This window comes from Sphaerothrix gracilis Ecp01 (genome assembly GCF_030405905.1).
In the GTDB taxonomy this organism is placed as follows: Bacteria; Cyanobacteriota; Cyanobacteriia; order Phormidesmidales; family Phormidesmidaceae; genus Sphaerothrix; species Sphaerothrix gracilis.
In genome coordinates, this window is sequence record NZ_JASATW010000017.1 from 57,672 (window position 1) to 115,342 (window position 57,671).

47 protein-coding genes, 1 tRNA gene, 1 riboswitch and 1 other annotated feature (2 of these 50 cut by a window edge) are annotated in these 57,671 nt (G+C 52.9%); of the genes, 22 read left to right on the forward strand and 26 right to left on the reverse strand.

All coding sequences use genetic code 11. The features are described from left to right. Positions 1-2,901: the 5' portion of a glutamate synthase large subunit gene (gene gltB / locus QJQ48_RS18445; protein ID WP_346292718.1), read on the reverse strand. The gene continues 1,689 nt to the left of window position 1, outside the view; only the first 2,901 of its 4,590 coding nucleotides appear in the window; the start codon lies at positions 2,899-2,901; the stop codon falls past the left edge of the window. A 742-nt stretch (positions 2,902-3,643) separates the two neighbouring features. Here gltB and QJQ48_RS18450 point away from each other — a divergent pair. Further along, positions 3,644-3,856, forward strand: a complete 213-nt coding sequence (locus QJQ48_RS18450; protein ID WP_346292719.1) for a hypothetical protein — start codon at positions 3,644-3,646, stop codon at positions 3,854-3,856. Positions 3,857-4,104: 248 nt separating this feature from the next. Here the strand turns inward: QJQ48_RS18450 and QJQ48_RS18455 are convergent, their stop codons facing one another. Next, positions 4,105-6,009, reverse strand: coding sequence for a hypothetical protein (locus QJQ48_RS18455; protein ID WP_346292720.1), 1,905 nt, complete (start codon positions 6,007-6,009; stop codon positions 4,105-4,107). Between the two features lie 506 nt (positions 6,010-6,515). On the opposite strand from QJQ48_RS18455, the gene psaA reads away from it, so the two are divergent. Next, a complete protein-coding gene (psaA, locus tag QJQ48_RS18460; protein ID WP_346292721.1) occupies positions 6,516-8,771 on the forward strand; it encodes a photosystem I core protein PsaA in 2,256 nt (751 codons plus the stop codon). Positions 8,772-8,796: 25 nt separating this feature from the next. Then, positions 8,797-11,016, forward strand: coding sequence for a photosystem I core protein PsaB (gene psaB, locus QJQ48_RS18465; RefSeq protein ID WP_346292722.1), 2,220 nt, complete (start codon positions 8,797-8,799; stop codon positions 11,014-11,016). 105 nt (positions 11,017-11,121) lie between these two features. Here psaB and thiC read toward each other — a convergent pair whose 3' ends face one another. Next, positions 11,122-12,501, reverse strand: coding sequence for a phosphomethylpyrimidine synthase (gene thiC, locus QJQ48_RS18470; protein ID WP_346292723.1), 1,380 nt, complete (start codon positions 12,499-12,501; stop codon positions 11,122-11,124). A 323-nt stretch (positions 12,502-12,824) separates the two neighbouring features. Continuing rightward, positions 12,825-12,920, reverse strand: a riboswitch (TPP riboswitch). A gap of 110 nt (positions 12,921-13,030) precedes the next feature. On the opposite strand from thiC, the gene cofG reads away from it, so the two are divergent. Further along, positions 13,031-14,002, forward strand: a complete 972-nt coding sequence (gene cofG, locus QJQ48_RS18475; RefSeq protein ID WP_346292776.1) for a 7,8-didemethyl-8-hydroxy-5-deazariboflavin synthase subunit CofG — start codon at positions 13,031-13,033, stop codon at positions 14,000-14,002. A gap of 5 nt (positions 14,003-14,007) precedes the next feature. Here the strand turns inward: cofG and QJQ48_RS18480 are convergent, their stop codons facing one another. Together QJQ48_RS18480 and QJQ48_RS18485 are read right to left on the reverse strand one after the other, a co-directional pair. Then, the gene (locus QJQ48_RS18480) at positions 14,008-14,778 is read right to left on the reverse strand and encodes a circadian clock KaiB family protein (RefSeq protein WP_346292724.1); all 771 of its coding nucleotides are present in this window, start codon (positions 14,776-14,778) and stop codon (positions 14,008-14,010) included. A 5-nt stretch (positions 14,779-14,783) separates the two neighbouring features. After that, positions 14,784-16,019 (reverse strand): type IV pilus twitching motility protein PilT, encoded by a 1,236-nt coding sequence (locus tag QJQ48_RS18485; RefSeq protein WP_346292725.1) that lies wholly within the window; start codon positions 16,017-16,019, stop codon positions 14,784-14,786. A 994-nt stretch (positions 16,020-17,013) separates the two neighbouring features. On the opposite strand from QJQ48_RS18485, the gene QJQ48_RS18490 reads away from it, so the two are divergent. The 6 genes from QJQ48_RS18490 to QJQ48_RS18515 all read left to right on the forward strand — a co-directional run bounded on the left by QJQ48_RS18490 (position 17,014) and on the right by QJQ48_RS18515 (position 25,554). Next, positions 17,014-17,400 carry a hypothetical protein gene (locus QJQ48_RS18490; protein ID WP_346292726.1) on the forward strand — a complete coding sequence of 129 codons (387 nt, stop codon included), beginning with the start codon at positions 17,014-17,016 and terminating at the stop codon, positions 17,398-17,400. 348 nt (positions 17,401-17,748) lie between these two features. Continuing rightward, positions 17,749-18,552 (forward strand): 30S ribosomal protein S2, encoded by an 804-nt coding sequence (rpsB, locus tag QJQ48_RS18495; protein ID WP_346292727.1) that lies wholly within the window; start codon positions 17,749-17,751, stop codon positions 18,550-18,552. 55 nt (positions 18,553-18,607) lie between these two features. Further along, positions 18,608-19,267 (forward strand): translation elongation factor Ts, encoded by a 660-nt coding sequence (tsf, locus tag QJQ48_RS18500; protein WP_346292728.1) that lies wholly within the window; start codon positions 18,608-18,610, stop codon positions 19,265-19,267. Positions 19,268-19,434: 167 nt separating this feature from the next. Next, on the forward strand, positions 19,435-20,607 hold the full coding sequence (locus QJQ48_RS18505; RefSeq protein WP_346292729.1) for a hypothetical protein: 1,173 nt from the start codon (positions 19,435-19,437) through the stop codon (positions 20,605-20,607). Between the two features lie 14 nt (positions 20,608-20,621). Continuing rightward, complete coding sequence (gene recG, locus QJQ48_RS18510; protein WP_346292730.1) at positions 20,622-23,138, forward strand: ATP-dependent DNA helicase RecG; 2,517 nt, start codon at positions 20,622-20,624, stop codon at positions 23,136-23,138. Positions 23,139-23,331: 193 nt separating this feature from the next. Beyond that, a complete protein-coding gene (locus QJQ48_RS18515) occupies positions 23,332-25,554 on the forward strand; it encodes a DUF4114 domain-containing protein (RefSeq protein ID WP_346292731.1) in 2,223 nt (740 codons plus the stop codon). Between the two features lie 24 nt (positions 25,555-25,578). Here QJQ48_RS18515 and QJQ48_RS18520 read toward each other — a convergent pair whose 3' ends face one another. Next, entirely contained in the window at positions 25,579-28,470 is a 2,892-nt protein-coding gene (locus tag QJQ48_RS18520; protein ID WP_346292732.1) for a GAF domain-containing protein, read from the reverse strand. A 267-nt stretch (positions 28,471-28,737) separates the two neighbouring features. On the opposite strand from QJQ48_RS18520, the gene QJQ48_RS18525 reads away from it, so the two are divergent. Then, positions 28,738-30,465 (forward strand): ABC transporter ATP-binding protein, encoded by a 1,728-nt coding sequence (locus tag QJQ48_RS18525; protein ID WP_346292733.1) that lies wholly within the window; start codon positions 28,738-28,740, stop codon positions 30,463-30,465. A gap of 394 nt (positions 30,466-30,859) precedes the next feature. On the opposite strand, the gene QJQ48_RS18530 is transcribed toward QJQ48_RS18525, so the two are convergent. The 3 genes from QJQ48_RS18530 to ggt all read right to left on the reverse strand — a co-directional run bounded on the left by QJQ48_RS18530 (position 30,860) and on the right by ggt (position 33,826). Next, positions 30,860-31,675, reverse strand: coding sequence for an SDR family NAD(P)-dependent oxidoreductase (locus tag QJQ48_RS18530; RefSeq protein ID WP_346292734.1), 816 nt, complete (start codon positions 31,673-31,675; stop codon positions 30,860-30,862). Between the two features lie 83 nt (positions 31,676-31,758). After that, the gene (locus QJQ48_RS18535; RefSeq protein ID WP_346292735.1) at positions 31,759-31,890 is read right to left on the reverse strand and encodes a hypothetical protein; all 132 of its coding nucleotides are present in this window, start codon (positions 31,888-31,890) and stop codon (positions 31,759-31,761) included. A gap of 376 nt (positions 31,891-32,266) precedes the next feature. After that, entirely contained in the window at positions 32,267-33,826 is a 1,560-nt protein-coding gene (gene ggt, locus QJQ48_RS18540) for a gamma-glutamyltransferase (protein WP_346292736.1), read from the reverse strand. 233 nt (positions 33,827-34,059) lie between these two features. Between ggt and QJQ48_RS18545 the strand changes: the two genes are divergently transcribed. The 5 genes from QJQ48_RS18545 (at position 34,060) to QJQ48_RS18565 (ending at position 37,736) form a co-directional block, all read left to right on the forward strand. Beyond that, complete coding sequence (locus QJQ48_RS18545; RefSeq protein WP_346292737.1) at positions 34,060-34,890, forward strand: DUF4382 domain-containing protein; 831 nt, start codon at positions 34,060-34,062, stop codon at positions 34,888-34,890. A gap of 62 nt (positions 34,891-34,952) precedes the next feature. Next, positions 34,953-35,405 (forward strand): carboxypeptidase regulatory-like domain-containing protein, encoded by a 453-nt coding sequence (locus QJQ48_RS18550; RefSeq protein ID WP_346292738.1) that lies wholly within the window; start codon positions 34,953-34,955, stop codon positions 35,403-35,405. After that, positions 35,405-36,046 carry a cobalt transporter CbiM gene (cbiM, locus tag QJQ48_RS18555; RefSeq protein WP_346292739.1) on the forward strand — a complete coding sequence of 214 codons (642 nt, stop codon included), beginning with the start codon at positions 35,405-35,407 and terminating at the stop codon, positions 36,044-36,046. Before QJQ48_RS18550 ends, cbiM begins: the two co-directional genes overlap by 1 nt. Continuing rightward, positions 36,043-36,810, forward strand: coding sequence for a cobalt ECF transporter T component CbiQ (gene cbiQ / locus QJQ48_RS18560; protein WP_346292740.1), 768 nt, complete (start codon positions 36,043-36,045; stop codon positions 36,808-36,810). The genes cbiM and cbiQ overlap by 4 nt, the downstream gene beginning before the upstream one ends. Positions 36,811-37,007: 197 nt before the next feature. Beyond that, the gene (locus tag QJQ48_RS18565; protein ID WP_346292777.1) at positions 37,008-37,736 is read left to right on the forward strand and encodes an energy-coupling factor ABC transporter ATP-binding protein; all 729 of its coding nucleotides are present in this window, start codon (positions 37,008-37,010) and stop codon (positions 37,734-37,736) included. Between the two features lie 290 nt (positions 37,737-38,026). Here QJQ48_RS18565 and rplL read toward each other — a convergent pair whose 3' ends face one another. The 8 genes from rplL to rplS form a co-directional block, all read right to left on the reverse strand. Continuing rightward, positions 38,027-38,437, reverse strand: a complete 411-nt coding sequence (gene rplL / locus QJQ48_RS18570; RefSeq protein ID WP_346292741.1) for a 50S ribosomal protein L7/L12 — start codon at positions 38,435-38,437, stop codon at positions 38,027-38,029. A gap of 57 nt (positions 38,438-38,494) precedes the next feature. Continuing rightward, positions 38,495-39,064 carry a 50S ribosomal protein L10 gene (gene rplJ, locus QJQ48_RS18575; protein ID WP_346292742.1) on the reverse strand — a complete coding sequence of 190 codons (570 nt, stop codon included), beginning with the start codon at positions 39,062-39,064 and terminating at the stop codon, positions 38,495-38,497. A 56-nt stretch (positions 39,065-39,120) separates the two neighbouring features. Further along, positions 39,121-39,279 (reverse strand) — a sequence feature (ribosomal protein L10 leader region). Positions 39,280-39,335: 56 nt separating this feature from the next. After that, positions 39,336-40,052: a 50S ribosomal protein L1 gene (gene rplA, locus QJQ48_RS18580; RefSeq protein WP_346292743.1), complete on the reverse strand. Its 717-nt coding sequence runs from the start codon at positions 40,050-40,052 to the stop codon at positions 39,336-39,338. Positions 40,053-40,119: 67 nt separating this feature from the next. After that, on the reverse strand, positions 40,120-40,542 hold the full coding sequence (gene rplK / locus QJQ48_RS18585; RefSeq protein WP_346292744.1) for a 50S ribosomal protein L11: 423 nt from the start codon (positions 40,540-40,542) through the stop codon (positions 40,120-40,122). 3 nt (positions 40,543-40,545) lie between these two features. Then, positions 40,546-41,151, reverse strand: a complete 606-nt coding sequence (nusG, locus tag QJQ48_RS18590; RefSeq protein WP_346292778.1) for a transcription termination/antitermination protein NusG — start codon at positions 41,149-41,151, stop codon at positions 40,546-40,548. 39 nt (positions 41,152-41,190) lie between these two features. Next, on the reverse strand, positions 41,191-41,442 hold the full coding sequence (gene secE, locus QJQ48_RS18595) for a preprotein translocase subunit SecE (RefSeq protein WP_346292745.1): 252 nt from the start codon (positions 41,440-41,442) through the stop codon (positions 41,191-41,193). A 219-nt stretch (positions 41,443-41,661) separates the two neighbouring features. Continuing rightward, positions 41,662-41,734 (reverse strand) — tRNA-Trp (locus QJQ48_RS18600). 83 nt (positions 41,735-41,817) lie between these two features. After that, positions 41,818-42,180: a 50S ribosomal protein L19 gene (gene rplS, locus QJQ48_RS18605; protein ID WP_346292746.1), complete on the reverse strand. Its 363-nt coding sequence runs from the start codon at positions 42,178-42,180 to the stop codon at positions 41,818-41,820. Between the two features lie 214 nt (positions 42,181-42,394). Here rplS and QJQ48_RS18610 point away from each other — a divergent pair, with 214 nt between their 5' ends. Beyond that, complete coding sequence (locus tag QJQ48_RS18610; protein WP_346292747.1) at positions 42,395-42,874, forward strand: cupredoxin domain-containing protein; 480 nt, start codon at positions 42,395-42,397, stop codon at positions 42,872-42,874. A 37-nt stretch (positions 42,875-42,911) separates the two neighbouring features. Beyond that, positions 42,912-43,751, forward strand: a complete 840-nt coding sequence (gene map / locus QJQ48_RS18615; protein ID WP_346292748.1) for a type I methionyl aminopeptidase — start codon at positions 42,912-42,914, stop codon at positions 43,749-43,751. On the opposite strand, the gene QJQ48_RS18620 is transcribed toward map, so the two are convergent. From QJQ48_RS18620 to QJQ48_RS18640, 5 genes are all read right to left on the reverse strand, one after another. Next, positions 43,748-44,752 (reverse strand): hypothetical protein, encoded by a 1,005-nt coding sequence (locus tag QJQ48_RS18620; RefSeq protein ID WP_346292749.1) that lies wholly within the window; start codon positions 44,750-44,752, stop codon positions 43,748-43,750. The two genes, map and QJQ48_RS18620, sit on opposite strands and share 4 nt — an antisense overlap. A 100-nt stretch (positions 44,753-44,852) precedes the next feature. Beyond that, the gene (locus tag QJQ48_RS18625; protein WP_346292750.1) at positions 44,853-45,692 is read right to left on the reverse strand and encodes a hypothetical protein; all 840 of its coding nucleotides are present in this window, start codon (positions 45,690-45,692) and stop codon (positions 44,853-44,855) included. 143 nt (positions 45,693-45,835) lie between these two features. Beyond that, complete coding sequence (locus tag QJQ48_RS18630; RefSeq protein WP_346292751.1) at positions 45,836-46,846, reverse strand: PstS family phosphate ABC transporter substrate-binding protein; 1,011 nt, start codon at positions 46,844-46,846, stop codon at positions 45,836-45,838. 145 nt (positions 46,847-46,991) lie between these two features. Beyond that, complete coding sequence (locus QJQ48_RS18635) at positions 46,992-47,879, reverse strand: hypothetical protein (protein WP_346292752.1); 888 nt, start codon at positions 47,877-47,879, stop codon at positions 46,992-46,994. 16 nt (positions 47,880-47,895) lie between these two features. After that, on the reverse strand, positions 47,896-48,372 hold the full coding sequence (locus QJQ48_RS18640; protein ID WP_346292753.1) for a hypothetical protein: 477 nt from the start codon (positions 48,370-48,372) through the stop codon (positions 47,896-47,898). Positions 48,373-48,616: 244 nt separating this feature from the next. On the opposite strand from QJQ48_RS18640, the gene QJQ48_RS18645 reads away from it, so the two are divergent. From QJQ48_RS18645 to QJQ48_RS18655, 3 genes are all read left to right on the forward strand, one after another. Beyond that, a complete protein-coding gene (locus tag QJQ48_RS18645; protein ID WP_346292754.1) occupies positions 48,617-48,871 on the forward strand; it encodes a hypothetical protein in 255 nt (84 codons plus the stop codon). 53 nt (positions 48,872-48,924) lie between these two features. After that, complete coding sequence (gene mltA, locus QJQ48_RS18650) at positions 48,925-50,079, forward strand: murein transglycosylase A (protein ID WP_346292755.1); 1,155 nt, start codon at positions 48,925-48,927, stop codon at positions 50,077-50,079. A gap of 274 nt (positions 50,080-50,353) precedes the next feature. Then, positions 50,354-52,360 (forward strand): cation:proton antiporter, encoded by a 2,007-nt coding sequence (locus QJQ48_RS18655; RefSeq protein WP_346292756.1) that lies wholly within the window; start codon positions 50,354-50,356, stop codon positions 52,358-52,360. Here the strand turns inward: QJQ48_RS18655 and QJQ48_RS18660 are convergent. Next, positions 52,357-53,121: an amino acid ABC transporter ATP-binding protein gene (locus QJQ48_RS18660; protein ID WP_346292757.1), complete on the reverse strand. Its 765-nt coding sequence runs from the start codon at positions 53,119-53,121 to the stop codon at positions 52,357-52,359. The genes QJQ48_RS18655 and QJQ48_RS18660 overlap by 4 nt on opposite strands. 217 nt (positions 53,122-53,338) lie before the next feature. Here QJQ48_RS18660 and QJQ48_RS18665 point away from each other — a divergent pair, with 217 nt between their 5' ends. Then, complete coding sequence (locus QJQ48_RS18665) at positions 53,339-54,178, forward strand: basic amino acid ABC transporter substrate-binding protein (protein ID WP_346292758.1); 840 nt, start codon at positions 53,339-53,341, stop codon at positions 54,176-54,178. 200 nt (positions 54,179-54,378) lie between these two features. Here QJQ48_RS18665 and QJQ48_RS18670 read toward each other — a convergent pair whose 3' ends face one another. The 3 genes in view from QJQ48_RS18670 to QJQ48_RS18680 are tightly spaced (at most 29 nt apart) and all read right to left on the reverse strand, a layout consistent with a single transcriptional unit that may run on beyond the window. Next, the gene (locus tag QJQ48_RS18670; protein WP_346292759.1) at positions 54,379-55,707 is read right to left on the reverse strand and encodes a hybrid sensor histidine kinase/response regulator; all 1,329 of its coding nucleotides are present in this window, start codon (positions 55,705-55,707) and stop codon (positions 54,379-54,381) included. A gap of 24 nt (positions 55,708-55,731) precedes the next feature. Further along, on the reverse strand, positions 55,732-56,127 hold the full coding sequence (locus QJQ48_RS18675; protein WP_346292779.1) for a response regulator: 396 nt from the start codon (positions 56,125-56,127) through the stop codon (positions 55,732-55,734). A gap of 29 nt (positions 56,128-56,156) precedes the next feature. Continuing rightward, positions 56,157-57,671, reverse strand: partial view of a sensor histidine kinase gene (locus QJQ48_RS18680; RefSeq protein ID WP_346292760.1) — the 3' portion only. 234 nt of this gene lie beyond the right edge of the window; only the last 1,515 of its 1,749 coding nucleotides appear in the window; the start codon falls outside the window, past its right edge; its stop codon occupies positions 56,157-56,159.

Consider the following 57,671-nt stretch of genomic DNA (forward strand, 5'->3'; position numbering starts at 1 on the left):
TTCACCGGGCTTGGCCCCCTGAGCCATCTTGATCTGAATTTCGCGGGCCTGAGACAGATAGAGACTGGTGACGCCAAAGCGACCGGAGGCTACCTGCTTGATGGCGCTATTTTTGGAGTCGCCGCGCTCGTTTGTCCAGGTGTAGCGCTCTGGATCTTCGCCGCCCTCGCCCGTATTTGACTTGCCGCCGATGCGGTTCATGGCGATCGCCAATGACTCATGGGCCTCTTTAGAGATCGAACCATAGCTCATGGCTCCGGTTTTGAAGCGCGACATAATCGCTTCAACTGGCTCTACCTCTGCCAGCGGAATTGGTTCCCGCGCCTTGAACTCCAGCAGATCCCGCAGCCGGAAAAACTGCTTACCATGCTCGTTAATCTGGGCCGAGTAAGTCTTGTAGAGATCGTAGTTGCCCTCTTGTACTGCCTTTTGCAGCAGGTGAATTGTTTGAGGGGCAAATAGGTGAGCCTCACCTTCTTTACGCCACTGATATTCACCGCCTGCATCCAAAACAGGATTTTGCAAAGGGCGATCGGGGAAGGCGTGCTGATGTCGCAACAGGGCCTCTTGGGTAATCACCTCTAGATCCGCGCCCTCTAACCGCGAAGCTGTCCAGGCAAAGTATTGATCCACAAACGCCTGATTGAGGCCCAGCGCCTCAAAAATCTGCGCCCCCCGATAGCTCTGAATGGTGGAAATGCCAATCTTAGAGCCGATTTTAATCACGCCCTTAGTGACGGCTTTGATGTAGTTCTGGCAGGCGGTAGCAAAATCGACGCTAGGCAGAGACTTGTCCTCGATCATGCCCGCCAGGGTTTCAAAAGCCAGGTAGGGATTGATCGCCCCACAGCCATAGCCCAGCAATACAGCAAAGTGGTGTACCTCGCGCGGTTCGCCCGACTCTAGAATCAGGCCGACACGGGTGCGAGTGCCGTTGCGAATCAGGTGGTGGTGGAGTCCGGCCACGGCCAGCAGCGCCGGAATGGCGGCTTGGTTAGCATCAATCTGGCGATCGGAAAGAACAATCAGGTTGGTGCCAGCTGCGATCGCCTCGTCTACCGTCTCAAAGATTTGCTGCAGGGCGGCTTCTAGCCCCACTACCCCCTGTTTAGCCTCAAACAAAATCGGCAGCGTGATTGACTTAAAGCCGTCCTGATCGATCTGTTTCAGCTTGGCTAGCTCTGCGTTGCTGATTACAGGCGTTTTCAGCTTGATCAAATGACAGCTTTCTGGTTCTGGCTGTAGCAGATTGCGCTCGCTGCCGATGGTGGTCGTGGCCGAGGTGATGATGGCCTCGCGGATGGAGTCAATCGGCGGATTAGTCACCTGGGCAAAAAGCTGCTGGAAGTAGTCGTAGAGCAGCTTAGGCCGGTTGGATAAAACCGATAGGGGCGTGTCAGTACCCATCGCGCCCACCGCTTCTACTCCGTTTTGAGCCATCGGGGCCAGTAACAGCCGCAGTTCCTCAAAGGTATAGCCAAAGGCCATCTGCTGCTGCCGCAGAGGACGTTGGCGAACCTCGCCTACGGTGGGAGCAGCATCAGCCAAATCAGCCAGATTGATCAGGTGTTGGTCTAACCACTGACGGTAGGGATGAGCGGTGGCAATTTGCTGCTTGATTTCCTCATCGGCCACGATCCGGCCTTCGTCCATATTGACCAAGAACATCCGACCTGGTTCGAGACGACCCTTCAGCGCCACGCGCTCCGGCTCAATCGGCAGTACGCCTGCCTCAGAAGCCATAATGACCAAGTCATCCTTAGTGACGTAGTAGCGCGAAGGCCGCAGGCCGTTGCGATCCAGCACAGCTCCCATCATGGTGCCATCAGTGAAGGCGATAGAAGCCGGGCCATCCCAAGGCTCCATCAGGCAGGCATGGTATTCATAAAACGCTTTTTTCTCTGGACTCATGGATTCGTGGGCTGACCACGGCTCCGGAATCATCATCATGACGGCATGGGGCAGCGATCGCCCGGCCAGCGTCATCAGCTCCAGCGTGTTGTCAAAGATGCCAGAGTCGCTGCCTTCTATATTGATAACGGGCTGGGCCTGCTTCAGATCGTCACCAAACAGCTCCGACTCAAACATCGACTGCCGGGCGTACATCCAGTTGATGTTGCCCCGCAGGGTATTGATTTCGCCGTTGTGAGCGATGTAGCGGTAGGGGTGTGCTCGCTCCCAACTAGGAAAGGTGTTGGTGCTGAAACGAGAGTGTACCAGCCCTATGGCGCTTTCTAACTCAGGATTACTCAAATCTAGGAAATATTTGCCGACCTGTTCTGGCATCAACATGCCTTTGTAAACCAAGGTGCGGCAAGAGAGGCTGGTGATGTACCAGAAAGTATCCACCTGGGCATGGATTCTTTGGTGAGCTAGCTTGCGAATCACATACAGCTTGCGCTCAAAAGCCAAATCATCTGCTAAATCGGGCGATCGCTGCACAAAGACCTGCTGCATAAACGGCTCAGAGGCTTTGGCCGTTTCCCCTAGAGAAGAATTATCGGTTGGGACATCGCGCCAGCCCAAAACCTTTTGGCCCATCTCAGCCGCTACGCGCTCAAAAATCTCTCGGCCCTGCTGGCGAGCAGTGACGTCCGGAGAGGCGTACATCATCCCGACCCCATACTGACCCGGTGCGGGCAGCGACAGGCCATCGGCTGCCGCCGCTTTTTGCAAAAATCTGTGGGGTATCTGCAGCAAAATGCCAGCCCCATCCCCTGTGTTAGGCTCAGCTCCGACTGCGCCGCGATGATCTAGGTTGAGAAGAATGGTCAACGCCTGCTGCACGATGTTGTGTGAGGGTTTTCCCTTCATGTGGACAATAAACCCAACGCCGCAGGCGTCATGCTCAAACCGAGGATCATAAAGGCCCTGCTTGGCAGGCGGAGTATGGCTATTCATCAAAGTCATTGGCCTAACTACTTTAGATATTTAGCTGCGTTAGCTAGAGGTTAAGTCGCTAACCGCTAGTGGATCGCATTGTCTAACCTTTTTTGAAAGTTGCCACATGTCTTAAGGAAATTGTCAGATCTACTTCGCCCGACTCTGAATATTTTTTTCAAAAGCTAGCATTTTTTACAGTTTCCTTGACTAATTTAGAAGCTGCCTCTCGAAAACTCTGAAAGCTAGCAATCGCCAGCCCTGCTCTGACATGGCAAACATCCCAAAAATGCTAGAAAAAATGGCGCATCTTTAGCCCAAAGCCCGATAAATGTAAACTTAGATACTTTTTTAGAGTTAGCAAACTCAGCGCGATCGCTGCTGTCTAAAAGTTGCCAACCAGGCGTCTCTAGACGTGTCTGAATAAGCAGGAGCCGCGTTGTTTTCAGCCGCGATCGCTAGATTTCAGCGGCTGAAAAAGTCACAGTTTACTAACCCATAAAACACCTGTCCGCTTTGTCTATGGCCGCGCATTATTAAAGAATGTAAAGAATTGGGACAATAAATGCAGCAGACTAAAGCTTTGTGAGAGGTCACGTCAATTGGGAATCGTCTTAACCCAAAATTTAAGTTAACTCTCAAACTGGCTCAGTACCTGCGCTGGCTGAACAGCACAACACCCTAGCTCTCAATCTCTAAACTGTGGCTGAGCTATCTGGGTAAAATGCCAGTTTCACAAACATTTCAAAGGAGATCAAGACAGATGGACTTACTCTCTCCACAGGCAGTTTACGAAAATCTGAAATCCCTCGACCTCGTAGATACGGTTAAAAGCGCCCTATATCGCCAGCAAGCCCAAGAAATTCTAGCCGATCCAACCGTGAGTTTGAACTGGCAGCAGGCGATCGCCGACCGCCTCAATCAGGCCAATCATCAGCTAACATTGCTCACCGTTGTCGGTGATGATAGCTACTAACCCCCTCAAAATGTCGCAATAGCAGCGCGACACAGCCAAAATTAGGGCTTTTGTAGGTTGGGGTTGAGCATAACAAAACCCGACATCGACAAGGATTCTGTTGAGCTTTCCGTTATTGGCCCAACCTACATTTTTAGGTCGGTCATTTCAATAGGCCAGAAAGGCAGTCAGCTTGCGGAACTGGCTGCCTTTTTTAGGTTGAAGTTAGGGGGAGTCAGGAAAGCTGACGGCCTCTAGCCGCGATAGGGCTAGTCGGAACGGCCAGAGTCCACCTCAGTCGGCAGGTCTACAGGTTGTTCAGGGGAAGGTGAACTGGCCGCATCTAGGGGAGGCTCTAGCGCCGAAGGAATAGGAGCAGGAGCCTCAGGGGCCACATCGGGTACAGCTAGCTTAGGTTCGATCAGGCGCTGTCGTAAGCGGCGGAATCGATTGAAAAACTGTCGGGAGTCAACTGCAGAGACATCGTCTGGTTCCATTGGCTGGGCTGGCTCCGACTCAGGTTCTGATGGCAGTCCTTCAATAATCTCGACCGGCATATCAGACGGCTCAGGAAGTTCTGGCTTGATTGAGCTTTTCGGCAGTCGCTCGGCTGCTGGAACACTCACCTCAGCTTCGTCTGTAGTAGCAGGCTGAGATTCTGAATCAACCGTTTTCTCTGGGGTCGGGACAGCCGTTTTAGACTGAGGTTGAGCTTTTGTAGGTGTTGATGGCTGCGATCGCTCAGACCGCTTTTCCTGAGGGTTGGCGGTTGGAGCCGCTGGGGGCAGGATTTCAGCTTCGGCGGCGGCAGGCTCCGGCGTCTCAGTTACAGCTTTTGCTGAGGGTTGCGAGACATCAGGCGAAGCAACCTCCGGCTCTAGAGCTGGTGCCTCACTAGCAGGCGGCTCATCAGGTACGGGCCGGAGACGGAAATCGGCTGGAGTTTCTAGGGTTTCTTCCGGTAGAGGTGCCTTGTCGGGGGCCTCTGGTGCCGGCAGCTTTTGGTCTGTCTCAGGCGATTTGGGCTGCGATTTGTCGGGCGCTGCCTGTCCACCTTCTGTCTGGGGAGATAGTTCGGGTTGAGCGGGAACCGGGGAAACTGGCTCAGCCACTTCGGGCTCGGTGGCTTCGGGTTCAGTGGCTGTCGGCGGTGTTTCTGGTACTACAGGGACTTCAGGTTCAATCGATTCAACCGGAGGCTCGGCGGGAACTGGCGGCGCTGCTGGCTCGGCTGGCGGCTCATAAGTTGGATCGATAATGCCCTTAATCGCAGCAATATCTAACTCATCGCGCACGAGCTGCGACAGGGTATCGCTGCCCCCCGGCTGATAGTCAATTACCCGCACCGTGTTGTTAAACGTATTGGCAATAGGGCTGCCCTGCTCGTCAATTAGCTCTAGCTGTACCCAGTTTTTACCCGGCTTGAATCCTTTGAGATAGATGGGCTGCCACTGGTCAAAGATAAAACTCTGGCCGTTGACGCTGCAGCGAATCCGCCAGTCAGGAATATCGTCCTCTGTATCTTCCTGGGCAATCATGTGCAGCGGCACATTATTTATATAGAAGTCCAGCATGATCGGTTCGGCCCCGTAGCTGCCTTGAGGGCGGCTGTAAGTGAGCAAGGGGCGATCGCGATCGAACTGGTAGGTTGGCGTTTTCGCATATATATGGAAGGTGAGCTGATCGTAAGCTCCCTGGTTTTTGAAGCTTTCATGCCAGGGACGGGAGGCAAACACCCGCAGCGTATGAGTTCCGGGAGACAGGTCTGTCAGCGTAACTGGCTGACTGGCATCGTAAACAGCCTGATAGGGCTGATCGTCTAAAAACAGATGCAAGTGCGGCCCCAGTTCCAGCGCCTCATCTTTAAATAGAGGCAAGTCTTGCACCTGCAGCCGCACCGAGACAGATTGGCTCTGAAACACCTGATCGGGGCGAGGCGCTGTGATTTTGACTTGGGGCTGGTAGATTTCTAAGAGCTGACCTAAAGACTGAACGGTTTCAGGCGGTGAAACTTCTGAAATCCCCCCTGCCAGGCGGTTAGGCTGCTCTGTTGGCTCACTCAGGAGCTGCTGGGGGGCAGACGGGCGATCGCTACAGCCGACTCCCCCCAAAGCGACCCCTAATATTAGCCAAAAGCTTAATAAATACCGCCATCCTTGCTGTCGCCAATTCATCCTAGCTACCTTTTTGTTCTGACTCACAAAGCCCAAACCCTATCTATAGAACATCACAAGCAGACTGCCAATTTTTCCACAGCCTGCCCAGGCTAAAGACTCTCATAGCAACCCTCTCACGGATTGGCCGCAATTTGATACCTGATAAGCGCAGCTTAAGGAAGCGATAAGTATTTATGAGATGAAATACCTGCAATCTTACGAGACTTATTGACTCTTTGTGCTCCGCAAAGAATGTTATTGAGATTTGTTAATGGAAAGCCTGTCGCCTATCAATTTCGTGCTTCCCTTAGCGTTGCAAGCCTGATGTACTCAGGATTTTCGCAGATTGAATTATTGTTAACCTGCTTAAAAAAAGGTCAGATCACCCGACTATAATGCTCAAGAGCACTCATTCCCGATGGGTCATGTCCTTCAACCGCTTTTCTAACCTGCGTTAGAAGGATGCGACTGATAAAACTCGGATTGAGATCATCTCGTTCTTGTCTAGAGAGAGGAGAGTCTCCATGACAACTACCCCGCGCGAGCGGGAGGCAAAGGCAAAGATCCTGGTTGACAAAGACCCAGTTCCTACTTCCTTTGAGAAGTGGGCCAAGCCTGGGCACTTTGACCGAACTTTAGCCCGAGGTCCCAAAACCACAACTTGGATTTGGAATCTCCATGCCGACGCTCACGATTTTGATAGTCATACCAGCGACCTAGAAGATATTTCCCGCAAGATTTTCAGCGCGCACTTTGGCCACCTGGCCATTGTGTTCGTCTGGCTGAGCGGTATGTATTTCCACGGCGCTCGTTTTTCTAACTATGAAGCTTGGTTAGCAGATCCCCTTAGTATCAAGCCCAGCGCACAGGTTGTTTGGCCGATTGTCGGCCAGGAAATCCTTAACGCAGATGTGGGCGGTGGTTTCCAAGGCATTCAGATTACGTCTGGCTTTTTCCAGCTATGGCGAGCTTCTGGTATCACCAATGAGTTCCAGCTATTTGCGACTGCCATCGGCGGTCTGGTAATGGCAGCTTTGATGCTGTTTGCTGGTTGGTTCCACTACCACAAGCGGGCACCCAAGCTGGAATGGTTCCAAAATGTTGAATCGATGTTGAACCACCACCTAGCAGGTCTGCTAGGTCTGGGCTGCCTTGGCTGGGCAGGACATCAGATTCACGTTTCCTTGCCCATTAATAAGCTTCTAGATTCTGGCGTAGCCCCTCAAGATATTCCGCTACCTCACGAATTTATTTTGGATAGAAGCCTGATGGCTGAGCTGTATCCCAGCTTCGCCCAAGGCTTGAAGCCTTTCTTCACCTTGAACTGGTCAGTTTATTCTGACTTCTTGACCTTCAAGGGCGGCCTGAACCCGGTCACGGGTGGTCTGTGGTTATCCGATACTGCTCACCATCACTTGGCTTTGGCGGTTCTATTTATTGTTGCTGGCCATATGTACCGCACCAACTGGGGTATTGGTCACAGCATTAAAGAAATGCACGCAGCCCACCGAGGCCCCTTCACAGGTGAAGGACACAAGGGACTCTATGAGATCCTGACGACTTCCTGGCATGCGCAACTGGCGGTTAACCTGGCCTTACTGGGTTCGCTGACCATCATCGTGGCCCACCACATGTACGCCATGCCGCCCTATCCATACCTGGCCACAGACTATCCGACGCAGCTATCGCTGTTTACCCACCACATGTGGATTGGCGGTTTTCTGGTTGTCGGTGCGGGCGCTCACGCTGCCATCTTTATGGTGCGCGACTATGAGCCGTCCAATAACGTCAACAACCTATTGGATCGGGTGATTCGTCACCGTGATGCCATTATTTCCCACCTGAACTGGGTTTGTATCTTCCTGGGCTTCCATAGCTTTGGTCTTTACATTCACAACGACACCATGCGTGCTCTGGGTCGTCCTCAGGACATGTTCTCTGATTCCGCCATTCAGCTACAGCCTGTCTTTGCCCAGTGGGTACAAAACCTACACGCGGCAGCCGCAGGTTCTACTGCGCCTAATGCTTTAGCTGGTGTTAGCCCAGTCTTTGGCGGTGATGTTGTCGCAGTGGGTGGCAAGGTTGCCATGATGCCGATCACCTTGGGGACGGCAGACTTCATGGTGCACCATATTCACGCTTTCACGATTCACGTCACCGTGCTGATTCTGCTCAAGGGCGTCCTGTTCGCTCGTAGCTCTCGTCTAATCCCCGACAAGGGTGAGTTAGGCTTCCGCTTCCCTTGTGATGGTCCAGGTCGGGGGGGCACCTGCCAGGTTTCTGGTTGGGACCATGTTTTCCTCGGTCTTTTCTGGATGTACAACTCCCTGTCGATTGTAATCTTCCACTTCAGTTGGAAAATGCAGTCGGATGTTTGGGGGACTGTTTCCGCTAACGGTTCGGTTTCTCACATCACGGCAGGTAACTTTGCAACCAGTGCAATCACGATTAATGGTTGGTTGCGCGACTTCCTGTGGGCTCAGGCTTCTCAGGTGATTGGTTCTTACGGTTCAGCCCTATCTGCGTACGGCTTGATGTTCCTGGGCGCTCACTTTGTTTGGGCCTTCAGCCTCATGTTCCTGTTTAGCGGTCGTGGTTACTGGCAAGAGCTAATTGAGTCAATTGTTTGGGCGCATAGCAAGCTCAAGGTTGCTCCGGCAATTCAGCCCCGCGCTCTGAGCATTACTCAAGGTCGGGCTGTTGGAGTAGCGCACTACCTCCTAGGAGGAATCGCCACTACGTGGGCGTTCTTCCTGGCTCGAATTATTGCAGTAGGATAAGAGCGCGGAGGACTCGATAAGACATATGGCAACTAAATTCCCAAAGTTTAGCCAGGATTTGGCTCAGGATCCGACAACACGTCGAATCTGGTATGGGATTGCCACTGCCCATGACTTTGAAAGTCACGATGGCATGACGGAGGAAAATCTCTATCAAAAGATTTTTGCTTCTCACTTTGGCCATCTGGCAATCATCTTCCTGTGGACCTCTGGTAATCTTTTCCACGTCGCCTGGCAAGGTAATTTCCAGCAGTGGGTCACCGATCCACTCAACGTGAAGCCCATCGCCCATGCGATTTGGGATCCTCACTTTGGTCAGCCTGCGGTGGATGCGTTCACCCAAGCTGGCGCTTCCGGCCCCGTGAATATCGCCTATTCTGGGGTCTACCACTGGTGGTACACCATCGGTATGCGCACCAACAATGATTTGTATTCCGGTGCGGTGTTCCTCTTGATTTTGTCTGCAGTTTTCCTGTTCGCAGGCTGGCTGCACCTTCAGCCCAAGTTCCGTCCGAGCCTTTCCTGGTTCAAAAACGCAGAGTCTCGCCTCAATCACCACCTAGCGGGTTTGTTTGGCGTTAGCTCTCTAGCGTGGACGGGTCACTTGGTACACGTCGCTATTCCCGAATCTCGCGGACAGCATGTGGGCTGGGATAACTTCTTGTCTACCCCGCCTCACCCCGCAGGTTTGGCTCCCTTCTTCACGGGTAACTGGGGCGTTTACGCTCAAAACCCGGATACGGCGAGCCATGTCTTTGGTACTTCCGAAGGCGCTGGAACGGCGATTCTGACCTTCTTGGGGGGGTTCCATCCTCAGACGGAGTCTCTCTGGCTGACGGATATGGCTCACCACCACCTGGCGATCGCAGTGATTTTCATCATTGCTGGCCACATGTACCGGACGAACTTCGGTATTGGTCACAGCATTAAGGAAATCCTCAAAACTCACCGCCCTCCTGAGGGAACGCCCTTCGGCGGTGCGCTAGGTAAAGGTCATGAGGGTTTGTATGATACGCTCAACAACTCTCTGCACTTCCAACTCGCGTTGGCGCTGGCCTCTCTCGGTGTAATCACTTCTCTAGTGGCGCAGCACATGTACGCGCTGCCTCCCTATGCCTTCATGGCGCAGTCTTACACCACGCAGGCGGCTCTGTATACTCACCACCAGTACATTGCTGGCTTCATCATGGTGGGGGCGTTTGCTCACGGAGCAATCTTCCTCATCCGGGACTACGATCCCAAAGCCAACGAAAACAACGTATTGGACCGGGTACTGCAGCATAAGGAAGCGATTATTTCTCACCTGAGCTGGGTTTCCCTGTTCTTGGGCTTCCATACCCTAGGTCTGTACGTCCACAACGACGTGATGCAGGCTTTTGGTACGCCTGAGAAGCAGATTCTGGTTGAACCTGTCTTTGCTCAGTGGGTTCAAGCTGCTTCTGGTAAAGCGCTTTATGGCTTCAATACGCTGCTGTCTAATCCTGACAGCGTCGCGACGGGAGCAGCCAACGGGATTTACCTTGATGGCTGGCTCGATGCAATCAACAGCGGAGCCAACTCCCTGTTCTTGACCATCGGCCCTGGCGACTTCCTGGTTCACCACGCGATCGCCCTCGGCTTGCATACCACCACCTTGATCCTGGTCAAGGGCGCGCTGGATGCTCGCGGTTCTAAGCTAATGCCGGACAAGAAAGACTTCGGCTACAGCTTCCCTTGCGATGGCCCTGGTCGTGGCGGTACTTGCGACATCTCTGCTTGGGATGCTTTCTACCTGGCAGTCTTCTGGATGCTTAACACCATTGGTTGGGTTACCTTCTACTGGCACTGGAAGCATCTGGCAATTTGGTCAGGCAACGTCGCTCAGTTCAATGAAGGGTCTAACTACCTGATGGGCTGGCTACGCGACTACCTCTGGCTGAACTCGTCTCAGTTGATCAACGGTTACAACCCGTATGGCATGAACAACCTAGCGGTTTGGTCCTGGATGTTCCTCTTTGGACACCTGGTCTGGGCAACGGGCTTCATGTTCTTGATCTCTTGGCGGGGTTACTGGCAGGAACTCATCGAAACCCTAGTTTGGGCACATGAGCGCACCCCGCTAGCTAACCTGGTTCGCTGGAAAGATAAGCCGGTGGCAATGTCGATCGTTCAAGGTCGTCTGGTTGGTTTAGCTCACTTCACTGTGGGTTACATCCTTACCTACGCCGCCTTCCTGATTGCCTCAACGTCTAGTCGATTTGGCTAGCGTAGGCGATTAACTAATCGGTTAAACCCCCTCAGGCGATCGCTTGAGGGGGTTTTCTTTTGTATTAGATTTTGAGCTGTCAGATGCGAGAACTCTCTGCGGTCATTACACCTGGGCTTTGGCAGTTGTTTGAGAGGCTAGAAACTTCTCTAGCTCGGTGAGTGCCTCGCCATCTACTTTAGTTTGCATGGGGCAGAACTTGGGGCCACACATGGAGCAGAATTCTGCGGTTTTATAGATGTCGGCAGGTAAGGTTTCATCATGGTATTCCCGCGCCCGGTCAGGATCGAGGGACAGCTCAAACTGGCGGTTCCAGTCGAAATTGTAGCGGGCTTTAGAAAGTTCATCATCGCGATCGCGGGCACCAGGACGGTGACGGGCAATATCCGCCGCATGAGCCGCAATTTTGTAGGCAATCAGACCGTTGCGAACATCCTCGGCATCGGGCAGACCCAGGTGCTCCTTCGGCGTTACGTAGCAGAGCATGGCGGTACCGTACCAGCCAGCCATCGCCGCGCCAATCGCTGAGGTGATGTGATCATAGCCGGGGGCAATATCTGTTACCAACGGCCCTAGCACATAGAAGGGCGCTTCCGAACACTCTTCCATCTGCTTGCGCACGTTAAATTCGATCTGATCCATTGGCACGTGGCCGGGGCCTTCCACCATCACCTGCACGTCATGTTCCCAGGCGCGGCGAGTCAACTGGCCCAGGGTTTTTAGCTCAGCTAGCTGAGCCTCATCTGAAGCGTCATGCTGACAGCCTGGTCGTAGCGAGTCTCCCAGGCTGAAGGAAACATCATACTTTTTGAAAATTTCGATGATGTCATCAAAGTGGGTGTAGAGCGGATTTTGCTGGTGGTGATGCAGCATCCACTGAGCTAGAATGCCACCCCCGCGCGAGACAATCCCCGTGAGGCGATGGCGCACCAAGGGCAAATGCTCAATCAAAATTCCGGCATGGATGGTCATATAGTCCACTCCCTGCTGGGCATGCTTTTCAATTATCCGCAGAAAGTCATCAGCACTGAGATTGGCTACATCCCCGTGTACGCTCTCTAATGCTTGATAAATCGGCACCGTGCCAATGGGAACCGGCGAGTCCTGAATAATGGCCGAGCGAATTTCATCGAGGTTACCGCCGCCGGTAGAGAGATCCATGACCGTATCAGCCCCATACTTAACGGCGAGCCGCAGCTTGTCTAGCTCTTGCTGAATGTCTGAGGAGTTGGGGGAAGCGCCGATATTGGCGTTGACCTTGCATTTAGAAGCAATGCCAATAGCCATTGGCTCTAAGTTGGGATGATTGATATTGGCTGGAATAATCATCCGCCCCCGCGCGACCTCGTCACGGATTAGTTCCGGCGGCAAGTTCTCGCGCTGAGCCACGTAGTTCATTTCTTCGGTAATCACTCCCTGACGGGCGTAGTGCATCTGGCTAACATTGGCCTGACCGCGACGCTTGGCAATCCATTGACTTCTCATGAATTAATTCCTCGGTTGTCAGAATGCGGAAAAATAGTTTGAAGCTGCAAAACAGTCCCCCCTCACACGGAGGCACTAGGGGCTGCTTGCTTAAAGCGATCGCCTACTTTGCAGAAAACACAGTCCTGCAGCCTCGCTCTAGACACTTATTTACAGTCCCGTAATCAGCCATAGAGAACCTGTCTTGCCAGCAGATTGCGATCGCAATTCGCTAGCAAGCTCTCTTATAGCTACGGCCAGGATCATCTGGTAAGTCTTCGACTCGCTCCAAGCGCAAATCTGCTTTATCGCGGTCAGAACGCCTCGTTCGTCGCTTCGGTGTAATACCTCAATCAACGCTTCCCTCCGCTGGTGTTAACCAGGTCAGGTTCTGAGGGTATGATCTCAGCCCGATTACTCGGACACCCCTAGCTTGCTGATGATTGTAGCACCTCCGTTAGGCGGCAGGGGATTGCGTAATGTTGATTTATGCAGCGTAAATTAAATTGTGAATAGAACCTTTTGAGTTTTTCATTTGCAAAGCAAGTCCATGATGGCGATCGCTACGCGCGAAATTACTTATAGCCCTGCCTATACTCTGGTTCCGACTTACGAATGCTTTAACCGCTGCACCTACTGTAACTTTCGCCGCGATCCGGGTCAGAGTCCGTGGCTAGCGCTGGAGCAGGCTAGCGCAATTTTGAGTCCTTTGCGATCGCAGGGCGTGATTGAAATCCTAATTCTCAGCGGTGAGATTCACCCTCAAAGCCCACGGCGGCGGGCCTGGCTGCAGCATATTTACGACCTCTGCGAGTTAGCTTTGGCGATGGGATTTCTGCCGCACAGTAACGTTGGTCCCCTTAGCTTTGCGGAAATGCAGTATCTCAAACAGGTCAATGTCTCCATGGGCCTGATGCTAGAGCAGCTCACCCCCAAGCTGCTTGAAACAGTTCATCGCTACGCTCCCAGCAAACTGCCTCAGGTGCGGCTACAGCAGCTTACCTGGGCAGGTCAGCTGAAGATTCCCTTCACCACCGGACTGCTGCTGGGCCTTGGCGAAACTGAGGCAGACTGGCAGCAGACCTTAGCGGCGATCGCCCAGACGCATCAGCAGTGGGGCCATATTCAAGAAGTAATTCTACAACCCCATCAGACCGGACAAACGCAGCTAGAAGCGAGAAGTCAAATAGAGATTGAGCGCTTGCAAAGGGCGATCGCTCTAGCCCGTGAGGTATTACCTACTGATATCACGCTGCAAATTCCGCCCAATCTGCTAGAGGGCGACGAAACCCTCTTAGCTTGCCTAGACCTTGGTATCCGCGATCTAGGCGGTATTGGCCCTAAAGACGAGGTCAATCCCGACTATCCCCACCTGCAACCGCCTCATCTTTCAAAGCTGCTAAAGGTTCAGGGCTGGCAGCTCCGCCCCCGCCTCCCCATTTACCCTCAGTATGACGATTGGCTTTCTCACAAACTACACTCTGCCGTCAAGCAGTGGCGAGGGAAACTAGCCGACTGTTAGTTTTCTTAGCTGCGCGTCTGGGTTAGGATTTGGGCCAAATTGTCCAGATTGCTGAAGGCATTGAGGCTACCGACAATGCGTTTAGTGGGGCGAGGCCAGACCCGAATTAGGGTTGGTGTGGCGGAAATATGATCGGCTTCTGCCTGGTCGGGATGCTTGTTGACATCTACCACCTTCAGCGTGTAAGGATCCTGCATAGTTTGATCCAAAAGGTGATGCAAATTTCCCAAAATGGTCGCTGTCTGAGTGTCCTGTCCCCCGATGTAAAGCCGAAAGACAAACCCTGAGGGTTTTTGAGGGGCTGTCTTAGCCGGGGGCAGTCCAGCCGGGGCTGAACCCGCCGGAGAATCTGTCAGCTTCACCTCGAAGACTAAATTATGATTTTCCCATAGAGGAGGAAACCGGGCGCGATGGCTTTCAATCACCAAGGGATTGCAGGCTTCCTCTGGTTGCAAAACAGGCTGCCAGTCTATCCATTCCAGGTTGAATAGGGCACTTAGCAGAGGCCGATATTTGAAGACGGGCAGATAGGCTTCGGCATATTGACGCGGTTGCCGGGTATGCAGATCAATCCAAACATCCAGCGTAGCCGTGTAGCAGGGAAGTAAAAAATGGGGCGGTTCGGCTAGACCCAGCAGATCCTGCAGGGTTGCGCACAGATGTAGGTGCCAGCGAGCCTGTTTTTGAGGATCAATACAATAGACAACGTCCCCCCCCGGCGTAAACAAGGCAATACCTTTAAACGCTTGAGGAGAGACGTCAGCTGGGTTACTCACAGCGCTTAAATCCGGCCCCGTAGCATTTGCGCCATTTCGTTCTGACGAGGTGACATTTCTAGGGCCACCTCTTCCGTGATCCGCCCGGCTTCATAAAGAGCATAGAGCGACTGATTCATCGTACACATGCCATCAAAAGTACACTTGGGAATCAGGGCTTCCGCTTCATCGAGTTCGCCTCGCATGATGTAGTCCTTAATGGCGTCTGTGTTGATCATGATGTCGTGGAAGGCAGCCCGCTTACCATCAGTAGTGCGGCACAGCCCCTGGGCAATCACAGCAACTAGCGATTCCGCAATTGAAACCCGCACTGGCCCTTGCTGATCCGGCTCGTAGAGGTTCAAAATCCGCTCTACGGTTTTGATAGCGCTGTTGGTGTGCAGAGTTCCCATTACCAAGTGTCCGGTTTGAGCCGCTTTCAGGGCGGTGTTGACCGTTTCTTTGTCCCGCATTTCACCAATGAGGATGATGTCGGGATCTTCCCGCAGCGAGGCCTTGAGGGCATTGTCAAACTTGAGGGTATTGATGCCGACTTCCCGCTGCTTGATCAGCGATCGCTGACTGGTATGGACAAACTCAATGGGATCCTCAATGGTGATGATATTGCGAGGCATCTCCTTGTTGATGTAGTCAATCATGGCTGCCAGGGTAGTTGACTTACCTGATCCTGTTGGCCCGGTAATCAGAATTAGCCCTTTGTGATAGTGACAGACATCTCTGAAGACGGGCGGCAGATTGAGCTGGTCAATCGTCAAGATTTTGACCGGAATCAAACGCATCACCAATGCTGGGCCATGCAGCGAATCAAAGATATTGATTCGCACCCGCGTGAAGTCGAACTGAGCGGCACCGTCAAAGTCTAGAGTCTGCTTAAACCTTTGAATCTCATCTGGCTTAAGCACTTCCTCTAGCCAGGTATAAAACGTGTTTTCGTCTGTGACCGGATAGTCAGTCATTAAAATCTGACCGCGATCGCGAAAGCGAGGAACCTCTCCTACGCCGATGTGAACGTCTGAGTAGCCTTTATCGAAAGCTTCGCGGACAATTTTGCCCAGCGTCATCCCGCTGCTGTTGACCTTAACTCCCGCCGCGGTTGAAGGCATTGGCGGCGGCGCGGCTGCTCGATGCCCAGCAGGCGGCGCCGGACGCTGATGCTGCGGTGGCGGCGCTGGTGGACGTCCTGGCGGCGGCGGGGGAGGTGACATCCGAGGAGGAGCGGGCGGACGGTTGGAATCTGTCATAGAGGTTCCCTTACAACAATCTGCTAAACGCTAAATTACTCGATTGCGATGGTTCATAGGTTGCCCAAGGCTAACAAAAAAGTGAGCGGCTCACTTCAAACTTACGCTCAATCGGCCCAAAATTCCCAGCAGGCTGCTGCCAAAACCAGCTATTTAGCCTTCTAGTCGCAGAGACATCACTGCCATCACAGCCCGCAGAGAAAAAATATCCCTGGCGGCTAAGCCTATCTCCAACAGCGTCAAGGCGCGATTCCATCTAGTTCCTCGCCAAACCGTAACTCTACTGGTCTCTGCCCAACATGTGCATTGGCAAACAGACTGGTCACCACACTGAGCCTTAGCATAGCGAACTCAAACACTTTCAGCGTCTTAAGTTTCAAGATTTTAAGGTTTTGCCCTTTGCGCTTGAGGACAACTGGCTTCTAAGTGACACCTCATCTCTTAAACATTCTTTATATGGCTGCCCATCTCTACTCTTTTAACGGCTCAAGAGGTGATTAGACAAGAGTTTTTAACGATTACTTGGCGCTGGTAACTAATAACACCAACCAAGTTTGGAGAAGTCCATTTGAACTATCTTTAAAGCGATGCGGGTAAGTATTGAAAGATACAAAGCCATTTTATTAGAGTTTACAACCATCCTAAAGATAGATTTTCATGACATGAAACTTGTCTTCACCCTAAACTGGGAAATTGCCGAACCATAATTGGGGATCGCCTATTCTGAGTAAAATACAGCCTATATAAACGGTTCAGTCGATTCTCCTTTTTAGTACAGATTATGCATTCAAAAATATCTTCTCTCGAATGTTTCAACTTGCTTAACAAGGAAGTCGCTTGTAAACTTTGGCAAACAAGATAAAGCTAATCAAGTCAGTCTCGGTATACTGTTAAAACGTTAAGAAAAGCGTATTGTTATTTTTTCTTGTCTTGGCGAACACCTATTCTCAGAAGACAAGCTGCTGTATTTAAAGCAATTAAAGGAGAGAAAGTTATGGCGATCGTAAGATCTCAAAGCTCCGATGGCTGGGCGTTATTGTCCCTTTTGAAAAGCTTCCTGGTTTGGATGCTGATTCTAGAAGTTTGCTTTTTGGTGATTGGATTTCCGGTGGTGACTCTGATTACAGCAGGGGCCGCTGTAGCCGCGATCGCTCTTTTGCCTCTGATGCCAGCTAATGCTGTCCTCTTTGTCGTCAGCGCTGTGATTGGCGCTAATCTACTGGGGGTAACTCTGCTGTCAATTGGCCTTACCCTCAAGGGTGTCTATCCTCATGAGGTAAGCTGGTTGGGCTGGCTGAATCAAGAGTCGGAAGGCAGCCAGGCTCCGGTCTATGCTGCTTGCCCACTTACTTGTGATGTCCAATCTATTGCTGTGCGATAAATTCAGATTGAAGGCGGCAACTCGCTTGCTGGGTTAGCCAGCAGACTTAACCGAATAAGTCACAGCCATATTGGCTCATAAAGCCTCTTTCTGCCGAAAGGGGCTTTTGCTGTGCGGCGCTTTAACGCTCTAAATTGAATATTTACAGGGCACAGGCAGCGCCCTATTCTTCCTAGCAGGACAAATCAGTTTTTAAGTCAGCCGTGCTACGCTAGTAAAGTTGTGAAAAATCGCACATCTGGTATTTCGGGTGTCTTAGCAAGGTGATTTAACCTTTGCACAGGAAGCAAATACCGCTTCCGCCCAAGATACAGCCAGATGGAGGATAAACCCGAAAGGAGAAAATTTATGGCTGTTGTTTCTTTGGCTCAGCTTCTGGAGTCAGGTGTTCACTTTGGGCACCAGACCCGTCGCTGGAATCCCAAAATGGATCCCTACATCTTTACGTCTCGTAATGGGGTCCACATTATTGATCTAGTTCAGACCGCTAAGTGCGTCGAAGACGCTTACAGCTATATTCGCGACGCGGCTGAAGGGGGGCAAAAGTTCCTGTTTGTTGGCACCAAGCGTCAGGCTGCGGGCATTGTGGCCCAAGAAGCTAGCCGCTGCGGTTCTTACTACATCAACCAGCGCTGGCTGGGTGGAATGCTCACCAACTGGGCCACTATCAAGACGCGGGTAGAGCGACTGAAAGAGCTAGAGCGGATGCAGGAAACTGGGGCAATTGATTTGCGACCCAAGAAGGAAGGTGCCGTCCTGCGCCGCGAGATGGAAAAGCTGCAAAAGTATCTTGGCGGTATCAAGCTGATGCGGCGAATTCCTGACGCGGTGATTGTCGTTGATCTACGCCGGGAATATAACGCTGTTCAAGAATGTCAGAAGCTTGATATTCCCATCATCGCGCTGCTAGATACAAACTGCGATCCTGACGTAGTTGACATTCCGATTCCGGCCAATGACGATGCTATTCGCTCGATTAAGCTAATTTTGGGCAAGCTGGCAGACGCTATCTACGAAGGCTCTCATGGTCAGCTCGACAGCGATGATGACTATGAAGACTACGAAGGAGCTGAGGAAGATTACGAGGACGAAGACGAAGTGCCAGCCGCTTCCGCTGATGACAGCGATGACAGTGACGACGGCAATAGCTAATTGAAACAGGCTATAGATTGATAGAGTTCTTAGAGGTTTAGCAAATAGGGCACCTATGGCGGACATATCTGCAAAACTTGTCAAAGAGCTGCGCGACAAGACAGGCGCAGGCATGATGGACTGTAAAAAGGCTCTCAAAGAAAACGACGGCGACTTGGAGAAGTCCGTTGAGTGGCTGCGGCAGAAAGGAATTACCTCTGCCGCCAAAAAAGAGGGCCGGGTAGCGGCAGAAGGTTTGGTTCACAGCTATATTCATACGGGTGGCCGAGTGGGCGTGCTGGTTGAAGTTAACTGTGAAACGGATTTTGTAGCCCGTCGCGAGGAGTTCAAGTCACTGGCGCAGGACATTGCGATGCAAATCGCAGCCTGCCCCAACGTCGAGTATGTCAGAGCAGAAGATATTCCCTCTGATATTGTCGAAAAAGAGAAGCAAATCGAGATGGGCCGGGACGATCTCTCGAAGAAACCAGAAAATATTCGAGAGAAAATTGTCCAGGGACGTATTGATAAGCGTCTCAAAGAGCTATCGCTGTTGGATCAGCCTTTCATCAAAGATCAGAGCATCACTGTGGAAGAGTTAGTCAAACAGCACGTGGCTAAGATAGGCGAAAACATTCAGGTACGCCGCTTTGCCCGGTTCATTCTGGGTGAAGGGATTGAAAAAGAAGAAACTAACTTTGCTGATGAAGTAGCCGCTCAAGCGGGTAAAAAGTAAAAACCCGCAGCGGCTTACAGCGATCTAGTAAATGCTAGGTCTTTTTTGGAGATAGCAGGTCAGCTTTGGCGTGGCCTGCTTTTTTGCACATAGAGAGCCTGCTCGAATGGCGAAGAGAATCGCTATCCTGAGAAAGGCGATGGGTCTGACTTTACTGTGGCGAGCGCATGGTGCGAGCAGTTGAACAAATTAAGCGGGAGCTGTCTGCTTTAGAGCAGGCAACTGAGCAGTTAGCAAAAGAATTCAGGGATCTTTATCAGCAGTATTTGACGGAGCTAGGGCAGGCTGCAAAGCGACAGTTGGTCTTAGCGAGCTATCATCTGTGCACACAAGCCTATCCCGATCGCTTTTTGCAGCTCTCAGTTCCTCAGCGACAGAGGCTGCAGCAGGCTTTACAGGCGCTCGGCAAGAAAGTGGGCGCTGAGCTGCTACGGCAGTTGGAACGGCTAGAAGAACCTTCTATGCCCAGCGGAGAGCGTATCATCACGCTGCAGGATCTACCCCCTCAGTTACTCTCCGAAATTGCGGCAGCGGTCAAGGGAGAACCCCTAGAAAGTTCAGACAGTTCGGATCTGGAGGTGGCGGTTGAGACGCTAGATAGCTCTGAAATTTCAGGGGCCGAGATCACAGACGATTATGAGTCTCTAGCAGAGGTCGGTTCGCCTGAGAGCGATCAGGGCTTGGAAGAGGCCGAGGCGGCAGATTTGGAGGCGGCTGAGACGGATTCTGACTCAGCCACAGAAGAGTCTCAGGCCGCTAAAGACTCTTTGGCAGAAATGGCTAAGCTGCTGAACCAGGCTGTTACGAGTGATGCGTCAGCCACCGATACTTTAACGCCTGTGGAATTAGTTAAGCGCCACATGCGGCTAGAGCATTCTATTCGCGGCGTTTTGCGCGTACTTTCGCAAGATGCTAATCAGCTCCTGAAGCAGGCCAAGATTTTGCCTGATCTACCAGAGTCAGTTTTGGCGGCGGCAGCAGAGGCAGAAGCGCTAACAGAGGTGGCCTCTAACACGCCGAACGTGCTGAACGTGCTGGTAGAGCTGAGCGATGATGAATATGACGCTGAAGACGATGACGCCGAAGACGATGGGGAAGCGGAAACAGATAATGCCGAGGCGGAAGCGCCCGATCCGGCAGCCATGACCCACCTAGTGGCCGTCAATTTAAGGCTGTCTGAGGTCGAGTTTACTGACTCGACGGTGGCTGTCTGGCGCACTAAGATTCGGGAACAGCTCGCCCGTTTAAAGGGACTAGCGCAGCAGTATCAGCAGAAGCAGCGAGAGCGGGCGATCGCTGAGGCCGAGGCCGCTTGGAGAGCGAGCTGGTTTGAAAGTTAGGGTTTGAAAGCGTGATGAGCGATCGCGATCCCTCAGATTTACCTGATTGGCTACGTTTGCAAAAGGCATTGGCCCTAGAAGCCGATCATGGCTTTAACGACCTGGTAGGAAAACAGCAGCGCTTTAGCGAGTTCCTGCGAGACAGCCTCTGCCAGCCCCCCCATAGCCTGTCTGATGCTGAGCAAACTCAGTGGCGATCGCTAGCCGCGTCCTTTCAAGCCTACAGCGAACTCAGCTTTGCCAAACGGCAGCATCTCGTGGCCGATACTCGCCGCAGCCTTTACCAGACCCGTCGCCGCCTGGAAGAGACCGCTACTCAACAGCTCTCACTGCAGGCTACCTCTTCCCAGAGTCCGCCTACCAAAACAGTCCGGGCTAAGCCTCCCAAAACCAAGGAGCTAACCGCTCCACCAACCTCAGCCGCTCGGCTCCCTGATCTCGATCAGCCACTCACCTACCTAAAGGGGATTGGCCCCAAGAACAGCGATCGCCTAGCCAAGCTCGGTCTTTATACCGTGCGGGACGTGCTGTACTACTATCCCCGCGATCATATCGACTATGCCCGTCAGGTCACTATTCGCAACTTAGAACCGGGCGAAACCGTCACCATTGTCGGGACGGTAAAGCGCTGCACCTGTTTTAACAGTCCCCGCAATGCCAAACTGACTATCTTCGAGCTGCTGATTCGCGATCGCAGCGGTCAGCTCAAAATTAGCCGTTTTTTCGCCGGTAGCCGCTACCGGCATCGCGGTTGGCAAGAGCGGCAGAAACGGCTGTATCCGCTGGGGTCTACGGTGGCGGCTTCGGGCTTAGTGAAGCAAAACAAATACGGCCTGACGCTGGATGACCCTGATATTGAACTGCTCGACAGTGCCGGGGCGATCGACTCTCTCACCGTGGGCCGCGTAGTGCCCGTCTATCCACTGACGGAGGGAGTGGCGGCAGATTTAGTCCGGCGAGCGGTAGTCGGCGCTTTGCCCGCTGCGGTGGGGCTGAAAGATCCGCTACCGGCGGCGCTGCGAGAGCAGCAGGGGCTAGTCAAACTGCCCATCGCGATCGCCCATATTCATTTTCCGCCCGATTCAGATGCCTTAGCAGCCGCGAGACGGCGTTTGGTCTTTGACGAGTTCTTTTATCTACAGTTGGGACTACTGCGGCGACGGCAAGAGCAGCGACAGGTGCAAACTGAGGTAACCCTCACCCCGACCGGACGGCTGATTGATGCTTTTTATCAGGTGCTGCCGTTCGCTCTGACGGCAGCCCAGCAGCGGGTAGTCAATGAAATTCTCAATGACCTGCAGCAGCCGACGCCGATGAACCGTTTGGTGCAGGGAGATGTGGGATCGGGGAAGACGGTGGTGGCGGTGGTGGCTATTCTAGCGGCCATTCAGGCCGGGTATCAGGCAGCGCTGATGGCTCCGACCGAAGTATTAGCCGAGCAGCACTACCGCAAGCTGGTGAGCTGGTTCAACCTGCTGCATTTACCCGTTGAGCTGCTGACCGGATCGACGCGAGCCGCCAAGCGGCGGGAGATGTTTGCCCAGCTCCAGTCGGGCGAACTGCCGCTGCTGGTCGGCACCCATGCCCTAATTGAAGACCCGGTTCAGTTTCAGGCGCTGGGGCTGGTGACCATTGACGAGCAGCACCGCTTCGGCGTACAGCAGCGGGCGCGCCTGCAGCAAAAAGGGCAAAATCCCCACGTACTGACCCTGACTGCGACTCCTATTCCCCGGACGTTAGCGCTGACGCTCCACGGTGACCTTAATGTCAGCCAGATTGACGAGCTGCCTCCCGGACGCAAAGCGATTCAAACTACGCTGCTGACCGGGCGCGATCGCAATCATGCCTATGACCTAATTCGGCGTGAGATTGCTCAAGGGCGACAGACCTATGTGGTGCTGCCGCTAGTTGAAGAGTCAGAAAAGCTGGATTTGAAGTCAGCTATTGAAGAACATCAGCGGCTGCAGGAAAGCATTTTCCCAGAGTTTCAGGTGGGGCTGCTGCACGGACGCATGACTTCGGCAGAGAAAGACCAAGCGATTACTCAGTTCCGCGATCGCCAAACCCAGATTCTAGTGTCTACAACGGTTGTCGAAGTTGGCGTCGATATTCCCAATGCCAGCGTTATGCTGATTGAACACGCCGAGCGCTTTGGTCTGTCCCAACTGCACCAGCTCCGAGGCCGGGTCGGGCGGGGGGCCGATCAGTCCTATTGCCTATTGATGAGCGCTACCAAGAACGAAACGGCAATCCAACGGCTCAAGGTTTTAGAGCAGTCTCAAGACGGCTTCTTTATCTCAGAGATGGATATGCGCTTTCGGGGGCCGGGACAGGTGCTGGGTACGCGGCAGTCAGGGCTGCCGGACTTTGCTTTAGCTAGCCTGGTAGAAGATCAAGACGTGCTGGAGCTGGCTCGTACGGCGGCAGAACAAATCATTGCCGAGGACTCGACCTTGGAGCTATGGCCGCTGATGAAAGCCGAGCTTGCCCGCCGCTATCAAAAACTCATGGGCGGCGCGATTTTGACTTAGCGGGAACTATAAACGACAAGTTTCTGCCTCAGTGATTTCCTGGAGCAGCGTTTTTTGAGTTCTCCGTGAATACGCTGGAGGTAACTCGATCAAATCCTGCCTTTTCTCGTGAGAATACTGGTTTTTCATCAAAATTCCAGATATAAAGCAAAATCTTGAGTAGCTGTAAGCGGTTGAGCTTTGAGGCAAGCTTATGGCTGAAACTTTTGCAGGCGATTTGAGTATTCTGGCTTCCCAGGCACATTCTCCATTGGCAGAGGGCTTAAATCCGCTTGTCAAGCCGGAAAGTGTGGGAGAGACTTTTTGGCAACTGGCTGATTTGGTTGAGCACAGCTCAGCTGCCGCCGAATTAGCCCCCCAGCTCTTGACCATTTCGCCCCTATTTGAGCCGCACGAGGCCGATGCCGCGATCGCTCCTGAGTCATCCGATCGCCTCACTGGTCAGCTTCATGCTCCCCTGCAACCCGATCGCTTGCTAGTAGACCAGCCTGTTCCCTCATTCAATATGTCCTTAACTCAGGCTTGGGAAACGGCTCGAACCCAGCTATCCCAGTTTTTAGCCGATCCTCGATTTGAAACCGCGATCGCTACCGCCTTTGGCAGCGAAATAGAGGCTGGACTAGCCCGACAGATAATTACGGACTGGACACAAGAGCGATCGCTGCCTGAACTAGAAATCGTGCCGTCAGCGGTATTGCAGGCCAGAGGAGCTTTCTCAGCTGCTAACCAGACTGTTTACTTGGGACAAGATCTGCTGGCGCAAAATGCTCAAAGCGCGATCGCGGCTGTTTTACTGGAGGAATTGGGGCACGCCTTAGATAGTCAGTTGAACTCAGTGGATGCGACTGGGGATGAGGGCGCCATTTTTGCCGCTTTGGTGCGGGATGAGGCGATCGCACCTACTGATTTAGCTGCGCTCAAAGCTGAAAACGATCACGCTGTTCTGCACTGGCAAGATCGGGTTTGGGCCGTAGAGCAAGCTGCCCTGGGTGAGTTTACCGTCGGCAGCAGCGGCGAGGTCGGGGTTGAATTCGTCTTTGACAGCGGAGCCTATACGGGGGAACTGGCTATCTTCAGCTTGGCAGGGATGGAAACACTGACCCCCGGCTCAACGGCCTATATCAAAGAAGCCGCGCGGCGCGCTTTGAGCCATTCACCGACGGGCTACATTGTGATTGCCGATGCCGAGCAGGGGGCGCAAATTTCCGGAGAACTGGGTGAACGGAACTGGAATCGAGGCGGCTATGGCGGATTGCAGTCCGTTGCCCTCACCCCAGGGGATACCTTTGGCCTCATGCTGGTCCCAGATGATAGCGTTCAGTCCGTTTTTGATCAGCCCGATCGCGGCGGCAAACATCGGCCCTTGTTTTCAATAGAAGCCGCTAACCCGGAAGGTTTTATCCAAATGGGGCAGCTTGCTAATGGCCTGTTTGCGATGGAAGATCTGCGGCGCGATCGCCGTTCGGACAGCGACTTCAACGACCTGATTTTCAAAATTACGGGGGCAGCCGGACAGGCCGTATCAGTCGAGGCTTTGCTACCCCGCCGTCAGGACTGGCAGAATACCTCTATTTTTGAAAAGATTCTAGCAACTGCTGGCAGCTTCCCTAGCAGTCCTCCCTCGACTCCAGCGATTGACCCTAATTCCGGCAATCCGACTGGTGCTGGCGATCCAAGCAGCAATCCGGGCGGTACGGCTAACCCTGGTGGTTCTACTGGCGGTAATCCGGGCGGCCTGCCGACAACGCTGCTCACTTCTTTTGCCGATAGCTTAGTTAAATTCGAGCCGGCTTTTTCTGAAACCGCGATCGCTGCCCTGAACGGCAGTCAGATTTCTCTGGGGGACAAAACAATTTATATCGGCACCCAGCAGGTCAGCGCCAACAATCAGAACCCGATTATCAGCCTGTTTGACAGTGCTAACCCACTCAACAACTGGACACGCACCGACTATGAAGTCACCGGCACTGACGGACGCGGCATCGGTTTGGCTTGGACAGGCAGTGACCTCTACGGCATTTTCACCGTCGATGGCACTCAGGGATCAGCCAGCGAAGATTTTCGCCGTGCCAGCCAAGATGCCCAGCAGAACTGGCTCAGAAGCTACGGGCAGGGGGGCGGTGCCAAGGTATCGGTGATCGGACGGCTAGATTTAGCCACAGGGGAACTGCTGGATGCAGCCTATCTCTCTGCCCTATTGAACAGCGGTAATAGCAATACGCTGGTCGCCAATAATATCGCTGTCAACAGTGCCGGCAATCTGATTGTGAGTGCCGATTCATTCTTTTCTCCTCGCCGACCAGACGGCAGCCAAATGCAGCAATTGACTACCTCAGATTCTCCCTTTGCCTACACTGTGGAGATCTTACCTAACCTGAAGCAGGTCGTTAGTACTCAGGCAGTCGGCTGGATTTAGCCTCGTCTAAGGTTGAGAATGCCGCTAATACTGAGAGCGCTTAAGCGAACTAGGGAAACAGGATGACGGCTCAGCTCCGTAATCACAATTAAAGTCAAGATACCGTCGCATCAGGGCTAGCAGCTTTTCCCGCTTGAAGGGTTTGTGCAACACCGCGTTGCAGCCAGCAGCTAGCATGGCAGAGCAACTCTCAGCAAAAGCAGTCGCGGTCAGCGCAACAATTACGGTTGGTGCTAGTTCCTGCTGAGCTTCAGCGGCTCGAATCCGGCGAGTGGCTTCATAGCCGTCTAGCCGAGGCATCCGTATATCCATCCAAATGAGGTCTGGACGCCACTCTTGCCAAAGCAGCAATGCTTCTTCGCCATCAGCAGCAATCTGAAAATCCATGCTTAAAGACTCCATGAATCGCTGCAGTAGCAACTGATTGACCTGATTATCTTCCACAATGAGGATGCGATAGCGGCGTTGATTACTGACGCCTCGGACAGCTCTATTTAGCTGGTCAGAGACGACATCCTGAGCAGGATAGCTGTTCTCCTCCACCTGAATTGTGAACGTTACCTGTGTCCCGTGCCCGACCTCGCTATTAATTTCAATATCCCCTCCCATCAGCTGCACGTACTGCCGACTGATTGACAATCCCAGCCCGCTTCCCTGGCCTGACTTAATGCCTGACTGGGTTTGCTGAAAGGGTTGGAAGAGAACTGACAACTCCTCCGGTGCGATGCCGGTGCCCGTATCTTCCACTGTAAAGCGCAGAGTCTTGTAGCAATGAGGCTGGCAGGCGTCTAAGCTGGCAGGTGTTGGCTGCACGGGATGGTGAGTAACTGCCGCAACGTGCAAATGCACATGGCCGGTCTGGGTGAACTTAATGCTGTTGCCGAGTAAGTTTAATAAAACCTGACGCAGCTTGCCGGGATCGGTGGAGATGCGGGTGGGCAGTTCCGGATCTTGATAGATCTGCAGGCTGAGCTTTTTATCTTGTGCTTCTAGACGTAGCATGTCCCGCAGTTCCTGCAGCAGGCAGGATAAGTCGAATATCTCAGAATCTAGCTGCATTCGACCCGCTTCAATTTTCGACAGCTCTAGAACGTTTTTGATCAGTCCTAACAGATGTTCGCCGCTAGTGTTGATAATGCTGACATATTCCTGATGCTGACTGGTCAACCCGGAATCGCAGTGCATCAGCTGGGCAAAGCCGAGAATAGCATTGAGTGGGGTACGTAGTTCGTGGCTCATATTAGCCAGAAACTCGCTTTTGGCTCGATTGGCTTTGTCTGCGACTTCTTTGGCCTGCTGGAGAGCCTGCGCTTGTTCTTGCGTTTGCTGAAAAAGTTCGGCTTGCTGAATAGCGACGCCAAGCTGATCGCTGATGCGGGTCACGATGCGAATTGCTTCAGACTGCCAGTGACGAGGATGCGTGTTCTGATGGCAGATCAGGAGTCCCCAAAGACAGCGTCTTGAAAAAATAGGTACTGTCAGGTAGGCGCGTACCTGAATGCTCTCTAGCAGGTCGATATAGCAGGCGCTAAAGTTGCGAGTGTAGATATCTTCTACGCTCAGGTAGGGAGTTCCTGGATTGTAAAGACCGCCTTGGGTTTCCTGGAGGTAGGTATCTCGAATTCTAGCCGCTTTATCTGCGAGGAGGCGAACAGTACACTTGTCTGCTTGAAGCAAGTCGGCGTTCCAGGGAGAGTCTGCTGACTGCTCATCTAGCAGCGATCGCCCCGCACCTAAGGCTTCAGCAATAATGTCGCCGCTCCAATCTGGATTAAACCGATAGACAATCACGCGATCGCAGTCGATCGCCTTTCTCAGCTCCTGGGTTGCTGCCCGAAAAATTGTTGTCAAATCCAAGCTCTGACGCATCTGCTGAATGACGCGGGCGACAGTGCGCTCTTGCTGAGCTACCTGAGTCAACTGCACGTTAGCCTGCTGCAGTTCGACTGTCCGTTCTGCAACTCGCTGTTCCATTTCGGCATAGGCTGCCCGAAGCGCTGCTTCTGCGTGCTCTCGCTGTAGTTCAGCAGACGCTTTGGCTGCCAGTATGTGCATAATTGCTTCTGCCTCTGGCTGGGTGAGCAAAGGCTGATGATGAACAATGCACAGCGAACCAATGACCTTGCCTGTGGCCCCTAGCAGCGGCACCCCAAGATAGTAGTTAACATTGCCCAGGGCTGCTAAAGCGGCAGAGTGAGGAAACTGGTCTCGAACATTTTTGCTGCAATAGGCAGGCTGCCCGCTGCGAATAGTTTGCTCACAGGGATGGCCGCTGAGGGACTGGTTCCAAGGTGGCTTGTTTTCACCCTGGCTCCAAAAGGCCAGCATGTGGAGCTGATCTGGCTCAGCCTCATTCCACTCTGAAACGAGGGCATGATCAGCGCCAGTGGCTTGCGCCAGCTGTTGTACTAAGGCTGAAAAGAAGGCTTCTCCGGTAACAGAGGCAGTGGCTTCTAAGAGATTTTGCAGCGTCTCTTGAGCGTGTTTACGAGCAGCGACCTCCTGCTCCAGTTGCTGATTCAATTCTTCCAGTTCCTGGGGCGATCGTAAGGCTAAGAACTGAGGCATCCACTCAACTAGCCGGATAGCAGTGAAGCAAGAGATAAAAGCAGTGAAAGCGCGCTCTGCTCCTGCCATCCAGTAGTTGGGAAACCACAACGTCCAGATATCTAGCAAATGGCCAATGCCGCAGGCCGTAATGAATAAACTGAATAGAACAAAAACCTTGGTAAAAGGGGTGTTTTGACGCCTATGTACGAAATACACCAGTATCGCCGGAATGGAAAAGTAGGCGATCGCGATCAGCAGATCGCTGATCAAATGTAATCCGACGAGGGGCTTTTGCCAAAGATAGCAGTGACCGTGCGGGACGTAATGCAGTTCGGCGGAGAAAATGGATTGCAACCAATTATTCATCTTGCTTTTGATCCGGCAGTAACCACGCGCCTTAGGGGCGCTTTCTCAGCTTTGACTGGGGACTTAATTTTTCCAGTGTTTGTAACATACAATCTCGGCAGGCAGCTGGCGGTATGACCTTAGATGTAGCACTTCAGCGCTTGCCCTCGCCCCTAAGAATGCCAGTCTTCTCCAATTCTTCAAGGCGATTCTGGTTGGCTCCCAACACTGCGCAATTGCTGACTAAAACCTGGTAGCGTGACCATAAGTTACGTCACAAAAACAACCTTGAAAACGCGCTCGAACTATTGGCATATTATTCCCTACGTGCGGCAGCAGTGGCGTACCATTTTTTACGCCTTTCTTTCGACGCTGGTATTCACGGCTTTTTGGCCGATTTTAGCTTGGCTATCCGGCAAGATCATTTCGCTGCTAGTGCAGGGGCGAGTGGTGGCGCTGGCGCAGGTCGCTGCCTTGACAATGGTGGGCTTTCTGATTCAAAAGCTGGGGCAGTACGGGCAGGATTCGCTGATGGCGAAGGCGGCGCTGCAGATCGCTTTGGATTTGCGGATGCAGGTGTATAGCCATTTACAGCGGCTCAGCCTTGCCTATTTTGAAAAGTCCCAAACCGGAGATTTAGCCTATCGCCTGACTGAAGACATCGACCGCATTGGCGAAGTGGTCAACAAGTTTTTTCACGACTTTGTGCCCTCGGTGCTGCAGCTAGTGGTGGTGCTGGGCTACATGCTCTATCTCAACTGGCAGCTCACCCTTGCAGCTTTGGTACTGGTGCCGCTGCTGGCGATTTTGACGGGCTGGTTTGGAGAGAAGATGCTGCGATTTTCTCGCCGCAGTCAGGATTTGGTGTCTGATCTGTCCTCGCGGCTGATTGAGGTCTTCAGCGGCATTCGGCTGGTGCAGGCATTTGCGGCAGAGTCTTATGAAATCGAGCAGTTTCGCCAAGCGGCGGAGCGTAACCGGCAGGCCCGCTATTCGGCGGAGTGGCTGAAGTCGGTGCAGTATCCGGTGACGGGGTTTCTCTATGCGCTGATGGTGGCGCTGCTGCTGCTGATTGGCTCCTGGCAAATTGCCGAAGAAAACTTAACCGGCGCGGAATTTGGTAGCTACATCGCAGCGGCACTGATGCTGATTGATCCGGTGAACCATGTGATCATTAACTATGGGCAGTTCAAAGAAGGAGAAGCCTCCCTCGATCGCATTTTTGAGCTACTTGCCCTAGAACCGGGGGTGCAGGAGCGACCCGATGCGGTAAGTCTACCAGCGGTGACGGGCAAGGTTGAGTACGAAAATGTCAGCTTTGGCTATGTTGCCGGTCAGCCGGTACTCAAGGATTTGAGCTTGCAGGTGATGCCGGGAGAGGCGATCGCGCTGGTGGGGGCTTCTGGCGCCGGCAAAACTACGCTGGTGAACCTGCTGCCCCGCTTCTATGAACTGCAGGCAGGTAAGATTCTCATCGACGGTCAGGATATTCAAACGGTGACGCTGCGCAGTTTGCGGCAGCAGATCGGCATTGTGCCCCAGGAAAATATTTTGTTTACGGGGACGATCGCCCAGAATATTGCCTTTGGGCGATCGCAGTTTGACTTAGAAGCGGTGCAGGCAGCGGCGAAAGTGGCGAATGCTCACGACTTTATTCAGCAGTTTTCTCAGGGCTACCATACCTGGGTGGGGGAGCGAGGCGTGAATTTATCGGGGGGGCAGCGGCAGCGAATTGCGATCGCCCGCGCGGTACTGCTGGATCCAAAAATTCTGATTTTAGATGAGGCAACTTCGGCTCTCGATTCTGAGTCAGAGGCGCTGGTGCAGGAGGCGCTAGAAAGGCTAATGCGCGATCGCACCGTGTTTATCATCGCTCACCGCTTAGCGACGGTACGCAATGCCGATCGGATTTTGGTGCTGGAGCAGGGGCAGGTAGTGGAGCAGGGGAGCCATACGGAACTGCTGGAAAAGGGCGATCGCTATGCTCATTTTTATGCTCAGCAGTTTCAGGCTTAGTGGAGGCATGAGCGAGACGCTCACACTCTTTCCCGTATCATCAGCAAGGGTAGTGATGGGCAAAGCTTGGCGTGCCCATCACGGCCAAATTGCGTAGAAGATAGGCACGGTGTTGGTAAGTGTGGTGGATAGGCTGAGTTAAAACAGAGACATCTGTTTGCGAATTAGGGCTTATGTCAGAAGAACCGCCGCCGTATGAGCCGACAGCGATTGAGAAAGTCTTTGAACTGCTTGATAAAAAGCTAGTGACGTTAGGTGTTGAAATGGCTTTCTAGAGGGAACGGTCCTTGTCATGAAACGGCTGCTCTCCGCTTTTTTCCCAAAGGACCGTTCCCGCCTGCCCTAGCTGCATGCAGGGAATTTGAGCCGCGTTTTAAGCCTGGGCGAAATAGGGCTATGGACTTTCCTGATACAGCGGCGATCGCAGACGCTCAGCCCACTTCACTTTGGGAGCCGTTACCCGCAGCACCCAGTTCAGCAGCCAAGGCGCAAGGCGATCGCACCACAGCGCCAAACGGCCCTGCCAGCCCACCACAATCTCCGACTTATCCTGCTGCAAGCCCCGCATCAGTGCTTGGGCTACCTGCGGCGGCGTCATCGGCACCACCCCGCGAAACCAGTCAAAGTGCCGCACCATATCCGTATCCGTCAGCGACGGCAGCAACGCTACCACCTTGACGTTGTGCCCCGCCAGCTCGTGCCGCAGAGCTTGGCTAAAGCCCAAAATGGCAAACTTTGTGGCTGAATAGGTCGCCATTGTCGGCGCGGCCACCTTGCCCATCAGACTAGACACATTGACAATGCAGCCCTCCCGCTGAGTTGCCATGCGGCGGGCAATCAGGCGCGTCACCGTGTACAGGCCAATCAGATTCGTATCAATCTCAGCCTGCACCTGGGGTAGCCGCGTTTTGAGAAAAGGCGCTTGATGGGCCACCCCGGCACAGTTCACCAGCAGATGAATCGGGCCGTGGCTTTTCCAGGCTTGGGCAATGGCAATGCTAACCTCCTGGGGCCGGGTCAGGTCACAGCACAGGGGCACGACCTCTACCCCCAAAGCCGCCACTTCAGCCGCTACCTCAGCCAGCTTTTGCCGACTGCGAGCGCTCAAAATAAGCCGACGGACGCCCTGCTGGGCTAGTTCTAGCGCGATCGCTCGGCCAATGCCGCGCGAGGCTCCGGTGACCAGAGCCGTTTTTCCTTGAATATTCATATTGCAAATCTCCTAAATTGAGTGATTCACAAACTGCCTGTGGCTCCCACGAGCCGTTTGGCGATTGAGACAGTTGTGAAATGTCAAGCTGGAATTAGCGCTATGCCCACGGTTGGGCCTACCCGCTCTAACTCCTTACCCAGATGAAGCGAATGCAGTTCATAGAAAGTGCCTCCTAAAAAGGTACGTTGTTCATCGGTAGCAACTGCACTCACAAGCTAACAACCGGATCAAGAAGCTGCAACATTTATTTATAAAACTCGATTTTCTTTAGGTTGCTTAATGTTTACTTCAGGATCGCTCAGGCCGCTTACATGGGCCTAAAAATGTAAAAGATTTCCGCATAACGGGCGATTTTGAGTCCAGGACTGACTGTTTCAGCCGTTAATTTTTCTGAGAAAAGCCAAATTTGGCAGACCATGTCTCTCATGTTTTTGGCTCTAATTTTGAGCATTTTTGTCGTCAGATAGGCTATTGCAAAACAGCGTGAAAGCTACCCCTGCTCAGTGTTTTAACGGTTAGCCAAGCTGATTAAGCTACCGCCAGTGTAAAAACAGACATCTGAGAATTTGTATCGGTTCTTAACCTGTTTTACTCAACCGCCGCGATCGCGCCGCAGCGGCGAGTATCTCCTGCCCCTTCAATTCGCCCATCAGCGTGGGCCATCACGGCATGAACCCCACCAAAAAACATGTTCTGCTGCTGCCACCAAATCCACTCATCCACCGCCCAGCCGGGTAAAGCTTCTATCTGGGTGCGGTCAAATCCTGGTTCTAAATTCAACACGCCCCGCTCCCAGTGGATACGCGGCGCTTTGACTGCTGCCTCAACGGGCATGTCAAAATCCAGCAGATTAGAAATTACCTGCAAAATGGCGGTGCGGATACGGTTAGAGCCGCCTGATCCCAGAGCTAAGCAAGGACGCCCCTGCACTAGCAGCAGCGTTGGAGCCATCATTGAGGACATCCGCTGATTGATCTGCCACCGATGGAAGCCCTGTGGATTGAGATCTTCTTCTCCCAGCATGTTGTTCATCATGATGCCTGTGCCCGGAATCATGTATGACGAGCCTTCACCATTAGAGGTGGTGATGCTGGCGGCATTGCCCTCACCGTCAATCACACTGATATGGGTAGTGCTGCCCCACTTGCTGGCGGCAGCGCCGAGGTCGGCGGTGTAGCTGGCTAGATGTGCTGCTGAGAGAAAAAAGTCGTCAATATTATCGCGGTAGAGGTTAGCGTCATAGCCGTCGCGGCGGGCCTGATTGGTCAGCCGCATCACGGTGGCTAGCATTTGTAGGTGGGCTGGGCTACCGGGCCGCAAGTGACCAAAATCTATCTGCTCTAAAAGTCGCAGGGCAAAGGCAATCAGTGTACCGCCAGAGCTAGGGGGCGGATTGGTCAGCAGCGTAGCGCCACGATAGCGAATCTGCAGAGGCGATCGCTCAATCACGCCGTAATTTGTCAAATCTGCGGCTGTCAGATATCCGCCTTGCTGCTGGCAGTCCTGCACAATCTGCGCCGCGATTGCCCTGTGATAGAAGTCGTCGGGATCGTTTACTAGCTGGCCCAGCGTGGTCGCGAAGTCCGACAGATAGAAGCGATCGCCGCAGCGCAGCGGCGATCCCTGAGGCGCATAGACGGCTCTAACTGCCGGATTTGCCGTCAAAATCGGCGTCAGCAGCTCATAGCAGTAAGCCTGAAAAGCATTCACGGGCACCCCCGCTTTGGCCCAGTGAATAGCCGGTTCTGCCACCGCTGCTAGCGGCAATCGTCCCAGCCGGCGGTGTACATGAACAAGTCCTTTGAGGACGCCAGGGGTGGCGATCGCCCCCAGGCCAATATGAAACTGCTGGGTGGTAGCGCCAAAGTTGGCTTCAATGGGGTAAAAGTCCAGCGGACGGCGGCATGTTTTTTGCTGGGGCGTCTGGGTGAAAAAGTCAAACAGGGTATCGTGGCCCTGGGCTGTATGGGCCAGCAAAAAGCCCCCCCCTGCCAGAGAAGTCAGTACCGACTCGCTGACACAGGCCGTCAGGGCCGCCGCGATCGCCGCATCAAAGGCATTGCCGCCAGATGCCAGCATGGCTGCACCCGCCTCAGCCGTCACGGGATGCCCCGCCGCTACACAACCTTTGCTCTGTTTTTTACCCATATTATCCCCACCCCCCGCATTTCCTCGCTGAGAGACTAGTGGTAACGTAATCAGCCATAGTAGATGTTGCTATGAGCGCCTTTAAGCTGCAGTTCTTCTCAATTTGCTAAGCGATATTAACTTCTTAGCAGAACTGTTTCAGCCTCCAGCTAAGACACTTGTTTCCTTATAGGTGCTGCGCGCTATCTTGCTGACCGTTGGGGATTAGCCTACCATTCAAGGAGAGATGAATAATGAATCGATCAGTCTTTAGCCCAGTCACTGGCGCTGCTGTTGTAATGGCGCTCCTGGGGGGCTGTGCGACTGCTGATCAGCCTGGAGCGGAAACGTCCAGTGAACCTGGCACCTTAGCCCTCCGTGCTAACGGCGAAGATTTTGTCCGTCAGGGCTTCGTCACCAAAGACGGCTGGCAAATCAATTTTGACCATGTTTATGTCAGCCTGGCAGATGTCAAGGCTTATCAAACAAGTCCTCCCTTCGATGCTGATGCTGAGGCCGCCTTGGAAGCAGAAGCAGAAGTGCCGTTGGTCAAAGCTGAAACCGTAGATTTAGCGGCGGGCGACGCCGAAGCAGAGCCGATCCTAGTGACCCAGGTAGAAGCTCCTGCTGGTCAATACAATGCGCTTTCCTGGGAGATGGTGCCCGCCTCGGAGGGGCCAGCGGCAGGTCAGGTGCTGATGCTGGTCGGCACTGCCGAAAAAGCGGGTGAGACAGTAGACTTTACCCTCAAGTTTGATCAGCCCTACGCCTATGTCTGCGGTGACTTTGTGGGCGAAAATCGTAAGGGCATTTTGGAACCGGCAGACAGCGCTGACGTGGAAGCAACTTTCCATTTTGACCACATCTTTGGCGATGGTGAAGCGGCACCGGAGGCAGAAATTAATACGGGAGCTTTAGGCTTTGAACCAATTGCGGCTCTGGCGACAGACCAGCAGGTTGAGGCCGATTTAGCGGCACTGGAGCAACAGCTTGCCAGCGAAGACTATGCTCAGCTCCAGACAGCGCTGCAAGGGCTGGCCCACGTTGGTGAAGGACACTGTCGAGCCACAGAAGTCACTTCTTAAAATGGCTGTTAGGTGGCAGCGGATAATCCTTCGGGTTAAGTCATTTCTTAAACAGGTTAAGTGTGAAAGGCAAACTAATCGGGCCACTGGCGGCTTGCGCTTTGCTAGGGAGTCAAGCCCAGGCGATCGCCCACGGCGCTAGAATCGACTATCAGATCCAGTCAGCCGTGGAGATTCAAAGTAGTTATGACACGGGTGAGCCGATGCAGCAGGCTCAAGTAGCGGTTTATGCCCCTGATAATCCCAGTGAGCCGTGGCTGACGGGGGAGACAGACGACAGCGGCAAGTTTACCTTTACCCCTGACACCGAAATTACGGGCAACTGGGAAGTTCAGGTGCGACAGGCAGGGCACGGTGATATTGTGGCGATTTCGCTGGGCGAAGATTCCCAACTGCAAGCCGCCATTGTTAAAGGCAGCACTGGCTACAGTGCCTCCCAGCTCATTCTCATGGGTCTGATGGGAGTTTGGGGCTTTGTGGGCACGGCTTTGTTCTTCTGGCGGAGAAAGGGCTGATGCATATTCCCGACGGTGTTTTGCCAGCGCCGCTAGTTCTGGCGGGCTACGCTGGCACCGGGCTGGCGACCTGGTACTCACTGCGTCAAATCAACCGTTTCGAGAATCCCCAGGCGGCGGTGCCGAAGGCGTCTTTACTCACAGCCGCTTTCTTTGTTGCTTCTTGGATCCACATTCCGGTACCGCCCACCAGCGTTCATTTAATTTTGAATGGCCTGTTGGGGACGCTGCTGGGCTATTTTGCCTTTCCGGCGATCCTAATTGGCCTGCTGTTTCAGGCCGTCATGTTTCAACACGGCGGCCTATCTACCTTGGGGATCAATGCTCTGATGATGGGAATTCCAGCGATCGCGGCTCACTATATCTTTCGGCTGCGGTATCGGCTCAAGCTAACTCAGGCCAGAAGTCTAGCCGTTTTGGGCTTTTTTTCCGGCGCGATTGGCTTGGGGCTGGCAGTGCTGATTTTCTTTAGCCTGCTGATTATCTTTTTGCCGGCTGGATTTAATCCGCAAACGGAGCGCACCGCGATCGCCGGTTTAGCCTTAGCCCATCTGCCTGTGGTGGTGCTGGAAGGGTTCTTCACCGCTTTGCTGGTGTCATTTATCTACCGAGTCAAGCCGGAGCTTTTGCCACAGCAATGAAACTAGGGCTAGACGACTATGCGCGGTTAGCTTCGCCTATCCATCGATGGCTGCCTAAATATAAGCTGATTGGCCTGATGGCCCTGATTTTGGCTTTCTCGTTCGTCCGCAGCTTAGCCTTACTGCCGGTGATTGCCCTCAGCACGTTTATGTTTTACTACGCTGCGGGTCTGCCGCTGAGCTTTTGGCGGCAGCGCCTGCAGGTTCCCGGTGTCTTTCTGGCTATGGTGGTGGTGCTGCTGCCGTTTCTATCGGGCAGTACGGTCATTGCGACGCTGGGGCCGTTGCAGATTTATCAAGAAGGTTTGCTGGCAGTCGTTTTGGTTTCAGTTCGTTTTGTCTGCATCTTGACCTTGGGGCTAGTGCTTTTCGGCACGGCCCCTTTTTTTGAAACCATTCGGGCCATGCGATCGCTGGGCTTACCGCCAATTCTGGCTGATATGACGGTGCTGACCTACCGCTACATCTTTGAAATTGGCGACTACTTCCGCTCCATGCGAACCGCCATGCAGCTTCGCGGCTTTGACAGCCATCGCTTTAACTGGCGCACCTTTAAGAATCTAGCGGCGCTGGCCGGTAGCTTGCTGATTCGCAGCTATGAGAAATCAGAGCAGGTTTATAAAGCGATGCTGCTGCGGGGCTATGGATACGGTGACCCTATAAAAGGGCCTCAGTTTAAGCCAACTCGCCGCGATCGCCTGCTTTTAGGGCTAACGTTCACCCTTGCGGCAGGTGTTTTAATTGGCGAACTTGTAATAAATTAATAGCTCCAATTTTTTTATTTCTTTTCAAAAAGTTTAATAAACGCCGATAAACAAATTTGCGATTCTTCGGGCTTAACAAGCGGTTTTAACAAATTATTTTTAAGCTAGTAGCAGTAACATGTTGTATCGCCCCTATGCTAAATCAAGCTCAGCAGGCCATTAGCAGACTGGATTATCCTCAGGTGAAACAGTCTGGTATGGATGCTCTGAAGATCGCCAATCTTGGCTACGCTTATCCAGATTGTCCCGCCGTCCTGCAGGGAATTGATCTCAACATTGCGGTAGGTGAGCGAGTTGGGCTGATTGGGCCAAACGGTGCTGGAAAAACGACTTTATTTCTCTCCATCTGCGGCGTCCTGATACCTCAAATGGGAGAAATTCAGCTTTTTGATCAGGTCGTGCAGCCGGGAAAATTTCGGCCAGAAATTGGCTTGGTTTTTCAAAATCCTAGCGATCAGCTTTTTTCCTTGTCTGTTGAAGAAGATGTCGCCTTTGGTCCTACTAATATGGGATTTTCCGGCGAGGCGATTGAGGAACGGGTTTGCGAAGCGCTCCATCTCACCGGGGTATTTGATTTGCGCCATCGCCCGCCCCACCATCTATCGGGAGGAGAAAGACGCATGGTGGCGATCGCCAGCGTTTTAGCCATGCGGCCCCAGTTGGTAATCTACGATGAACCCAGTGCCAATCTAGACATGCGATCGCGCCGCCGCCTCATTCGCTTTTTACAGGAAGCCTCGCAAACCATTCTGGTGTCTTCTCATGATCTAGAACTCGTACTCGAAGTCTGCGATCGCGTCATTTTGCTCGATCAGGGGCGGATTGTGGCCGATGGGGTCGCCGATGAAGTGATGGCTGATGCCGCGCTAATGGAAGCCCACGGTCTAGAGCGACCCCACTCCCTGAGCCATAGGGTTGAGCGATAAGCAAAGGGTCAGGAGCTACGCAGTGCAAAACTTGAGACACTAGCGGTAGGATCCCCCCTGCCCCCTTATCAAGGGGGGCAGCGACAGCCGGGGGGATTTCGCGAGCGGTTAAAACCTCGTCAAGTGCTTAAGTCCTAAGGGTGCTGAGCTTGAAACGCTCCTCTGCGCCGTCTCTCCCCTAGGCTTAAGACTTGGGACTTTACTCTAAAAAAATCCCTGCCCGTAATTCAGGCAGGGATTGAGAAAATTTTGGCTGGCTCAAGTAAGAGCACGGCCCAGCCTACAGCTTATTACTTGATGCTAGCTTTAGCACCGGCATCTTCTAGCTGCTTCTTAGCCTCTTCAGCTTTCTCTTTAGCCACGGCTTCTTGAATCGCCTTAGGCGCAGACTCGACCATTTCCTTGGCCTCTTTCAGACCCAGGCCGGTCAGAGCCCGCACAACCTTGAGAATGGCGATCTTCTTGTCAGCCGGAACTTCTTCCAGAACGACATCGAATTCGGTCTTCTCTTCTTCCGGCTCAGCCGCAGCCGCACCGCCAGCCGCACCCGCCATCATACCTGGCATCATCATCATGCCGCCGCCTGCAGAGGCAGATGCATCGACGCCAAAAGCTTCTTCAATCTGCTTAACTAGCTCAGAAGCTTCTAGCAGAGACAGGGTTTTGAGCTGTTCTAGAATTTGATCAGTTTTTTCAGACATGAGTGAACTTCCTATAGTCAGTTAAGGTTTTAGCTAACAAACACAAAATTGGCCCTGTTAAGCAGCATCGGACTGATCTTTGTCCGCCACTGCTTTGATGGCCCGTGTCAGAGAGGCCGGAACTTCTTTGATACCGACGGCCAGCTTGGTGGGTACCGCATTGATACCAACAGCCAGCTTGGTCGTATTGGCCTTAAGCGCTCCCGCAATCCGAGCAATCAGCTCTTCCTTAGAAGGCAGCTCAGTGATGGCCTTGATATCGTCTTCAGTTAGCGCCCGCCCTTCCATGACCCCACCCCGCAGGGTGGTTTTTTTGGTGTCTTTCTGAAAGCCTTGATAGGCTTTGATTGCGCCACCCAGGTCATCTTGGACTAGGAGAAATGCAGAAGATTCCTTGAGAAACTGCTGCATAGGTTTCCACGCCTCATCCCCATCTACGGCAATCCGCATCAGGGTATTTTTCGTGACCTTACAAACAGCCCCTTTTTCTCGCAGGCGATTACGCAGATCGGTAATCTCGGCTACGCTTAGCCCCTTATAATCAATCACCAATGCTAGCTGAGCCTCACTTAGGAGATTCTGCAGCTCGGCGACGATTTCCTTCTTGTCTTCTAACGTTCTCCCCATACCGGGTTTCACCTCCTCTATTCGGGGATAACAACGAAGCTAATCTCTTCCTAACCACCAGTACATCAAAGCCTCAGTCATTCGACCGAGGCTCAGTAATCTCTCAAACTGCGGATTACGCAAGGTAAACCTAAGCTTCTTAAAGATTCCAAACCTCGGCAGGCTAATTAAGCGATCGACGCCCCTACTGTCTACGGCTGGCTATTCGGTTAGGAAATTACTGAAACGGCGTCCTCCTTTAAGACTCAGGCTTTGATGTATTCGCAAACTTTTAGGCAGCTTCGCCCAGCTTGAAATCGCGCAGGGCTGACGTATCGATCGCAATGGCAGGCCCCATCGTAGCGGAAACATAGACGCTGCGCCAGTAGCGGCCCTTAGCTCCGGAGGGGCGGTTGCGATCGATAGTCTCTTGCAAAGCTTTCAGATTAATGAGTAAATCATCGGCTGAAAAACTGGCCTTGCCAAACATAACATGAACAATCCCTGTTCTGTCAGCCCGGAACTCCAATTTACCCGCCTTAAACTCTTCAATGGCCTGAGCCAAATCGAAGGTCACGGTGCCGCCCTTGGGCGAGGGCATCAGACCGCGAGGACCGAGTAGACGACCTAGCTTTGCCACTTTCGGCATCATGTCTGGCGTTGCCACCAGCACGTCGAAATCCATCATGCCTTTTTGGATTTCGTCGATCAGTTCTTCAGACCCGGCCATGTCAGCCCCGGCTTCAGTGGCTTCTGAAACTTTTTCTCCTCTAGCCACTACGGCAACGCGAACTTCCTGTCCGGTTCCTTTGGGCAGCGCTACCGTTGTTCTGAGCTGCTGATCGGTGTATTTGGGATCGATGCCTAAGCGAATGTGGGCTTCGGCTGACTCTGGAAATTTAGCGGTTGCTGTTTCTTTAAGTAGCTGCAGGGCTTCTAGGGGCTCGTATAGACGCTCCTCTACCTTGGCCTGTAGCTCCTGCATCCGACGTGAAGTTTTTCTAGACATAGTGACTCCTTGGGGTAATCGCGAAGCCTCAGCCTCTCCCCCGAATAGTTGTTTAACTCTGGATTGATTAGCTGATGGTGATGCCCATATTGCGGGCAGTACCCTCAACAATTTTCATCGCTGCCTCAATATCATTGGCGTTGAGGTCAGGCATTTTGGTCTGAGCAATTTCCTGAAGCTGATCCCGCGTGATGGATCCTACTTTGACTCGGTTGGGTTCACCCGAACCTTTGTCTAAGCCAGCGGCCTTTTTGATTAAAACCGAGGCTGGCGGTGTCTTCAGAATAAAGGTGAAGCTTCTGTCTTCAAAAACAGAAATCTCAACCGGAACTACCAGACCTACCTGCTCTGATGTTCTGGCGTTGTATTCCTTACAAAACGCCATGATGTTAACCCCGTGCTGACCCAAAGCTGGGCCAATAGGAGGAGCTGGGTTAGCCTTACCTGCCGGAATCGCTAGCTTAATAATTGCAACAACCTTCTTCGCCATTGATTAACTCTCTTTTTGTACCTGATTAAATTCCAGCTCTACGGGCGTATCTCGACCAAAGATGGACAGGAGCGCCTTGAGCTTGCTGCGCTCTGGGCTTACCTCAATGACTTCACCTTCGAAGTCTTTGAACGGCCCGGACAGCACAACAATCTTGTCTCCCGGAGCCATGTCAACTTTGACAACCGCTTTTTGCTCTTGCGTCTGCTTGAAGATGCGCTCTACCTCAGACGGACTGAGCGGCATGGGTTTGACGTGGCCACGACCGCGACCATAGTGTCGTCGCTGCTCTGCCCCCACAAAGTTAATCACATGGGGGGTGTTTTTAACCACTGACCACGCTTCGTCATCCATGACCATCTTGACCAAGACGTAGCCTGGAAAAACTTTTTCGTCTATGTTTTGACGACTGCCGTCTTTGCGCAGCTTGACGGCGGGAGTTTGAGGAATCTCAATTTGAAAAACTCGGTTGGCGACATCTAGCGTTTTGATCCGCTGCTCCAAGTTGAGCTTGACCCGCTTCTCGCAGCCAGACGCCACCTGAACGGCATACCATCGGCCTCTGGCCTTAGACACGCCCTCTTCAGGGGAGTCAACTTCCGCCTCCATCGGCTCTTCATAACTGAAATCATCCGATGTGAAAGCCATTTAAAACACCTGTCTAGAAGCAAAACCAAAGAGCTTGTCAATGAGATAGATAAAAGTCGCTGAAAGACTCACCATCAAGATGACAGCGGCTGACTCGCTGATAAGCTGCTGGCGACTGGGCCAAACAACTTTGCCAAGCTCTTCCTGTGTCCCCTTCAAGAAGTCTGCAGCGCTAAAGCGACTTTCGGAAGTCTTGACCTCCGCTGTCTCCTTGGCTTCTGTCTTGTCGGATTTTGTGTCTTTCTTAGCCACAACTAACCTATTGATTTTTCGTCAAGCTTGCAGACGGACAAACCGCTTGCTCAAAGATGGGAACAGTTTCAGCTAGCTCTCAAGCCAACCTGCCACTGCAGAGTTGCCAGCATTACCTTGAACCACCCAAACAACAATTCTACCCGAAGTCCAGCCACTTGAGTACTTTGAATCAAATACGCCGAGTGCTTCGGGTAGTCGTTGATGGCAGTGATCCAGCGCGCCCTCGAGGACTCGAACCCCGGACATCAGGTTTTGGAGACCTGCGTTCTACCAACTGAACTAAGGACGCATGTAGCCTAGGTTAGCGCTTGGCTTTGCTAAGTCTATAGTAAAGCTAAGTTGACCCTAGGAAGCGACAACTGCAAAATTTCCCTAGACAGGGCGGTCGAACCGCTGCTTGAGTCGAGTTGCCTTACCTACGCGATCGCGTAGATAGTAGAGCTTGGCCCGGCGAGCTTTGCCTCGACGCAGCACTTTGATATTCGCTACGCGGGGGGCATGGAGCAAGAAAACCCGCTCAACGCCGACGCCTTGGAAGATTCGCCGAACCGTAATCGATTCGTTGATACCGCCATTGCGCATAGCGATTACAGTGCCTTCGTAAGGCTGAATCCGCTCTTTGCCGCCCTCTTGAATCCGGACGCCAACGCGAATAGTGTCGCCGACGTAGATTTCGGGTAGATCTTTTTTAAGATGTTCCGCTTCGATTGAGCGGATAACTGCTTCAGCGTTCATAAGGCCTTAAAAAGCACACGGTCTTTAATACTACGTCAAAAATCACCAAAAGGCTAGCCCTCAAATTTAATTTGACTGAACCCCAGAAAATCTAAGGCTAGAGTCAGTATCTGTGGCGATCGCTCCTTAGGCTTTAAACCACCCGTTGCTTTAACATAAAAGTGAATCTTGCTATCGCCAAATCCTGTTTACTGGGCGTTTGCCCTTTGCCGCTATGCAATCTGTTCAGCAACTCCTGCGCGTCTTTTGTGTCAGTCTCTGCCTGTTAATTCTGGTGGCGGCAGGGCTAGGCTTGCTTTTAGGCTGGGCAGAGGATGCAGCGGCGATCGCTATCACCCAGCAGGATCCAATTGAGGTGCAGGTGCATTTGGGCAATGAAGCCGACGCGCTCAAGTTTGAACCAGAGCAGCTAACGTTTACAGCCGGGCAGCGCTATCAGCTCGTTTTAGAGAATCCCAGTAGCCAGAAGCACTATTTCACGGCCAAGGATTTTGCTGACAACCTTTGGTCGCAGAAGGTAGAAGCTGCTGGCGTGGAGGTGAAAGGGGCTATCCATGAGCTAGAGCTGAAACCGGGAGCACAGGCAGAATGGGTATTTGTGCCGATGAAGCCGGGCACTTATGAGCTGCACTGCTCCATTGCCGGACATGCTGAAGCCGGCATGGTCGGACAGCTAATTATTTCTGATTCTTAAACCGCTAGTCGCCGGACTATTATTCACTCCCTTTCGTATGAACATCTTGACCAACCTACTTGCTAAAGCTTCGCCCCGCCTGCCAGTAATCGATCGCCCGCGTAAGCGCGTTCGGGGCGTCGAGCTAAAAAACGAAGCTGAAATTAACACCATGCGGCAGGCGGCCCGCATCGTGGCTACCGTTCTTAAGGAAATCAGTGAACAGGCTAAGCCGGGGATGACGACGGCTGACCTAGATGCCTATGCCGAGGAACGTATTCGCGCCCTAGGGGCTACGCCTAGCTTCAAGGGCTATCATGGCTTTCCCGGCTCTATTTGCGCCTGTATTAACGATGAAGTGGTACATGGTATTCCACGGCGGCGCAAGGTGATTCGCGCCGGGGACGTGTTAAAGGTCGATACTGGGGCGTACTATGACGGCTTTCACGGTGACTCCTGCATTACGATTGCTGTTGGTCAGGTCAAGCCTGCGGCCCAAAAGCTGATTCGCGCGGCTGAAGCGGCCCTCTATGCGGGGATTGACCAGGCTAAACCGGGCAATACGCTGCTGGATATTGCCGGGGCGATTGAAGACTCGGTGCAGGCAAATGGCTTCAGCGTGGTGGAAGAGTTTACCGGACATGGTGTGGGCCGCAATCTGCACGAACCCCCTTCCGTGTTTAATTTTCGGACTCGCCAACTGCCCAACCTGAAGCTACAGCCGGGAATGACATTGGCGATTGAGCCGATCTTAAATGCGGGGTCTAAGCATACTAAAACCCTTAGCGATCGCTGGACGGTTGTGACCGTGGATCGTTCCCTCTCGGCCCAGTTTGAGCATACGGTCTTGATTACGGCGTCTGGCTACGAGATTTTGACCGATCGGACACTGGTTTAGCGGGCGGCTGTCTCTGCTGAGTCAGGGGGCTGAAAGCAGCGATCGCGATCGTACTCAACTGTGACTTGGTAAAGATAGGCTTGCGGCGAGTTTTCAGGGTCGAAGGGCTGCTCTTTGACTAAGGCGATCGCTTTCTCGTTCAGACCTTCATAGCCCGTGCTTTGCAGCAGTACCGGATCGGCGGCGAGGCTGCCGCTGGTGGTTACAACTGCCCCTACGTTAGCCGTTTGCGGCACCTGTTCTAAACACACCTTCAGCGGATAGGCCAGCGCCACCTCTGACTCAATCGGCTGGGTCATATCAGCCGGAATCGCCGATGCCATGTCGTTCAGCCACTGGTTCAGATTCTGGGTAGCTTCTGCAGCAGTGGTGTCAGCTGGATTGTAGGCATAGGCCCGCCGCAGATAGTTGATGTAGCTGACTAGGGCATCTGAGGCAATCATCGGTTTAGCCGCTAGGGTTTTGGCATAGGCTAGCAGCGTGGTGAGTCCCTGAGCTTTGTCTGGGGCCGCTGGTTCAGAGGGCTGAGGCGATCGCGGCTGCTCAGCGGGACTGGTCACAGCGGTGGTGCTATCGGGAGGGAGAGCCGCAATTTCTGCTGCAGCCGAGCGGCGGCTGTCTGTCTCGTTGGCGGTTTGACGACGACTGGGCTGGCGAGCGGAGGATGAACCGGAGCGATTCGTCTGCGCTGAGGAACGAACAGAGCGGGAGCTGGCCTGAGGCGGGCGCTGAGGGGTAAGTGCTGGTCGGGGCTGAGCAGATCGCACTGACGCAGATTGAGGACCGGAGGCTGGCTCTTCAGTCTGAGACTCTTCAGCCTTGAGGGGCACGCGGGAAATGCTGATGGTTTCTTGCTCAGCCGGATCCGGTACGGGCACCTCTTCTGAGGACGAGAGCGGCATAAACAGCACCAGAGCATGAAGTCCCAGGGCCATCAAGAAACCAAGAGGAATCCAACCTATGAGCGATCGCGTTGGCAGCGGCCTATTTACAGGGGACATGGTTCTTCGTGGACACTCTTTCGGGAACTAGGAACTTGCTGGATAACGGGCAATATTCGCCCCATAACTGCCGTTGATGATTCAAGATCAAAACTGACTACTACGACTGACGCGGATCTGTCTGCCAGACTAAAACCGCTGTACCGCCTCTCAGATCTACCAGAGATACATAGGCAGCCGGGGTGCCATCGGCATTGCTCAGGGTATAAAACCGCTGACCGCCATACAGCTCGTACTGGGCCTGCTCAAATCCTAGCCCAGCCGCTGCCGCTGTTTGTCGCAGGTCTTCTTTTGCCACTAAATCCACGTTGCGGGTGATGTATTTAAAGACGCTGACGTCAGCGACGGGTTGCCGGTTGCTGTCAAAAAACAGACTTTGCTGCTCTGGCGTTAGGTAATTCTCTATCAGCGGTGAATATAAAGAATCCCACTTGTCAGTCTGATCGAAGTTGCCATAGTCCACCTGATCAAAGCTGCCAAAAAATTGGCCTTGAGCTTCGTAGTCAAATGTGGCTGATGAATCTTCCTCCAAGGATTGATTAAAATCCTGTTCGTCAGCGCCGCTCTCGTCAGTGTCCGTATCGGACTGCAAATCCTGTCGCTCCTCGTCCGTCAGAGACTCTTGGAGCTGGGCTAGCTTTTCAGCCGCTGGTGGCGCTGGCGCTCTGGCCGGAGTCGAGGGAGGCTGGGTTGGCTTCGCCGCTGGGGGTGGAGGCGTGACCGGGGGCGGGGCTAGATTGAGGATATCTACCGGAACAATCTCTGCTTCCGGCTCAGGCAGTTCCTCTACTTCAGATACTTCAGCTTCAGGATCTAAGGCTGAAGGCACTGGCACTACCAGCAGCAGGCCATGCAAGACAATGGAGACTATCACCAGCGGATGATACAGCCAGTGCCAGAGGGGAGAGCGCGATCGCCGCAAATTTGAAAAATCGCTCATCAGTCACGCGATAAAGGCGCAGCTGCGACGGCAAATCCCAGGACTCACCGCAGGGCTGCCCCAGGACTCACCGCACTGCCGCTTTTACAGCACATAGCCCCAGATAGCACCAGATAGCACCAGGGCTAGCAGGCTAGCTTGGCTTATTCGCTCTCGCCGTCTTCCTCAAAAGCGGAGTTGAGGAGAGCGATGACGCTGCTGTCAGCCGGGGCACCGCTGAAGACGGAACCCGTAATTTCCTGGGCGACGAGGGCCTGCCCCAGCAGGTAGGCGTCATCAGAAAGCGGCACATAGCCGACATCGGAAATTAGATAGCGGTTGTCTTCACTGAGATAAAAATCAACAAAACTCTCTACCTCAGGCCGATCTAAGGCATCTTTGCGAACGTAGATAAAGATTGGCCGGGAGAGAGGCGTGTAGGTGCCGTTGTTCACCGTCTCAGCGCTGGGAACAACCGGGCCACTGCCGCTGTCAATCGCCACAGCCTGTAGCTGATCTCTATTCTCTTCATAGTAGGCCAAACCGAAATAACCCAGGCTACCGGGGGTGCCCGCTGTTCCTAGAACGATGACGTTATCGTCTTCGCTGGCGGTGTAGTCGGCCCGGCTGTCACCATCAATGATGACTTCGCTGAAGTAGTCAAACGTCCCAGAGTCGGTACCAGGGCCAAAGAGAGTTAGAGCCTGATCTGGGAAACTGGGACGAATTTGGTTCCAGTTGGTAACGGTACCTTCAGCCGTTGCTTCCCACATGGTCTTGAGTTCATCTACGGTGAGAGAATCAGCCCAGGTATTGCTGTTCGGCACAACCACGGTAATGGCATCGTAGGCAACCGGAACTTCGATATACTCAACCCCATTTTCGGCGCAGGCTTCAATTTCTTCATCCTTGATCGGACGAGAGGCCCCTGAAATGACGGTTTCACCGGCACAAAACTTTTTGAAACCGCCTCCGGTTCCCGAAATACCAACAACTACGCTAACTTCGGGGTTTTGAGCAATAAACTCCTCGGCCATTGCCTCACTGATGGGGCCGACGGTGCTAGAACCATCGAGTAAAACTTCTGTTCTATCTTGAGCTGATGTATTCGCGGTTAAAAGTCCTAGCGTCGCAGCTAGAGCAGCCGCTCCTAAGAAAATACGACGATTCAGCATACAAACACTCCGCAGCGATAAGTTTTTTTGCGTCAAAAGCAAGCCAAAACTCAGGCTACGGGGTGGAGATTAAGGGTAAACCCCTAGATAGTTTATAGAAACTTTGTGTTTGGGTTAAGGAATTGTGAGGCGATCGCTCGTCGGCCTAAATTTCTGCCACTGCCCGTTCAATCAAACGCCGCGCCAGGGTTTGTATACCGGTGTGTTCGTAGTAGTTGGTGCTGATGTCGAGAAAAGCGCCGAAATAGTCCAGCTTGTCGTCTGCGATATCGACGAATTTTTGAAAATTCTGGGTGATTTTCTCTGGGGTTAGTCCCTTCTGCGCCACAAAACTGCCCATCCAGTCCTTAGTTGAGTTAAAGCTGGCTTCCATAAAACCGAGCTGCTGGGCCGTATTGCTGCCGGGAATCAGGTCGCGAATCCGCTTGAAAGCCCCATTTTCCTCTAGCTCTTTGGGGCCAAGGCGGCTGAGCACTAGCTGGGCCTGTTGGATGAAGTTAGGCCCCAGGGGAATCAGGCCGTCAAAGGAAACCAAAGCCGCCATGCGAATGAGGGATTCGCCGCTGTAGTCACCTAAAGCGCGCACAAAGTCACCAATGCTGTCGCCAGGTATGCCGTTGATTTGGCAAAAGGCCACCACTTCTGTCACCAGCTTGAGGCTAAGATCGATGGTTTGCGCTTTTTCGGCTTTGGGCGTCAGTTTATTGAGAAAGCCCAGCAGGGAGACCTTTTCGCCGACCTTATTTGCCAGAGCGGCAGTACCCAGTGCTCCCCCAGTTTTGTCGATTGTCTGGTAAAGCCACAGCGCCCGCTGGTAGCCCTGGGACTTGTCGTTGAAAAGCTGAATGGCCCGCTCGCCAATTTGCTGAATCAGGGCCTCGTTGGTTTCCCCTGTGACTTGGCGAATCGTGTTTTCAAAGCCGACGACGTTGTCCCACTCGCCGGGCAGAGCAAAGTCGAGCGATCGCAGGGCATACACCGTCAGATTGCGCTCTGGCAGTTGGTCAACAAGTTCGTAAATAGGCTGGCTCATGGTGTTTTGCTCTGAATTACTTTACTAAGCTTTCTAGTCCGGCTAAATCAAACTTTTCAATCCAGGCTTCCCGGTCGGCGGCGGTAAAAGTGCTGTCTCTAGAGAGGACTTTTACCTGCAGGCGATCGCCCACCAAAATGCTGGTCGTCGTATCCCCCAGCGTCACAGCCGGATAGCCCGCAATCGTGCGATCGCTATTTTCATACTTCGCTACTGCCGGTGGATTGCTGGCCGTATCCGACACCGCCAGCATCGCTAGCTCAGCGCCGTCTCGCTTTAGCTTGGCTTCAGCAAAACCCGACTTTTCCTGCACGTAGACCCGCTGGTAGCCGTCTGCCTCCGGCGGAAAATACTGATTGAACTGGCTGCCCGGCAGCACGTCGGCCTGGGTGGCGGCAGGGGGAGCTGACTGGGCCTCTTCCCAGCGAGATTCAGTCTGAGGGGCGCTGCAGGCCGTTAGCAAGAGAACAACTGCTAAGAACAGCGGTGCCATAGATCGAACTGATAATCGAACCGATTGACGCAACATAGCTTTTTGGCGCATGGCTTTCCCTCAAGAATCTGATCGACTGCTGAATACAGGTGACTCTAGAATATTTTCTTCCGTCGTTTTAGCAAAGCTGATAGGGGCAGAAAAGCGGCTGTGAGACAGAATTTACGTCTCCGTTCTCGATTCGGTGAAATTTTTGAGTCAGCTCAGCCCATAATGGGGACTGTGAAATTCAACGCCAGCGAATATGCCAAGAACACCCAGCGAATACGTTATTCACATGCTGATGGAAGGCGGACACCACGAAGAAGTTCGCTTTGCCACCGTTCAGGAATTTCAGAAATGGTACAGCGGTGAGCTGATGCCCAAAGCCAGCTCGGATGATTTCATCAGCGTACCCGTGCCCAAAATTAACCCGGGGGAATATATGGTAGTGCGTCCCTCAAAAATTATTGGTATCCGGGTGGAACCTGTCTTCAGCTCTAGCGTCGAGCGCTATTAGAACCAGACGAGACGAGAGAATTGCGCTATCTAAGGCAGATTGTTTGTTTCCTGATGGGCCTAGGCTTGGTCATCGCTGTAGCAGGTGGCCGGGGCCTAGCGACAGCGCCCTTGCAGCCCGTTGCCTTTACGGTGGCTGAGACTGAAGCGATCGCCCCTTTGGGCTACGACGAACAGCTTTGGGGGAGTGAGGCGGAGCCAGGAGACTGGCGATCGCTGCTGCAGGCCATTGACCACAGCCTCGGCTACCTAGAGACACCCCAAGCCGCTGCCGCTTACGCTGACTATCCGGTGGCCGGTATTACCCGCGATCGGGTGCGCCGCAGCCTCAGACGTTTCCGGCAGCTAGTGCGCACTAGCCCCACTCCTGCAGCCCTGCAGGCCGCTGTTGAGCGGGAGTTTGTCCTATATCAGTCTGTGGGACACGATGGCGCTGGCACAGTTGACTTTACCGGCTATTTTGAACCCACCTATACCGCCAGCCGGGTGCCGACTGCGGAATACCGCTACCCGCTCTATCGCCGTCCCCCCACCTTGGAAACCTGGACGCTACCCCATCCGGCGCGAGCAGCGCTAGAGGGCCGCGACGGCCTGCAGGGATCCCAGGGGCCACTGCGGGGACTAGAACTGGTGTGGCTGCGCGATCGCCTAGAAGCGTTTCTAATTCAGGTGCAGGGGTCAGCGCGGCTGGAGCTGACAGATGGCACCCAGATGACCGTGGGCTATGCTGGCCGAACTGAATATGAATACACCAGCATTGGCCGCGCTCTGATAGAGACAGGCAAGGTGCGAGAAGAAGACCTCACTTTGCCCGTTTTGATTGACTATTTTCGCCAGTTTCCGGCTGAACTCGATACCTATTTGCCCCGCAACCAGCGCTTCGTCTTCTTCCGCGAAACCTACGGCTCACCCCCCATCGGCACCCTATCGGTACCCGTCAGTGCTGGCCGCTCCATCGCCACCGACAAGTCTCTCATGCCCCCCGGCGCGCTGGCGCTAATCAACGTAGCTCTGCCCTGCCGCCAAGCAGACGGCACTTGGGGAGCCGCAGTCACTAGCCGCTACGTTTTAGATCAAGATACCGGCGGCGCGATTCGCGGTGCTGGCCGGGTTGACCTGTTTGTCGGCACAGGCCCTGATGCGGGCGATCGCGCTGGCCTGATCAATACGCCAGGACAGCTCTACTATCTGCTGCTCAAAGACGATTAGCCGATGTTCGCTAGGCCAGGCGCGACAAGGCGCACCCTCTGGGAAACGAAACTCGGATGGTATACTAGCAAAACTGTCTTGTGGAGTGACCTGCTGAGAAACACCCCCGTTGCCATCTGAATTAGACGCGTTAACCTGGTGAGAGAGGCGCTACTGCCTTCGTCAAAGAACCAAGCAATCTTGGCAAAACTAGCTTCGGGGTTTGGGTGCGCGAATCGAGCTGGGCCAACCGGATTCCGAATGGAAACCGTGGCTGTCACCTGCTGAGACGTCTATGGATACCCCCTTTGAGATTACGCTTCAAATCGTTCTGACCGTCCTAGCCGGGATTAGCGCTCAGGTAGTGGCAGAACGGCTGAAGGTGCCTAGCATTATTTTTCTGCTCGCTTTCGGTATTCTACTGGGACGGGATGGTTTCGGGATTATTCATCCTGAATTTTTAGGCATTGGGCTAGAGGTGATTGTGGCTCTCAGCGTTGCCCTGGTTTTGTTTGAGGGGGGGCTGAGCCTAGAGCTGAAGGACTTAGGCCGCGTTTCTGGCAGTCTGCGAAATTTAGTCACCTTTGGCATTTTTATCACCCTGGTAGGCGGCGGCATGGCGGCCCACTGGCTGAGCGAATTTCCCTGGCCGATTGCCTTTCTCTACGCCTCGCTGGTAGTCGTCACCGGGCCAACCGTGATTAACCCGCTGCTGCGACAGGTACCCGTCGATCGCCAAGTAGCAACACTTTTAGAAGGGGAAGGGGTCCTCATCGATCCGGTGGGGGCGATTTTAGCCGTTGTTGTTCTAGACATTATTCTCAACGGCGATGCTGACCCGTTGGCGGTTGTCAGCGGCCTGCTAGCGCGCTTGGGGATTGGCGCGCTGATTGGCGCCCTGGGCGGTTCACTGATTGGGATTTTTCTGAAGCGGGCCAGCTTTTTAACTGAAGAATTGCGGAACCTGGTGGTTTTAGCCGGACTCTGGGGCTTGTTTGGCCTCGCCCAGTCCATTCGCGATGAGTCGGGGTTGATGGCAACGGTTGTCGCCGGCATTGTCGTCCGGGCCTTGTCTGTACCCGACGAGCGGCTGCTGCGGCGGTTTAAGGGGCAGCTCACCATTTTGGCCGTATCGGTTTTGTTTGTGCTGCTGGCGGCTGATTTGTCGATCGCCAGTGTCTTTGCCCTAGGACAGGGAGCCGTATTGACGGTGCTGGCGCTGATGGTGATTGTGCGACCGCTGAATATTGCTCTGTGTACCTGGAATAGCGGCCTCAATCTGCGGCAAAAAGTCTTTTTAAGCTGGGTCGCCCCGCGCGGTATCGTTTCTGCTTCGGTAGCTTCCCTATTTGCCATTCTGCTGACCGAACGGGGCATCAACGGCGGCGATGCGATCAAAGCGCTGGTGTTTCTCACTATCTTGATGACGGTGCTGGTGCAGGGGGTCACGGCGGGCTGGTTTGCCCGGCTGCTGCGGATTACCTCTACCCAGGCCCAGGGAGCAGTTCTGGTGGGCTGCAACTCCCTTAGCCTGCTGGTGGCCCGGCTTTTCCGCGATTATGGCGAATCGGTGGTTTTAATTGACACCGATATTGAAGCCTGTGAGCGGGCCAGACAAGCAGGCTTTACGGTCTTTAGCAGCAGTGCTCTCGATGCCGATGTGCTAGAAGAAGCAGGATTAGACTCGGCTGGCACCTTTGCGGCAATGACCAACAATGGCGAAGTCAACGCGGTAGTGGCGCTGCGGGCCATGGAAGAGTTCCAGCCGCCGCGCGTGATGGCAGTTTTTCCTAGCATCAACAAGGCACAGGAGGACAATGGAGCCACCGCTAAAATCAAGCACGCTCTAGTATCTGAACTGCCGATTAAAGCCTGGAACACCTATCTCAAAGACGGGGCAGTCAAGCTGGGAGAAACGCTGCTGCGGCAGGAGGGCTTTCTGTTTCAGCAGGCCCATCTTAAGGCACTGGTGCGCAGCGGTGAGCTGGTGCCGCTGCTAATTATCCGTGAGGAGAAGCTGCGGCTAGTAGCGGCTAGTGATGACTGGCAGCCGGGCGATCGCATTATCTATCTGCTCCACGATCCCAAACCCAAATTGCTTAAGCGCCTTTCTGGCGGTATCAGCCAGGAATTAACCATTGAGCGCCTGCCGGCAGTAGAAGAGGTGCCCATGCCCCAGCCAACTGTGGAACCGCCGCCGCCGCCACCACCGGGAGAGTCTGCCGAGACTGCTAGCAATAATGGCACGGGCCGTCAGCCTGCTACCAAACCCCAGCCAGAATCAGCCCCAGGCTCAATCTAAGCCACCTCGGCCATACTCATGCGGCTGAGGAAAGCGCGTAGGCGATCGCTTTGAGGATGACTCAGCACCTCGCGGGCGTTGCCCTCTTCTTCCACCTGGCCTTTGTTGAGAAACAGCACCCGGTTGGCGACCCCTTTAGCAAACTGCATTTCGTGGGTGACGACTACCATCGTCATCCCTTCTTCGGCAAGCTGCTTCATCACCAGCAGCACTTCCCCTACCAGTTCTGGATCGAGGGCGCTGGTGGGTTCATCGAACAGCATAATTTCTGGCTGCATACAAAGCGAGCGGGCGATCGCTACTCGCTGCTTTTGGCCGCCTGAAAGCTGGTCAGGATAGGCGCTGGCTTTTTCAGACAGCCCCACTTTATCTAAGTAAAATTCGGCGGTTTGGCGGCTTTCCTTTTTAGACTTGCCCAGCACCTTGCGCGGTGCTAAAGAAAGGTTATCCACCACGCTCATGTGCGGGAACAGGTTGAACTGCTGAAACACCATGCCCACTTTAGCCCTCAGCTCTAGCAGATATTTGCGGCTGAGATCTGGTTTAGAGAGATCAATGCCGTTGACCACGAGCTGGCCGCCGTTGATCTGCTCTAGGCGGTTGAAGCAGCGCAGCAGCGTACTCTTGCCGCAGCCAGAAGACCCAATGATTGCCACCACTTCCCCCGGATGAATCTGGCCGCTGATACCCCGCAGCACCTGCAAAGCGCCATAATTCTTCTCTAAATTTCTAAATAGAATGGCGGGCATATCGTGAGGCATGGCGTTACTCTCCTGAGAGAATCGGGCTGACGCCCAGAGGCTGGCAGCTAGCATAGCACCCCGGCTGATCTCAGACCGTATTTGGGTTAACGACTGTGATGTTCTGTATGCTAGCTGGCTGTGGCAGATCAAAAGAATGCGCTAGGACATTAGAGGCGATCGCGTCTAAAATGCTTAGTTAACCAAAACTTAATGTGAGGAGAACGGGTCAGAAATCATGTTGCATATCAGCCGATCTCGCTTAATCAAAGGCTTGGCGCTGGGACTTAGCGCCACTCTAGTGCTAGCAGCCTGTGGCGGTGGCGAGAGCGAACCTACAGCCACGGAAGAACCGGGGGCAGCTCCTAGCGAAAGTGCAGGCGGTACCCTAAGCGTGGCAACGGAGCCAGCCTTTCCGCCATTTGAGTCTCAGTCAGAGTCTGGCGAGTTAGAGGGTTTCGACATTGACCTGATGGAGGCTATTGGCGAGGAAGCTGGCCTAGAAGTTGAGTTTGAGAGTCTGCCCTTTGACGGCATCATCCCGGCGCTGCAGGCGGGTACAGTAGACGCGGCCATCAGCGCTATGACTATCACCGAGGAGCGGGAGGAAACCGTCGATTTCTCGCAGCCTTACTTTAAGGCCGGTTTGGCGATCGCGGTGCGCGATGAGGCGGCTGAGGAGATCACTTCCTTAGAAGATTTAGAAGACAAGAGGATTGCTGTCCAAATTGGCACGACCGGAGCCGAAAAAGCGGCGGAAATTCCCGGCGCTGAGCTGACTACGTTTGATTCAGCACCGCTGGCTTTACAAGAATTGTCTAACGGCAACGTGGATGCGGTGATCAACGACGCGCCTGTGACCTTAGACGCGATCGCCTCTGGCAATCTTGACGGCCTCACGGTCGTGGGTGAGCTGCTGACGGAGGAGTACTATGGCATTGCCTTGCCTAGTGAGTCTGAGAACGTAGAAGCCGTCAATGAGGCCCTAAATACGCTGATTGAGAACGGCACCTATGCCGAAATCTATCGCAAGTGGTTCGACGCCGAGCCACCGGAGCTACCGGAATCAGCACTCTAATTCTCGCTGGGTGCTTCATTAGCTTAGGTGAGGCACCCTTTATTATGGCGTTTTTGGCTATAGATAGGCAGTTTGAACGTAGCTGAAGGCTGCCCAAAGTATATTGCGCGCCAGGGATGAACAAAGCCAGGGACGACGTTGATGGGTTACTAGGGTGAAAAAGTAAGTGCCTCCAGCAAGGGTATGGCGGCGGTAGTTGGTCACGATGAAGGGAGAACAGGCGTTGAAGCAAATGTTCCCGGTGGAAGAAATGATGCGTCATGACTACAAGATCGGCGATCGCCCTGAAGAGGTAGCCCAATCTTAAATGTAGTGCCCTCACCCGGTTTTGACTCACAGGTCAGCCGACCGCTGTGCTTTTCCACAACAATTTGATAACTAATGGCTAGCCCCAATCCAGTACCTTTACCAACGGGTTTAGTCGTAAAAAATGGATTAAACAGCTTGGCAACGATCTCATCATCAATGCCAGGGCCATTATCTGTGATGGCAACAGTAGCCCAGTTATCATCAGTAACGCGGGTACGAATCTTTATGACACTGGGATTATCTTTAATTTCCTCGAATGAGCGGCTGATATCTTTATCGTCCAATGCATCAATTGCATTGGTCAGGAGATTCATAATCACCTGATTGACTTGGCTAGGATAGCAATCTACTAGCGGTAATTGTCCGTATTCTCGAATGATTTGAATTTTAGGACGCTCAGCAGTTGCCTTTAATCGATTATTTAAAATTACCAACGTACTCTCAATCCCCTCATGGATATCCACGACTTTCTTCTCCGCCTCATCAAGGCGAGAAAAATTGCGCAGGGAGAGCACCAGATTCCGAATTCGAGTAGAACCCATCTTTAGGGAATCTAATAAGCTGATCAGGTCTATTCGCAAAAAATCAAGGTCAATCTCATCAATGTAATCCTGGATTTCAGAGGTCGGTTTTGGATAATTTTTTCGGTATAGATCTACCAGACTCGTCAAATTCTGGATATAGTCTTTGGCATGTTCGAGATTGCCATGAATGAAATTGACAGGGTTGTTGATTTCGTGGGCTACGCCTGCCACCATTTGTCCTAGAGATGACATCTTCTCGCTTTGCACAAGTTGCACCTGGGCCTGATTGAGCCGTTCTTGGTTGGCTTTGGATTCGGCAACCGCTTTCAGCGTTTTTTCTAGCGTAATCGCCAAATCTTGAAAGTTGATTGGTTTGGTGAGAAAGTCAAAGGCTCCATTATTCATTGCTGCCCGAATTTTATCCATATCGCCATAGGCAGAAACGACCACTGTTTTAGGCGGTTGCGCCAGGGTATTGAGCTGGGAAAGTAGCGCCAATCCATCCATCACTGGCATATTAATATCGGTCAGCAACATATCGATGTCAGATCTTTCAGTGACCTGCTGATAAGCCTCTAAACCATCGTGAGCAAAGGTAAATCGGTACTGCTCATGGCGGATTTCGCGCCGAAATTTTTGAGTAATCAACGCTTCAATATCAGGCTCATCATCGACAACTAAAATATGAGGGGTCATGATCTTGACTGCTGGATGGATTGACTAGCTAGAAACAGATTGATGATGGGCAAGGTTAAAAATATCTTGCTTGAGCTGACTAAAATCAACAGGCTTGTTCAGAAAACCGTGAGCACCATACTTTTGAGCCGTTTGCTGGCTTTGGTCATCGCCGTAAGCAGTGACCATGAAGACAATGAGTTTAGGGTATTTTTCTTTAATTACTCGCAGTAGCTCAAGGCCGTTCATCCCAGGCATATTGATATCTGAAAGAATCAGTGTAATCTCTGCCTGTGCAATGGGGGATTCTAAATAGGCCAATGCCTCGTTGGCCGATAGAGCAAAATGAAAATCAATTTTTTGAGCTTTAATTTCTCGACGAAACTTTTGTCGAAACAGCATTTCAGCATCTATTTCATCATCGACAACCAGAATATGAATTTTGGTCATGGCAGTTTCTGAGTTCTGTACTAGAGGATCGGTGCCGGAATGTTCGCGAGGCTGCTTTGCTTCGGCAGCGTAATAATAAACTCTGCATAAAGACCTGGCTCAGACACCACATTAAGAGTGCCGTTGTGCTGTTCGACAATAATGCTGTAACTAAGCGACAGTCCTAGCCCCGTACCTTCACCCGCTGGTTTGGTAGTAAAGAATTGGTTAAAAATCTTATCTCGCACCTCCGAGGTCATGCCAACCCCGTTATCTCGGATGCAAATCTCGACACGATCTGCCCAATTGCGGGTACGGATTTTGAGCAATGGGGTAAATTCGCTTCCCTCATCAAGTTGGCGCTGGTAGATGGCGTAGCAAGCATTGCTGGCAATATTTAGAAATACCCGATTGAGAGCTTGAGAGTAAGCACCAATAGTCCCAATACTGTCATCGTAGTCATTGTCAAAATGCAGGTTGAAATCTGACTGTTTGGCCCGCATGCCGTGATAGGCAAGATTAACAGCCTCTGAAACAAGGTCGTTAATATCTACATCGGCCCACTCACCCCCACCCCCTCGAGAGTGCATCAGCATATTGGCCACAATTTTGTCAGCCCGCTTGCCGTGGTGTTCGATTTTACTGACATTGAATTTAAGGGTTTCGACGATATCAGTAATCTCTTCCACAAAATTGGGGTCAAACTCTGCTTGACGGGCTTCCAATTCTTCAGTCAATTCTTCCGTCAGTTCAGTTGAGAGTTCGGCAAAATTGTTAACAAAGTTCAGCGGATTTTTGATTTCGTGGGCAATCCCTGCGGTTAGAGATCCTAAAGATGCTAATTTCTCCTGGGCGAGCATTTGTCGTTGCGTTGAGACGAGTTGCTGATTGATCTTTTCCAACTCTTCTGCTCGTACCCTTTGATCTGACATCAGATCGTTTACGCGCTGAATCATCAGGTTGAACGCCGTTGCCACAGTACCAACCTCATCGTCCCCTGTAACATCAGCTCGCAGGTCAAAGTTACCGTTTTGAGTGATTTGTAGAGCCGTTCCCTTTATTGCCTGGAGGGGATTGTTGATTGAACGGCTAATTGCATAGGCTAACAGGGCTGCAAGACTGGATGAGAGCAGCATACTCAACCCAACAATCCAATGACGTAACCGCCAGGCGATCTCAGCATCTTGCTGTGCCTCAACCAGTTCATTATTGAACGCTTGAATCAGGTCTGATAGATCGTCTGAAATACCGTCGAACCTGATAGCTACGTCGCTGTTTGTAAACTCTAGAAGCTTTTGTTGCGTCTGCGCCAGTTCTGCTGACGTGTTGACACTATCAATATCAATGGATGTAACTAGCTGATCTAGTTCCTGCAGATAGGTGTGGGGAACGCCCTCATATAGGTCTAGAAACTCTACGAGATCTGCCGTGTGTCCATATCCACTGCCTGATACGTCTTCGCAGAAAGCAACTAATGCTTGTAGTGACGACCGAATGCTTGCAGAATGCTTAAGAATGTGGCTATATTCATCTTTGAAATCTTCAGGAAATTCGCT

Excerpts from the sequence above, each read along its gene's own strand:
- cbiQ (WP_346292740.1), top strand. The coding sequence starts at position 36,043 with ATGAAACTAGGGCTAGACGACTATGCGCGGTTAGCTTCGCCTATCCAT.
- tsf (WP_346292728.1), top strand. The coding sequence starts at position 18,608 with ATGGCGGACATATCTGCAAAACTTGTCAAAGAGCTGCGCGACAAGACA.
- QJQ48_RS18455 (WP_346292720.1), bottom strand. The coding sequence starts at position 6,009 with ATGAATTGGCGACAGCAAGGATGGCGGTATTTATTAAGCTTTTGGCTA.
- mltA (WP_346292755.1), top strand. The coding sequence starts at position 48,925 with ATGGGCCTAGGCTTGGTCATCGCTGTAGCAGGTGGCCGGGGCCTAGCG.
- QJQ48_RS18625 (WP_346292750.1), bottom strand. The coding sequence starts at position 45,692 with ATGAGCGATTTTTCAAATTTGCGGCGATCGCGCTCTCCCCTCTGGCAC.
- QJQ48_RS18565 (WP_346292777.1), top strand. The coding sequence starts at position 37,008 with ATGGATGCTCTGAAGATCGCCAATCTTGGCTACGCTTATCCAGATTGT.
- QJQ48_RS18485 (WP_346292725.1), bottom strand. The coding sequence starts at position 16,019 with ATGACAGATTCCAACCGTCCGCCCGCTCCTCCTCGGATGTCACCTCCC.
- QJQ48_RS18635 (WP_346292752.1), bottom strand. The coding sequence starts at position 47,879 with ATGAGCCAGCCTATTTACGAACTTGTTGACCAACTGCCAGAGCGCAAT.
- QJQ48_RS18655 (WP_346292756.1), top strand. The coding sequence starts at position 50,354 with ATGGATACCCCCTTTGAGATTACGCTTCAAATCGTTCTGACCGTCCTA.
- psaB (WP_346292722.1), top strand. The coding sequence starts at position 8,797 with ATGGCAACTAAATTCCCAAAGTTTAGCCAGGATTTGGCTCAGGATCCG.
- recG (WP_346292730.1), top strand. The coding sequence starts at position 20,622 with ATGAGCGATCGCGATCCCTCAGATTTACCTGATTGGCTACGTTTGCAA.
- QJQ48_RS18520 (WP_346292732.1), bottom strand. The coding sequence starts at position 28,470 with ATGAATAATTGGTTGCAATCCATTTTCTCCGCCGAACTGCATTACGTC.
- QJQ48_RS18670 (WP_346292759.1), bottom strand. The coding sequence starts at position 55,707 with ATGACCCCTCATATTTTAGTTGTCGATGATGAGCCTGATATTGAAGCG.
- QJQ48_RS18660 (WP_346292757.1), bottom strand. The coding sequence starts at position 53,121 with ATGCCTCACGATATGCCCGCCATTCTATTTAGAAATTTAGAGAAGAAT.
- QJQ48_RS18505 (WP_346292729.1), top strand. The coding sequence starts at position 19,435 with ATGGTGCGAGCAGTTGAACAAATTAAGCGGGAGCTGTCTGCTTTAGAG.
- QJQ48_RS18490 (WP_346292726.1), top strand. The coding sequence starts at position 17,014 with ATGGCGATCGTAAGATCTCAAAGCTCCGATGGCTGGGCGTTATTGTCC.
- rplS (WP_346292746.1), bottom strand. The coding sequence starts at position 42,180 with ATGAACGCTGAAGCAGTTATCCGCTCAATCGAAGCGGAACATCTTAAA.
- rplJ (WP_346292742.1), bottom strand. The coding sequence starts at position 39,064 with ATGGGGAGAACGTTAGAAGACAAGAAGGAAATCGTCGCCGAGCTGCAG.
- QJQ48_RS18515 (WP_346292731.1), top strand. The coding sequence starts at position 23,332 with ATGGCTGAAACTTTTGCAGGCGATTTGAGTATTCTGGCTTCCCAGGCA.
- psaA (WP_346292721.1), top strand. The coding sequence starts at position 6,516 with ATGACAACTACCCCGCGCGAGCGGGAGGCAAAGGCAAAGATCCTGGTT.
- QJQ48_RS18645 (WP_346292754.1), top strand. The coding sequence starts at position 48,617 with ATGCCAAGAACACCCAGCGAATACGTTATTCACATGCTGATGGAAGGC.
- ggt (WP_346292736.1), bottom strand. The coding sequence starts at position 33,826 with ATGGGTAAAAAACAGAGCAAAGGTTGTGTAGCGGCGGGGCATCCCGTG.
- QJQ48_RS18450 (WP_346292719.1), top strand. The coding sequence starts at position 3,644 with ATGGACTTACTCTCTCCACAGGCAGTTTACGAAAATCTGAAATCCCTC.
- cofG (WP_346292776.1), top strand. The coding sequence starts at position 13,031 with ATGATGGCGATCGCTACGCGCGAAATTACTTATAGCCCTGCCTATACT.
- QJQ48_RS18640 (WP_346292753.1), bottom strand. The coding sequence starts at position 48,372 with ATGGCACCGCTGTTCTTAGCAGTTGTTCTCTTGCTAACGGCCTGCAGC.
- nusG (WP_346292778.1), bottom strand. The coding sequence starts at position 41,151 with ATGGAGGCGGAAGTTGACTCCCCTGAAGAGGGCGTGTCTAAGGCCAGA.
- rplA (WP_346292743.1), bottom strand. The coding sequence starts at position 40,052 with ATGTCTAGAAAAACTTCACGTCGGATGCAGGAGCTACAGGCCAAGGTA.
- thiC (WP_346292723.1), bottom strand. The coding sequence starts at position 12,501 with ATGAGAAGTCAATGGATTGCCAAGCGTCGCGGTCAGGCCAATGTTAGC.
- QJQ48_RS18665 (WP_346292758.1), top strand. The coding sequence starts at position 53,339 with ATGTTGCATATCAGCCGATCTCGCTTAATCAAAGGCTTGGCGCTGGGA.
- QJQ48_RS18620 (WP_346292749.1), bottom strand. The coding sequence starts at position 44,752 with ATGTCCCCTGTAAATAGGCCGCTGCCAACGCGATCGCTCATAGGTTGG.
- QJQ48_RS18545 (WP_346292737.1), top strand. The coding sequence starts at position 34,060 with ATGAATCGATCAGTCTTTAGCCCAGTCACTGGCGCTGCTGTTGTAATG.
- map (WP_346292748.1), top strand. The coding sequence starts at position 42,912 with ATGAACATCTTGACCAACCTACTTGCTAAAGCTTCGCCCCGCCTGCCA.
- QJQ48_RS18530 (WP_346292734.1), bottom strand. The coding sequence starts at position 31,675 with ATGAATATTCAAGGAAAAACGGCTCTGGTCACCGGAGCCTCGCGCGGC.
- QJQ48_RS18610 (WP_346292747.1), top strand. The coding sequence starts at position 42,395 with ATGCAATCTGTTCAGCAACTCCTGCGCGTCTTTTGTGTCAGTCTCTGC.
- cbiM (WP_346292739.1), top strand. The coding sequence starts at position 35,405 with ATGCATATTCCCGACGGTGTTTTGCCAGCGCCGCTAGTTCTGGCGGGC.
- QJQ48_RS18630 (WP_346292751.1), bottom strand. The coding sequence starts at position 46,846 with ATGCTGAATCGTCGTATTTTCTTAGGAGCGGCTGCTCTAGCTGCGACG.
- rplK (WP_346292744.1), bottom strand. The coding sequence starts at position 40,542 with ATGGCGAAGAAGGTTGTTGCAATTATTAAGCTAGCGATTCCGGCAGGT.
- rplL (WP_346292741.1), bottom strand. The coding sequence starts at position 38,437 with ATGTCTGAAAAAACTGATCAAATTCTAGAACAGCTCAAAACCCTGTCT.
- rpsB (WP_346292727.1), top strand. The coding sequence starts at position 17,749 with ATGGCTGTTGTTTCTTTGGCTCAGCTTCTGGAGTCAGGTGTTCACTTT.